35 protein-coding genes and 1 tRNA gene (2 of these 36 running past the window's edge) are annotated in these 57,671 nt (G+C 69.0%); 7 read left to right on the forward strand and 29 right to left on the reverse strand.

All coding sequences use genetic code 11. The annotated features are described in order from the left end of the window. Positions 1–1,860, reverse strand: partial view of an NAD-glutamate dehydrogenase gene (locus tag ABQJ56_RS05875; RefSeq protein ID WP_367844062.1) — the beginning only. The gene continues 3,072 nt to the left of window position 1, outside the view; only the first 1,860 of its 4,932 coding nucleotides appear in the window; it begins with the start codon at positions 1,858–1,860; its stop codon lies off the left edge, out of view. 523 nt (positions 1,861–2,383) lie between these two features. Between ABQJ56_RS05875 and ABQJ56_RS05880 the strand changes: the two genes are divergently transcribed. Together ABQJ56_RS05880 and ABQJ56_RS05885 are read left to right on the forward strand one after the other, a co-directional pair. Further along, positions 2,384–3,571 carry an efflux RND transporter periplasmic adaptor subunit gene (locus tag ABQJ56_RS05880; RefSeq protein ID WP_367844063.1) on the forward strand — a complete coding sequence of 396 codons (1,188 nt, stop codon included), beginning with the start codon at positions 2,384–2,386 and terminating at the stop codon, positions 3,569–3,571. A 279-nt stretch (positions 3,572–3,850) separates the two neighbouring features. Further along, complete coding sequence (locus ABQJ56_RS05885) at positions 3,851–7,030, forward strand: multidrug efflux RND transporter permease subunit (RefSeq protein WP_367844064.1); 3,180 nt, start codon at positions 3,851–3,853, stop codon at positions 7,028–7,030. Between the two features lie 44 nt (positions 7,031–7,074). Here ABQJ56_RS05885 and ABQJ56_RS05890 read toward each other — a convergent pair whose 3' ends face one another. Beyond that, entirely contained in the window at positions 7,075–8,235 is a 1,161-nt protein-coding gene (locus tag ABQJ56_RS05890; protein ID WP_367844065.1) for an acyl-CoA dehydrogenase family protein, read from the reverse strand. Positions 8,236–8,434: 199 nt separating this feature from the next. Here ABQJ56_RS05890 and ABQJ56_RS05895 point away from each other — a divergent pair, with 199 nt between their 5' ends. From ABQJ56_RS05895 to metH, 3 genes are all read left to right on the forward strand, one after another. Next, complete coding sequence (locus ABQJ56_RS05895; RefSeq protein ID WP_367844066.1) at positions 8,435–9,361, forward strand: ArsR/SmtB family transcription factor; 927 nt, start codon at positions 8,435–8,437, stop codon at positions 9,359–9,361. Between the two features lie 10 nt (positions 9,362–9,371). Then, positions 9,372–10,472, forward strand: coding sequence for a homocysteine S-methyltransferase family protein (locus ABQJ56_RS05900; protein ID WP_367844067.1), 1,101 nt, complete (start codon positions 9,372–9,374; stop codon positions 10,470–10,472). Positions 10,473–10,623: 151 nt separating this feature from the next. Beyond that, positions 10,624–13,419 carry a methionine synthase gene (gene metH / locus ABQJ56_RS05905; protein ID WP_367844068.1) on the forward strand — a complete coding sequence of 932 codons (2,796 nt, stop codon included), beginning with the start codon at positions 10,624–10,626 and terminating at the stop codon, positions 13,417–13,419. A 7-nt stretch (positions 13,420–13,426) separates the two neighbouring features. Here the strand turns inward: metH and ABQJ56_RS05910 are convergent, their stop codons facing one another. Continuing rightward, complete coding sequence (locus ABQJ56_RS05910; RefSeq protein WP_367844069.1) at positions 13,427–13,759, reverse strand: lipid-A-disaccharide synthase N-terminal domain-containing protein; 333 nt, start codon at positions 13,757–13,759, stop codon at positions 13,427–13,429. 119 nt (positions 13,760–13,878) lie between these two features. Here ABQJ56_RS05910 and ABQJ56_RS05915 point away from each other — a divergent pair. Together ABQJ56_RS05915 and tssA are read left to right on the forward strand one after the other, a co-directional pair. Then, positions 13,879–13,953: transfer RNA gene (locus tag ABQJ56_RS05915), tRNA-Val, on the forward strand. 120 nt (positions 13,954–14,073) lie between these two features. Next, positions 14,074–15,111 (forward strand): type VI secretion system protein TssA, encoded by a 1,038-nt coding sequence (gene tssA, locus ABQJ56_RS05920; protein ID WP_367844070.1) that lies wholly within the window; start codon positions 14,074–14,076, stop codon positions 15,109–15,111. Positions 15,112–15,229: 118 nt separating this feature from the next. On the opposite strand, the gene ABQJ56_RS05925 is transcribed toward tssA, so the two are convergent. The 26 genes from ABQJ56_RS05925 to ABQJ56_RS06055 all read right to left on the reverse strand — a co-directional run. Beyond that, positions 15,230–16,318 (reverse strand): hypothetical protein, encoded by a 1,089-nt coding sequence (locus tag ABQJ56_RS05925; RefSeq protein WP_367844071.1) that lies wholly within the window; start codon positions 16,316–16,318, stop codon positions 15,230–15,232. Positions 16,319–16,349: 31 nt separating this feature from the next. Next, entirely contained in the window at positions 16,350–25,478 is a 9,129-nt protein-coding gene (locus tag ABQJ56_RS05930) for a filamentous hemagglutinin N-terminal domain-containing protein (RefSeq protein WP_367844072.1), read from the reverse strand. 12 nt (positions 25,479–25,490) lie between these two features. Continuing rightward, positions 25,491–27,203, reverse strand: coding sequence for a ShlB/FhaC/HecB family hemolysin secretion/activation protein (locus ABQJ56_RS05935; RefSeq protein WP_437343400.1), 1,713 nt, complete (start codon positions 27,201–27,203; stop codon positions 25,491–25,493). A gap of 536 nt (positions 27,204–27,739) precedes the next feature. Next, positions 27,740–28,072: a hypothetical protein gene (locus ABQJ56_RS05940; RefSeq protein WP_367844074.1), complete on the reverse strand. Its 333-nt coding sequence runs from the start codon at positions 28,070–28,072 to the stop codon at positions 27,740–27,742. Then, positions 28,069–31,767 (reverse strand): protein kinase domain-containing protein, encoded by a 3,699-nt coding sequence (locus tag ABQJ56_RS05945; RefSeq protein ID WP_367844075.1) that lies wholly within the window; start codon positions 31,765–31,767, stop codon positions 28,069–28,071. The genes ABQJ56_RS05940 and ABQJ56_RS05945 overlap by 4 nt, the downstream gene beginning before the upstream one ends. Before the next feature lie 13 nt (positions 31,768–31,780). Next, positions 31,781–32,500, reverse strand: coding sequence for a PP2C family protein-serine/threonine phosphatase (locus tag ABQJ56_RS05950; RefSeq protein ID WP_367844076.1), 720 nt, complete (start codon positions 32,498–32,500; stop codon positions 31,781–31,783). Further along, positions 32,497–34,038, reverse strand: a complete 1,542-nt coding sequence (tagF, locus tag ABQJ56_RS05955; RefSeq protein WP_367844077.1) for a type VI secretion system-associated protein TagF — start codon at positions 34,036–34,038, stop codon at positions 32,497–32,499. The genes ABQJ56_RS05950 and tagF overlap by 4 nt, the downstream gene beginning before the upstream one ends. A 4-nt stretch (positions 34,039–34,042) precedes the next feature. Continuing rightward, positions 34,043–37,567 (reverse strand): type VI secretion system membrane subunit TssM, encoded by a 3,525-nt coding sequence (tssM, locus tag ABQJ56_RS05960; protein ID WP_367844078.1) that lies wholly within the window; start codon positions 37,565–37,567, stop codon positions 34,043–34,045. Positions 37,568–37,571: 4 nt separating this feature from the next. After that, positions 37,572–38,927 (reverse strand): type IVB secretion system protein IcmH/DotU, encoded by a 1,356-nt coding sequence (gene icmH / locus ABQJ56_RS05965; protein ID WP_437343396.1) that lies wholly within the window; start codon positions 38,925–38,927, stop codon positions 37,572–37,574. 6 nt (positions 38,928–38,933) lie between these two features. Next, positions 38,934–40,274: a type VI secretion system baseplate subunit TssK gene (gene tssK, locus ABQJ56_RS05970; protein ID WP_367844079.1), complete on the reverse strand. Its 1,341-nt coding sequence runs from the start codon at positions 40,272–40,274 to the stop codon at positions 38,934–38,936. 25 nt (positions 40,275–40,299) lie between these two features. Then, positions 40,300–41,607, reverse strand: coding sequence for a type VI secretion system-associated FHA domain protein TagH (gene tagH, locus ABQJ56_RS05975; RefSeq protein ID WP_437343401.1), 1,308 nt, complete (start codon positions 41,605–41,607; stop codon positions 40,300–40,302). An 8-nt stretch (positions 41,608–41,615) separates the two neighbouring features. Beyond that, positions 41,616–42,173 carry a DUF6931 family protein gene (locus tag ABQJ56_RS05980; protein ID WP_367844081.1) on the reverse strand — a complete coding sequence of 186 codons (558 nt, stop codon included), beginning with the start codon at positions 42,171–42,173 and terminating at the stop codon, positions 41,616–41,618. Between the two features lie 12 nt (positions 42,174–42,185). Continuing rightward, positions 42,186–44,186 (reverse strand): type VI secretion system Vgr family protein, encoded by a 2,001-nt coding sequence (locus ABQJ56_RS05985; protein WP_367844082.1) that lies wholly within the window; start codon positions 44,184–44,186, stop codon positions 42,186–42,188. A gap of 340 nt (positions 44,187–44,526) precedes the next feature. Next, positions 44,527–44,985 (reverse strand): PQQ-binding-like beta-propeller repeat protein, encoded by a 459-nt coding sequence (locus ABQJ56_RS05990; RefSeq protein WP_367844083.1) that lies wholly within the window; start codon positions 44,983–44,985, stop codon positions 44,527–44,529. Continuing rightward, complete coding sequence (locus tag ABQJ56_RS05995; protein ID WP_367844084.1) at positions 44,985–45,425, reverse strand: hypothetical protein; 441 nt, start codon at positions 45,423–45,425, stop codon at positions 44,985–44,987. The genes ABQJ56_RS05990 and ABQJ56_RS05995 overlap by 1 nt, the downstream gene beginning before the upstream one ends. Further along, positions 45,422–46,810: a tetratricopeptide repeat protein gene (locus ABQJ56_RS06000; protein ID WP_437343397.1), complete on the reverse strand. Its 1,389-nt coding sequence runs from the start codon at positions 46,808–46,810 to the stop codon at positions 45,422–45,424. The genes ABQJ56_RS05995 and ABQJ56_RS06000 overlap by 4 nt, the downstream gene beginning before the upstream one ends. Positions 46,811–46,818: 8 nt before the next feature. Next, complete coding sequence (locus tag ABQJ56_RS06005; RefSeq protein WP_367844085.1) at positions 46,819–47,115, reverse strand: PAAR domain-containing protein; 297 nt, start codon at positions 47,113–47,115, stop codon at positions 46,819–46,821. Positions 47,116–47,140: 25 nt separating this feature from the next. Then, a complete protein-coding gene (locus tag ABQJ56_RS06010) occupies positions 47,141–48,388 on the reverse strand; it encodes a hypothetical protein (RefSeq protein WP_367844086.1) in 1,248 nt (415 codons plus the stop codon). Between the two features lie 439 nt (positions 48,389–48,827). Beyond that, a complete protein-coding gene (locus ABQJ56_RS06020) occupies positions 48,828–49,709 on the reverse strand; it encodes a M35 family metallo-endopeptidase (protein ID WP_367844087.1) in 882 nt (293 codons plus the stop codon). Between the two features lie 295 nt (positions 49,710–50,004). Then, positions 50,005–52,743: a type VI secretion system ATPase TssH gene (gene tssH / locus ABQJ56_RS06025; protein WP_367844088.1), complete on the reverse strand. Its 2,739-nt coding sequence runs from the start codon at positions 52,741–52,743 to the stop codon at positions 50,005–50,007. Between the two features lie 4 nt (positions 52,744–52,747). Continuing rightward, positions 52,748–52,927, reverse strand: a complete 180-nt coding sequence (locus tag ABQJ56_RS06030) for a hypothetical protein (protein WP_367844089.1) — start codon at positions 52,925–52,927, stop codon at positions 52,748–52,750. A gap of 12 nt (positions 52,928–52,939) precedes the next feature. Further along, positions 52,940–53,977, reverse strand: a complete 1,038-nt coding sequence (tssG, locus tag ABQJ56_RS06035; protein WP_367844090.1) for a type VI secretion system baseplate subunit TssG — start codon at positions 53,975–53,977, stop codon at positions 52,940–52,942. Beyond that, positions 53,941–55,824 carry a type VI secretion system baseplate subunit TssF gene (gene tssF / locus ABQJ56_RS06040; protein ID WP_367844091.1) on the reverse strand — a complete coding sequence of 628 codons (1,884 nt, stop codon included), beginning with the start codon at positions 55,822–55,824 and terminating at the stop codon, positions 53,941–53,943. The genes tssG and tssF overlap by 37 nt, the downstream gene beginning before the upstream one ends. Before the next feature lie 69 nt (positions 55,825–55,893). Continuing rightward, positions 55,894–56,394 (reverse strand): type VI secretion system baseplate subunit TssE, encoded by a 501-nt coding sequence (gene tssE, locus ABQJ56_RS06045; protein ID WP_367844092.1) that lies wholly within the window; start codon positions 56,392–56,394, stop codon positions 55,894–55,896. Between the two features lie 16 nt (positions 56,395–56,410). After that, positions 56,411–57,208 carry a type VI secretion system accessory protein TagJ gene (locus ABQJ56_RS06050; RefSeq protein WP_367844093.1) on the reverse strand — a complete coding sequence of 266 codons (798 nt, stop codon included), beginning with the start codon at positions 57,206–57,208 and terminating at the stop codon, positions 56,411–56,413. 53 nt (positions 57,209–57,261) lie between these two features. Beyond that, positions 57,262–57,671 carry the 3' portion of an Hcp family type VI secretion system effector gene (locus tag ABQJ56_RS06055; RefSeq protein ID WP_367844094.1) on the reverse strand. Its footprint extends 94 nt past the window's final position, so only the last 410 of its 504 coding nucleotides appear in the window; its start codon lies off the right edge, out of view; its stop codon occupies positions 57,262–57,264.

Raw genomic sequence — 57,671 nt, forward strand, 5'->3', positions numbered from 1 at the left:
GACCTGCTCCACGCCGAAGGTGAGCCTGCCCACCGGCTGCACCTCGAAATCCTGGATCGACAGCGGCACGCTGGCGCCCGGAATCTCGTAGACGTGCTCGGTGAGCACGCGCAGGCCCAGGTTCTCCAGCTGCGGCAGCACCTCGGACAGCGCGATGTCGCCGCCGGAGCGGTAGACCTTGAAGCGCAGCGTCTCCGGCGCCTTCGGCGGGTGGTAGAACGACATGCGCAACGCGTTGTCGCCGTCGAGCAGCGACAGCTGGTACACGTCCTCGGCGGCCACCGCCGGGCTCACGTCGTCGATGTAGCCGGGCGGCAGCACGCGCGCGTAGCGGTTCGCCAGCACCACGCCCTCGTGTTCGCCACGCTGCTTCACCAGCGCGTCGCGCACCTCGTCGTGCCAGTTGCGCACGATCGCCGCCACGCCCTGCTCCAGCGCGGCCAGGTCGTATTCGGGCTGGTCGCCGATCTTCGGCCGCAGCACGATGTACAGGCGCGCCAGCGCGGCTTCACCCAGCAGCACCGAGGAATCGATCTGTTCGGCATGCAGCGCCTCGCCCAGCAGCGCCTCGATGCGCTCGCGCACCGAGGTGTTGAAGCGGTCGCGCGGCACGAACACCTGGCAGGTGAAGAAGCGGCCATAGCGGTCGCGGCGCATGAACAGGCGAGTGTGCGCGCGCTGGCGCAGCTCCAGGATGCCGGTGGCGATCGCGAACAGCTCGTCCTCGCTGCTCTGCAGCAGCTCCTCGCGCGGCAGCGTTTCCAGGATGTGGCGCAGCGACTTGCCGGAATACGAATCGCGCTTCAGGCAGGAGCGCGCCAGCACCGCCTCCACCTTGTGCCGCACCAGCGGCACGTCCTGCGGGCGGGCCATGTAGGCGCTGGAGGTGAACAGGCCGAGGAAACGCTGTTCGGACACGGCACGGCCGTCGGCGTCGAACTTGAGCACGCCGATGTAATCCATGTAGCCGGGTCGGTGCATGCGCGAGCGCGCATTGGTCTTGGTCAGGATGATCGCGTCGACCGCGCCGGAATGCGGCAGGTCGCTGGCCGCCAGCGTCTTCAGCGAACGCGGCGCCAGCGACTGCTCGCTCTTGCGCAGGATGCCCAGCCCCGAGCTCTCGATCGCGCGCAACACGCGCTCGCCGTCGGCATCGGTCACCTCGTATTCGCGGTAACCGAAGAAGGTGAAGTTGTCGGCGGCGATCCAGCGCAGGAATTCGCCGGCCTCGCGGGCCGAAGCCTCGTCCAGCGCCGGCTTGCGCTGCGGCAGCTTGTCGGCGATCGCCAGCGCCTTGTCGCGCATCGCCGCCCAGTCGCCCACCGCCACGCGCACGTCATCCAGCGCGGCCTCGACCTGCGCGACCAGCTGCGCCTGTTCGGCCGCATCGCCCACGCGGTCGATCTCGAAGTGCATCACCGACTCGGCCACGCCCGTGTCGCCACCGATGCCCTGCAGCTTGCCGCCGGCATCGCGCCGCACCGTCAGCACCGGGTGGATCACCGCGTGGATCTGCAGGCGCGTCGAAACCACCATGCTCACCGTGTCGACCAGGAACGGCATGTCGTCGGTGACGATCTGCAACCAGCCGTGGCCAGCGTGACCGGTCTCGGGATTCAGCACGCGCACGGCCGCATGGCCGGGCGTGCGCTGCTGCATGAAGTCCAGCAGGCCACCGGTCAGGGCGGCCCATTGCGCCGGAGTGTGCAGACCGCGGTCGCCCTCCGTGACCCGCGCGAAGAAGGCGCCGATAAAAAATTGCGCCTCATCAAGGCGCTGGGTGGGGAATCCGGCTTGCTTCAGTGCCTCGAACACGGCGGACTGAAGCGGAACTTCATGGGCTGCACGAATGGCATTCATGGCATCTACTGGTCAGTGGAAACGAATTGACGCGATAAAGCCCCAAAAGGATACGCTCCGCGTCAGGGCGAATCCACCGCGATACCGTTGTGCAAAGCGTCATGAATCGCCACTCGCCCGTACCGCCGCGCAGCGTGCGTGCGCATCGCCAATGTCACAATACGACCCTGCACGACGGGCATCGTCGTTGCGTGCAACGGCCGCCGGCGGCGTCGACGGGTGCGCTGTCACGACAGGCGCATCGGCATGCTCTGCCCATGTTCGCGGGGAGGCACGCCGGACCCGTACTGCCGGTTCGGCCTGCGCACATGCAAAAAGGTCACGCAAGCCCTTCAATAAATTGTGAACTGTACGGTATAGTAGCGCTCCGCAAGCCCGCACCCGCCCACACGGAACACGGGATACGCTCAACCTTTGACACACGACACGCGGGTGGCTGTGCCGTCATGCTCTGCGCCTGGCGCAAGCTGGATGCGCATCCATCGCGATCCCCCAATCACGATCAGCACGCTTCGGAGTCCCCATGAAATCCCCGTCCCTGCGCGCCCCCGCGTTGTGCCTCGGCCTGCTGGCCCTGACCGCCTGCGGCAAGAAGGAGCAAGGCGCGCCGCACATGCCGCCACCCCAGGTGGGCGTGATTACCGCACAACCGCAGAACGAGCCGTTGACCAAGGACCTGGTCGGTCGCCTGTCGTCCTTCCGCAGCGCCGACGTGCGTGCCCGCGTGGCCGGCGTGCTGCTGAAGCGCGACTACACCGAAGGCACCGACGTCAAGAAGGGCCAGCTGCTGTTCCAGATCGATCCGGCGCCGCTGAAGGCCGCGCTGGCCGCGGCGCAGGCTGCGCTGGCACAGGCGCAGGCCACGTACACCAATGCCAAGGTCAATGCGCAGCGTTCGCGTGAACTGGCGCCGAAGGGCTACATCTCCAAGTCCGACCTCGACAACGCCCTGGCCGCCGAGCGCACCGCCGCCGCCGCGGTGCAGGCGGCGCGGGCCAATGTGCAGACCGCCCGCATCAACCTCGACTACGCCAACGTCGTCTCGCCGATCGACGGCCGGGCCGGCCAGCAGCAGGTGACCGAGGGCGCGCTGGTCGGCAGCGGCAGTGCCACCCTGCTCACCACGGTGGACCAGATCGACCCGCTGTACGTCAACTTCACCATGAGCGTGGCCGACATGGAGCAGTTGCGCCAGGCGCAGAGCAACGGCGGCGTCACGCTTGCCCAGCCGAACCAGGCCAGCGTGCAGGTGACCCTGCCCGACGGCAGCGCCTACGCCGAGCCGGGCACGCTGGACTTCACCGCGGTCACGGTCGACCCGTCCACCGGCGCGGTGAACCTGCGCGCGAAGATCCCGAACCCCAAGCACAGCCTGCTGCCCGGCATGTACGTGACGCTGAAGGCGAAGCTGGGCGAACAGCACAAGGTGTTCCTGATCCCGCAGCAGGCGGTGCTGCGCGACACCGTGGGCGCCTACACGTTCGTGGTGGGTGCCGACGGCAAGACCAGGCGCCACGACGTCACGGCCAGCAGCATGAGCGGCAGCGACTGGGTGATCACCAGCGGCCTCGCCGCCGGCGACCAGGTGGTGGTGTCCGGCGTGCAGAACGTGCATGAGGACGCTCCGGCGAAGGCCACGCCATGGCAGCCGCAGGCTGCCGCGGGTGGGCAGGCCCCAGGCGCGACCGGCAAGCCGGCCGGCGGCAAGTAACGGAGAAGAGCCTGCTCATGATCCCCAAGCATCCCGCGTTGCCATCGAGTGGTCGTCAGGTGGTAGGGCGTGGCCCCGGCCTGACTGGCTGTCAGGCCAAGCCGCGCGCTGCCGCATGGCGGCCACTCGATGGCAACCCGCAGGGCCGGGTCTGTTTGCCCGCATCCCTGCGTCATCACTCAGTCGTGGACCGACGTCCACTCCTTCGCTCTTCCTTGGCCTGCGCGCAAACAGTTCCCGGCGCGGGGTGCTTGGGGACCATGAACAGGCTCTAAGATCATGCCGAGTTTCTTCATCGACCGCCCGATCTTTGCCTGGGTGGTGGCTATCCTGATCTCGCTGGGCGGCGTCCTGGCGATCCTCAACCTGGGCGTGGAGTCGTACCCGAACATCGCGCCGCCGCAGGTCACCGTGAACGCCACCTACCCCGGCGCCAGCGCGGACACCACCGAGAAGACCGTCACCCAGGTGATCGAGCAGCAGCTCACCGGCATCGACCACCTGCTGTACTTCAGCTCCTCGTCCAGCGCCAGCGGCCGCGCCAGCATCACGCTGACCTTCGAGACCGGCACCGATCCGGACATCGCCCAGGTGCAGGTGCAGAACAAGGTGGCGCTGGCCACTCCGCGCCTGCCCAGCGAGGTGACCCAGCAGGGCGTGGTGGTGGCCAAGGCCAACTCCGGCTTCCTGATGGTGGTGGCGCTGAAATCGGACAACCCGAACATCGACCGCGACCGCCTCAACGACATCGTCGGCTCGCAGGTGCTGGACCAGATCTCGCGCGTGCCCGGCGTGGGCAGCACCCAGCAGTTCGGTTCCGAATACGCCATGCGCATCTGGCTGAACCCGGACAAGCTGCAGGGCTACGGCCTGTCGGCGACGCAGGTGTTCAACGCGATCTCGCTGCAGAACGTGCAATTCGCCGCCGGCTCGCTGGGCGCCGACCCGGCCGTGCCCGGCCAGGGCCTCACCGCCACGGTGTCCACCGAGGGCCGCTTCACCTCGCCCCAGCAGTTCGCCAACATCATCCTGCGCGCCAATTCCGACGGCACCACCGTCAAGCTGGGCGACGTGGCGAAGATCAGCTTCGGCCCCGGCAGCTACGGCTTCGACACCACCTGGGACGGCAAGCCGATCGGCGCGTTCGCGATCCAGCTGCTGCCCGGCGCCAACGCGCTCGACGTGGCCACCGCGGTGCGCGCGAAGATGGACGAGCTGGCGCCCAGCTTCCCGCCCGGCGTGAGCTGGTTCAGCCCGTACGACAGCACCACCTTCGTGCACATCTCCATCGACGAGGTGGTGCACACCCTGGTGGAGGCGATCATCCTGGTGTTCCTGGTGATGCTGCTGTTCCTGCAGAACATCCGCGCCACCATCATCCCCACCCTGGTGATCCCGGTCGCCCTGCTGGGCACCTTCCTCGGCATGCTGGTGCTCGGCTTCACGATCAACCAGCTGACCCTGTTCGGCATGGTGCTGGCGATCGGCATCGTGGTGGACGACGCGATCGTGGTGATCGAGAACGTCGAACGCATCATGACCGAGGAGAACCTCCCGCCGAAGGACGCCACGCGCAAGGCGATGGGCCAGATCACCGGTGCGGTGGTGGCGATCACCGTGGTGCTGGCGGCGGTGTTCGTGCCGTCGGCGCTGCAGCCGGGCGCCTCGGGCATCATCTACAAGCAGTTCGCGCTGACCATCGCGGTGTCGATGCTGTTCTCGGCCTTCCTGGCGCTGTCGTTCACGCCCGCGCTGTGTGCCAGCTTCCTGCAGCCCGAGCACCACAAGAAGAAGAACATCGTCTTCCGCAAGTTCAACGAGTTCTTCGAGTGGACCACGCGCACCTACACCGGCCACGTCGGCCACGCGGTGAAGCATGCGCCGCGCTGGATGTTCGTATTCGTGCTGGTGGCGATCCTCGCCGGCTTCCTCTACACCCGCCTGCCCGGCAGCTTCCTGCCCGAGGAGGACCAGGGCTACGCGCTGTCCGTGATCCAGTTGCCGCCGGGCGCCACCAAGCAGCGCACCAGCGAGGTGATGGCGCAGATGCGCGCGATCCTCAACAAGGATCCGGCGGTGGAAGGCGTGCTGCAGGTGACCGGCTTCAGCTTCATCGGCTCCAGCGAAAGCGCCGGCATGGCCTTCATCAAGCTGAAGGACTGGGCCAAGCGCGACGTCACCGCCGCGCAGTTCATCCAGCGCGCGAACATGGAGCTGTTCCAGATCCGCGACGCGCGCATCTTCGTGGCTAACATCCCCACGGTGCAGGGCCTGGGCCAGTTCGGCGGCTTCGACATGTACCTGCAGGACCGCGCCGGCCTCGGCCGCGACGCGCTCACCCAGGCGCGCAACACGCTGCTGGCCAAGGCCAGCCAGGACCCGGTGCTCACCGGCGTGCGGCCGAACTCGCTGGAAGACTCGCCGCAGCTGAACCTGGACGTGGATCGCGTGCAGGCGCAGTCGATGGGCCTGTCGGTCAGCGACGTCTACAACGCGGTCAGCCTGATGCTGGCGCCGGTGTACGTGAACGACTTCACCTACGGTGGCCGCGTGAAGCGCGTGATCATGCAGGCCGACGCCCCCTATCGCATGGGCCCGGACGCACTGCAGCACTTCTTCACGCCCAGCAGCACGCAGACGAACAGCGACGGCACGCCGGCGATGATCCCGATCTCCAACGTGGTGCACGCGGAGTGGGCCATGGGCTCGCCCGCGCTGACCCGCTACAACGGCTATTCCGCGGTGGAAATCGTGGGCTCGCCGGCGCCCGGACGTGCCTCGGGCGAAGCGATGAACGAGATGGGCAACATCGTCAGCAACGACCTGCCCAAGGGCTACGGCTACGACTGGACCGGCCAGTCCTACCAGGAAATCCTCTCCGGCAATGCCGCCACGCTGCTGATGGTGCTGTCCATCTTCATCGTGTTCCTGGCGCTGGCCGCGCTGTACGAGAGCTGGTCGATCCCGGTGTCGGTGCTGCTGGTGGTGCCGCTGGGCCTGCTCGGCGTGGTGGTGTTCACCCTGCTGCGCGGCCTGCCCAACGACATCTACTTCAAGATCGGCCTGGTCACGGTGATCGGCCTGGCCGCGAAGAACGCGATCCTGATCGTGGAGTTCGCGGTGGCCGAGCAGCAGGCCGGGCGTACGCTGCGCGAGGCCACCGTCGACGCGGCCCGCCTGCGACTGCGACCGATCCTGATGACCTCGCTGGCCTTCATCCTCGGCGTGTTCCCGCTGTTCATCTCCACCGGCGCCGGCGCCAACGCGCGCCACGCGATCGGCACCGGCGTGATCGGCGGCATGCTGTTCGCCACCTTCCTCGGCGTGCTGCTGATCCCGGTGTTCTACATCGTGGTGCGGCGCCTGCTGGGCGACAAGCTGGACGGCGACGGCAAGCCGCATCCGGCCTCGGGCACGGGCATGCAGTCGTTCGACTCCGATCCGCAACACGGCCATTGAGTCCCCGCTCCCTACTCCCCTCCGGGGGAGAGGGCGGTGAAAGTTCAGCGCAGGCCGGTCTCGTTGCGCGCGATCACGATGCGCTGGATCTCGCTGGTGCCCTCGTAGATCTCGGTGATCTTGGCGTCGCGGAAGTAGCGCTCCAGCGGCATCTCCTTGGAGTAGCCCATGCCGCCGTGGATCTGCACCGCCTGGTGGGCGATCCACATCGCCGCCTCGGAGGCGACCAGCTTGGCCACCGAGGCCTCGGTGCCGAAGCGGCCGCCGTTCTTTTCCGTCTGGCCCTTGGTCCACGCGGCACGCAGCGTCAGCAGCGTCGCCGCATCCAGCTTGCACTTCATGTCGGCGATCTTGGCCTGGGTCATCTGGAACGTGCCGATCGGATGGCCGAACGCCTTGCGGTCGCGCGACCATTGCAGCGTGGCCTCGTAGGCGGCGCGGGCGATGCCCACCGCCTGCGAGGCGATGCCGATGCGGCCGGCGTCGAGCACGCCCATCGCGATGGCGAAGCCCTTGCCTTCCTGGCCCAGCAGGTCGTCCTTCGAGCAGACGTACTCGTTGAACTCGATCTCGCAGGTGGCCGAGGCGCGGATGCCCAGCTTGGGCTCGGTCTTGCCGGCGTGGAAGCCAGGCTTCTGCGTGTCGATGATGAAGGCCGACACGCCCTTCGCGCCGATGCCCGGAGTCGTGATCGCGAACAGCACGATGTAGCGGCACACCGGGCCGGAGGTGATCCAGCTCTTCTTGCCGTTGATCACCCAGTCGCCGTCGTCATTCTTCTGCGCGCGGGTATGCATGGCCGAGGCATCGGAACCGGACTGCGGCTCGGTGAGCGCATACGCGCCGATCGCCTCGCCCTGCGCGATCGCGCGGACGTACTTCTGCTTCTGTTCCTCGGTGCCATGCTTGAGGATGCCGTTGCAGAACAGCGAGTTGTTCACGCTCATCACGGTGGAGGTGGCGGCGTCGGCGGCGGCGATCTCGATCATCGCCAGCACGTAGCCCACCGGGTCCAGGCCCGCGCCGCCGTACTCGTGCGGCACCTCGATGCCCATCAGGCCGAGCTGGCCCATCTCGCGGATGTTCTCGAGCGGGAACTCGCCCTTCGCATCCAGTTCGGCCGCCATCGGGGCAATGCGCTTCTGGGCGAAGTCGCGGGCGATGGCCTGGATGGCCAACTGGTCTTCGGTAAAGCTGAAATCCATGGGGGACTCCGGTAACGAAACGGGGATGAAAAGCCGCCCATTTTAGCCCCGCCGGCAACCGGGCCTTGTGCATGTGCAGCAGAGCACGCGAGCGGCCGTCTTGCGCGACCCGCCCGGGCGCCTGCCGTGCCTCGCCCTTGACGATTCCGCGGGCGAGTCCTAGCCTTTGCATCTCTTTATCGCGATGCGAGGATAATCGATGGATCTGAGCACCGCCTCCAGCATGCTGCGCCTGCTGGCCGACCCCACCCGCGTGCGCCTGCTGGCCCTGCTGGAGGGCGAGGAGCTCACCGTGGCCGAACTGGCCGCGGTGCTGCATCTGGCGCAGCCGCGCGTCTCCACCCACCTGGCCAAATTGAAGGAAGCAGGCCTGGTGCGCGACCGTCGCGCCGGCGTCTCCGCCTATTACCGCGCCAACGCCGAGGGCGACGAGCACCAGCACGCGCTGATCGCCGCGCTGCGCGAGAACATCGACGATGCCCTGCTGCGCGAGGATGCCGCCCGCCTGCCGGGCGTGCTGGCCAACCGCGCCCGCGCCGAGGGCTGGGCCGACACCGTGGCCGGCGACATGGAACGCCACTACTCGCCCGGCCGCACCTGGGAAACCCTGGCGCGCGCGCTGCTGCAGCTGCTGGGCACCGGCGACGTGCTGGACATCGCCTCCGGCGACGGCATCACCGCCGAACTGCTGGCGCCGCACGCGCACTCCATCGTCTGCGTGGATTCCAGCGAACGCGTGGCCGAGGCCGCGGCGAAACGCCTGCAGGCCTTCCCCAACGTCGAGGTGCACCAGGGCGACATGCACGCGCTCAAGCTGGGCGAGCGCCGCTTCGACCTGGTGCTGATGCTGCACGCGCTCACCTACGCCGAGCACCCCGCGCAGGCGGTGGCCGCGGCCGCACGCCTGCTGCGCCCCGGCGGCCGCCTGCTCGCGGTGACGCTGGGCAAGCACGACCACCGCGCCGCGGTGGAGCCGTTCGACCACCGCAACCTCGGCTTCACCGAAGCCGAGCTGCAGGACTACGCCAGCGCCGCCGGCCTGCAGGTGGTCAGCTGCAACCGGCTCAGCCGCGAGCGCAAGGCGCCGCATTTCGAAGTCATCAGCCTGCTTGCACAGAAGAACTGAGAAGAGAACGATGAGCACCCTGCCCTGGCTGCACCCCGATCGCGTCGCCCTGCTCGAGGCCGCGCTTGCCGAACGCATCCTGATTCTCGACGGCGGCATGGGCACCATGCTGCAGGGCCACCGGCTGGACGAAGCCGGCTTCCGCGGCGAGCGCTTCGAGCACGGCCGCGACGGCGCGCACGCACACCACCATGACGGGCACGCCCACGAACATCCCGGCGGCTGCGACCTCAAGGGCAACAACGACCTGCTGACGCTGACCCAGCCGGCGATCATCAGCGGCGTGCACGAGGCCTACCTCGAGGCCGGCGCGGACCTGGTGGAAACCAACACGTTCAACTCCACCCGCATCAGCCAGGCCGACTACAAGCTGGAACACCTCGCGCACGAGCTGAACCGCGAAGGCGCGCGGCTGGCCCGCGCCGCCTGCGAAAAGTTCACCGCGCAGACGCCGCACAAGCCGCGCTTCGTGATCGGCGTGCTCGGCCCCACCAGCCGCACCGCCTCGCTGTCGCCCGACGTCAACGATCCCGGCTTCCGCAACGTCACGTTCGAGGAACTGGCCAGCAACTACCGCGAATCCGCCGCCGGCCTGATCGATGGCGGCGCCGACGTGGTGATGGTCGAAACCATCTTCGACACGCTGAACGCCAAGGCCGCGCTGTACGCAGTGTCTGAACTGTTCCGCGAGCGCGGCGCACGGGTGCCGGTGATGATCTCCGGCACCATCACCGACCGCTCAGGCCGCACCCTGTCCGGCCAGACCGCGGAGGCGTTCTGGTACTCGGTGCGCCACGCACGGCCGCTGTCGATCGGGCTCAACTGCGCGCTGGGCGCGGCCGACCTGCGCCCGCACATCCAGACCCTGGCCGACGTCGCCGAATGCTTCGTCAGCACCCACCCGAACGCCGGCCTGCCGAACGCCTTCGCCGAATACGACGAGACGCCCGAGCAGATGGCCAGCGTGATCGCCGGCTTCGCCCGCGACGGCCTGCTCAACCTGGTCGGCGGCTGCTGCGGCACCACGCCGGCGCATATCAAGGCGATTGCGGAAGCGGTGCGCGCCTACCCGCCGCGCGCGCTGCCGCGCGAAAAACAGGAAGCCGCATGAGCACCGCGAATCAACTCCCTCTCCCCGTCGGGGAGAGGGCTGGGGTGAGGGGCCGCGCTGGCCACGCATCCGCATCATTGAATCTTGCCGCAAGGCCCGCCCCCTCACCCCAGTCCTCTCCCTGCAAGGGAGAGGAAGCAAGAGCAGAAGCATGACCATCCGCCACACCCGCCTGTCCGGCCTCGAACCGCTGGTCATCACGCCCGACCTGCTGTTCGTCAACGTGGGCGAACGCACCAACGTCACCGGCTCGGCGCAGTTCAAGAAGCTGATCAAGGAAGACCGCTACGAGGAAGCGGTGGAAGTCGCGCGCCAGCAGGTCGCGAACGGCGCGCAGATCATCGACGTCAACATGGACGAGGGTCTGATCGATTCCGAGGCGGCGATGGTGCGCTTCCTCAACCTGATCGCCGCCGAGCCCGACATCGCCCGCGTGCCGGTGATGGTGGATTCCTCCAAGTGGAGCGTGATCGAGGCCGGCCTGCGCTGCCTGCAGGGCAAGGGCATCGTCAACTCGATCTCGATGAAGGAAGGCGAGGCCGCGTTCCTCGAACACGCGCGCAAGGTGCAGCAGTACGGCGCCGCCGCGGTGGTGATGGCGTTCGACGAACAGGGCCAGGCGGACACCTGCGCACGCAAGGTGGACATCTGCACGCGCGCCTATGAACTGCTGACGCGCGAACTGGACTTCCTGCCCGAAGACATCATCTTCGACCCGAACATCTTCGCCATCGCCACCGGCATCGAGGAGCACAACAACTACGCGGTGGACTTCATCGAGGCCACCCGCGAGCTGAAGCGGCGCTTCCCCGACTGCCACGTCTCCGGCGGCGTCTCCAACGTCTCGTTCTCGTTCCGCGGCAACGACACCGTGCGCGAGGCGATCCACTCGGTGTTCCTGTACCACGCGATCCAGGCCGGCATGGACATGGGCATCGTCAACGCCGGCGCGCTGGCGATCTACGACGACCTCGACCCCGCGCTGCGCGAACGCGTCGAGGACGTGGTGCTGAACCGTCGCGCCGACGCCACCGAGCGGCTGCTGGAGATCGCCGACAACTACAAGAAGAAGAAGGGCGAGGTGGCCGTCGAGACACTGGCCTGGCGCGAGAAGGACGTGCGCGCCCGCCTCAGCCACGCCCTGGTGCACGGCATCGACCAGTACGTGGTCGAGGACACCGAGGAAGCGCGCCAGCTTTCGCCGCGCCCGCTCGACGTGATCGAAGGCCCTCTGATGGACGGCATGAACGTGGTCGGCGACCTGTTCGGCGCCGGCAAGATGTTCCTGCCGCAGGTGGTGAAGTCCGCCCGCGTGATGAAGAAGGCGGTGGCCTACCTGCTGCCCTTCATCGAGGAGGAAAAGCTGCGCACCGGCGACGTCGGCAAGAACAACGGCAAGATCGTCATGGCCACGGTCAAGGGCGACGTGCACGACATCGGCAAGAACATCGTGGGCGTGGTGCTCCGCTGCAACAACTTCGAGGTGATCGACCTCGGCGTGATGGTGCCCGCGCAGAAGATCCTCGACACCGCGATCGCCGAGAAGGCCGACATGATCGGCCTGTCCGGCCTGATCACGCCCTCGCTGGAGGAGATGAGCCATGTGGCCCGCGAGATGCAGCGGCAGGATTTCCGCATCCCGCTGCTGATCGGCGGCGCCACCACCTCGCGCGCGCACACCGCGCTGAAGATCGAGCCGCACTACAAGTCGCCCTGCGTCTGGGTGAAGGACGCCTCGCGCGCCGTGGGCGTGGCGCAGTCGCTGGTCAGCAAGGAGCTGGTCGACGACTTCATGGCCAAGGTGCGCGCCGACTACGCCGACGTGCGCGAACGCCACCGCAACCGCGGCCCCGGCAAGCAGCTGGTGCCGCTGGAGAAGGCCCGCGCGCAGCGCTTCGCTTGCGACTGGGCGAATTACGCGCCGCCGCAGCCGGCAAAGCCCGGCCTCACCGTGTTCGACGACTACGACCTCGCCGAACTGCGCCCGTACATCGACTGGACGCCGTTCTTCCAGGCCTGGGAGCTGGCCGGCCACTACCCGGCGATCCTCACCGACGAAGTCGTCGGCAAGCAGGCCAGCGAGCTGTTCGACGACGCGCAGCGGATGCTCGACCGCGTCATCGCCGAGAAGTGGCTCACCGCCCGCGCGGTGATCGGCTTCTGGCCCGCCGCCAGCATCGGCGACGACATCGAAATCGCCCTGCCCCCCTCTCACGCTGGCGGGAGAGGGGCCGGGGGGGAGGGCACGGCCGAAGCACAGACTCTCGAATCACCCGGACCTTCATCCGCCCTTCGGGCACCTTCTCCCGCAGGGAGAAGGGAAAGCACCGTCGTGCTGCACCACCTGCGCCAGCAGGCCGACAAGCCCGTCGAGCGTCCCGACTTCTGCCTCGCCGACTTCGTCGCGCCGAAGGAGCACGCCAAGCCCGACTGGATCGGCGGCTTCGCCGTCACCGCCGGCCTGGGCATCGAACCGCACCTGGAGCGCTTCCGCGCCGAGTACGACGACTACTCCTCGATCATCCTCAAGGCGCTGGCCGACCGCCTCGCCGAGGCTTTCGCCGAGCGCATGCACGAGCGCGTGCGCCGCGAGTTCTGGGGCTATGTCCCCGGCGAGGCGCTGGACAACGAAGCGCTGATCGCAGAGAAGTACCAGGGCATCCGTCCCGCCCCCGGCTATCCCGCCTGCCCCGACCACACCGAGAAGACCACGCTGTTCCGCCTGCTCGACGCCACCGGCAACGCCGGCATCGAGCTCACCGAAGGCTTCTCCATGTACCCCGCGGCCGCGGTGTCCGGCTGGTATTTCTCGCACCCGGACAGCCAGTACTTCGTGGTCGGCCGGCTCAGCCGCGAGCAGGTGGAGGACTACGCGAAGCGCAAGGGCTGGACGCGCGAGGAAGCCGAGCGCTGGCTGGCCTCCAACCTCGACTACGACCCGGAGTGACGCTGCCTCAGGTGGTGACGTCGCCGGTGATGTCGTTCTTGTGATGCCGCAGATGCACGATCAGGTTGTAGACCGACACGAACACCGGAAAGAAGTTGGACAGGATGCCCACCGAGTCGTTCTTGCCCACCACGAAGTACGCCAGCAACAGGGTGCTGCCGAACACCGACAGCCACCAGAACGCCAGCGGCATCACCACCCGCTTGTACTTGCGCGTGTAGTACAGCTGCACGAACCAGCGGCTGGTGAACATCAGCGTGCCCGCGTAGCCGACCAGCTTCCACGGCGTGAGGTGAAACTGGGCCAGTGCTTGCGTGATGTGGGCGAGATCGTGGGGCATGGCGCGCGCCGCTTGTCGAAAGGGCAGGCATTCTAGCAAGCCCCGCCGCGCAGCCCTCGCGGGCGTGCCGCCCCGGTTGACCTCGGGGGCGCCACCCCGTATATTTGCGCGCTCCCGGCGGGCGGTTAGCTCAGCGGTAGAGCACTGCCTTCACACGGCAGGTGTCACAAGTTCGATCCTTGTACCGCCCACCACCGAATCGAAGACGAAGGGCCCGGCCATGCCGGGCCCTTCGTCTTTCCGCATCCCCGGCGATGATCCGCGTGCAACCCGCCTGATGTACCATCCGGGGCTCGGGCTCAGGGGGAAATCCGATGGCACACCACGATCTGGAGTCGTTGCTGGCACCGCTTGCCGACGAGGCCCCGAGCGGCCCCGATCTGGAATACGACCCGGATTTCCAGGCGCTGGACCGCGCGGCCACGCCGAAGGCCGAACGCTCGATCGGCGACAGCGTGAAGACCGCCGAGGAACCCGACTGGGACAAGGTTTCATCACTGGGCGAAAGCCTGTTCGGACGCACCAGGGACCTGCGCGTGGCCGTGCACCTGACCAGCGCCTGGACACGCATGCACGGCCTCGACGGCTGGTCCGATGGCCTGGCGCTGATCCGCGGCCTGCTGGAGAACCTCTGGGACACCGTGCACCCGCAACTGGATGCCGAGGACGACAACGATCCCACCGCCCGCGTCAACGCGGTGATGCCGCTCGTCGACATGCAAAGCGTGCTCGGCTACTTCCGCGGCACGCCGTTCGTGCAATCCCCGCGCCTGGGCCGGTTCTCGCTGCGCGACCTGCGCATCGCCAACGGCACGCTGAAAACCCCGGCGCCGGAAGACGATGCCGCGCTTCCGAGCATGACCGACATCGAAGCCTGCTGCCTGGACTGCCCCGAGGAACAATTGGCCGGCGCCGCCCGGGCCATCGCCGCGGCGATGGAGCATGCCCGGGCCATCGATGCGGTCTTCACCGACCGCGTGGGCACGGCGGGGCCGGATCTCAAGCCGCTGCTCGGCGAGATCAACGAACTCAAGAAATTCCTCGACGCCGAAGTGGCCAAGCGCATGCCGGCGGCCGAAGCGGATGCCCCGGCCGGCGAGGAAAACGCCGCACCCGGCAGTGCACCTGCGACCGCGGCCAGCGGCCGCATCGAAACGCCACAGGACGTCATCCGCCGGCTGGACGAGATCTGCGAGTACTACGTGCGGCGCGAACCGTCCAGCCCGATCCCGCATCTGCTGCGCCGTGCCCAGCGGCTGGTCGGCATGAATTTCGTCGACCTGATGAAGGAACTGGCGCCGGGCGGCCTGTCGGAGTTCCAGATCATTTCAGGCAGCAGCGACGAGGGATAAGACCGCCCTTGCCGCGGTCCAGTCCGCCGGCACGCCCGGCATGACCCGTGCCGGGGCATCCGGCACGCGCACGCGCCCCATCCTCGGACGGTTCAACAGGTGCCCGTCGCCGGCGCCTTCAATCGGTGCCGCGGCACATGTTCGCCGCGGCGCGCACGAACAGGGTGTGGATGCCCGGATTCCAGTTCAGCGACAAGCCACCGGGCAGGCCCGCCGTGATGCCGGCATCGGCCGGCTGCGTGATCGGACCGACCGCGGCCCGGTCGCCGCCGCCGAAGTGCGCGATCGCGCTGATCGTGTAGCTCTCGGGGTTCGCGCAGGCTGACACGTCGACCGGCTGCGAGGTCGCGCCCCCCTGCCGCGTGGCGACCGGCAGGCTACCATGCCCCAGGGTGAGCTGTCCCTGCCCGCGGCATGCCGCGACCAGCGTGTAGTCGATCGTGACTTGCAGCGACGGCGCCACCTGCAGTGCCGCCACGGCCTCGGGCTGTTTCGTGCAGCCCACCAGGAAAGCCTTGCGCTGCGGCACCACGTGCAGCACGTAGCCGCCCGGCTTCAGGCCTGCGGTGCTCGCCAGCCGGAGCGCGATGCGCTGCGGCGTGATGCCGGTGATGACGGGTTGCGCCTCGGCCGGCTTGCCCTGCGCATCGACGAGGCTCACCTGCGGGTTCGCGCACTGCGTGTCCAGCAGGTTCGCGCCGAGCACGGCGAAGGCCAGCGGCCGGTCGGCGGGATGGATCACGAACAGGGGCTGCTGCTCCGACGTCTCGACCGCATCGATCACCGGCGGCGATTTGCCGGCGGCCGGCGTCGCGGCGAGCTGTTCGATCGCCAGCGCCAGCGCCGCCGCCAGTGCCTTCGCGTCATCGCCGCGGCAGGCGGCCGACACCTTGAGGTAGGCCTGGGTGCGCTGGGCAGCGGCATTCGCGCGCATCGCGGCGGCCTTGCTTTTGTCGCCGAGGATCTCGATCGGCTGGGCCGTCGCGCTGCCAAGCTGCTGGCGCAAGGCATCGCCGATCTGCCCGAGCCGCCGGTCGGCTTCCGCCAGGGCCGGGTCCGGATGTTCCTTCGCGCGCGACGCCAACGCCTGCCGGGCTGCATCGAGCTGCGCCAGCACGTAGTCGCCGGTGGGGCGGGCCGCGTCCTGCGCCCGCGCGCCCCCTCCGCCCACCGCCAGCAGCAGGGCGAAGCCCGCGAGCGCCGGCAACAGGCACGGGCCCCGCCGCCTCCGCCGCGACTCAGTCATTGTCCGGGCAGTCCGCCGACGCGGGCTGGCCGGGCTGGCAGGCCTGCTGGTCGGGCGGCAGCAGGATGCCGGACGGCACGATGCCGAACGAGCGGTAGTTCGCGTTGATCACGCTGGGGTCGATGTACGCATCGCCGTGATTGCCGTTCTGCGCGCGACTGGTCAGGGCCGAGGTCGGCACGTTGACGCTGGGTGCGCCGACCACCGCCAGCAGGTTGCCCTGCGCGTCGACCGCATAGAAATACGCCGGCGGCACGCCCACCTGCGACACCACCTGGTCGCTCACGCCGGTGACGTAGATCGGCGCGCCGATGGTGCCGATGCGCCCGGTCGACGACCAGGTGCCGCTGCCGTCGTACAGCCAGTTGGTGCCCACCTGCAGCAGGTCGCCGTTGGTCACGCCCAGGTACACCGGTGCCGTGCCGGCATTCACGGTGAACGCGCTGCCGCCCACCGAAGCCAGCGTCAGTGTCTGCGCATCGGTGAAGCTGAAGCCGGCCGGCGAGGAGAACCCGCCCAGCGTGCCGACGTGGTTGCCCATGAACTGCGTGGCCGAACCCAGCGTGGTCGGGCCGGCCGCGCTGCCGGTCAGCGTGGCGGCCGTGACCGAACCGTTCGCGCCGCCATCGATGGCGCCCGCCGATTGCAGCGAGACGAGTTGGGCGGACAACGCGCCGTCGATCGCCACGCCACCGCTGGTCGTTTGCAGCGTGATGCCGCTGCCGCCGTTGACGGTACCGGCGACATGCAGCGCCTCGCCATTCAGCAGGGTGAACCCGTTCGCCGTGAAGTTGCCCAGCGTGGCGATCATGTTCGGCGGGTCCAGCGTGGTGCTGCCCGCCGAATGGCCGGTGAGGCTGCCGGCCGTGACCGTGCCGTTGCTGCCCTCGCCGATCGTGCCGCCCGAAACCAGCGTGGTCGTGCCGCTGCCGCTGCTCACGCCCGCGTTGATCGCGAGACTGCTGCCGCCGTTGAGGGTGACGGCGCTGCCGGCGACGTTGCCATTGATCGTCAACGCGCCCGTCGTGGTGGCAAGGCTGGTCGCGCCGGCGCCGCTGTTCACCGCGCCCGCCACCGTCAACGCCTGCGCGTTTGTCACGCTGATGCCGTTCGCGCTGAAACCGCCCAGGCTGCCGATCCGGTTCGCGCCATTCAGCGCGGCCGCGCCCGAGGCGTTGCCGATCAGCGTGCCTGCGGCGATGACGCCGCCGCTGCCTTCGCTGATCGCTCCACCCGAAGCCAGCGTGGTCGTGCCGCTGCCGCTGTTCACGCCGCCATTGATCGCGAGGCCGCCGTTGCTCGTGAGACCCACCGTGCCGCCGGCGATGCTGCCGTTCACGGTCAGCGCCCCCGACGTGGTGGCGAGGTTCGTCGCCCCGTTGCCGCCGTTCACCGCGCCGGTCACGGCCAGGGCCTGCTTGTTCGTCAGGCTGAAGCCGCTCGCCGTGAAATTGCCCAGGTTCGCGATTGCGTTGGCACTGCCCAAAACCGTCGCACCGCCGGAGCTGCCGGTCAGCGTGCCGGCCGTGACGACACCGCCGCTGCCTTCGTTGATGGCGCCGCCGGAATCGAGCGTGGTGCTGCCCGCGCCGCTGTCCACGTTGCCGTTGACGCCAAGGCCAGCCTGCCCGCCCAGCGTGACCGAACCGCCGGAGATGCTGCCGTACAGCGTCAGCGCACCCGCGGTTGTCGCGATGCTGGTGGCACCGCTGCCGCCGTTGATCGTGCCGGCCACGGTCAGCGCCTGCCCGTTCGTGAGGCCGAAGCCGTTCGCGCCGAAGCTGCCCAGCGTGCCGATCTGATTCGCGCCGTTCAGCGAGGTCGCGGCCATGGAGCTGCCGGTCAGCGTGCCGGCCGCGATGGCGCCGCTGCTGCCTTCGCCGATGGCTCCGGCCGAGGTCAGCGTGGTGGTGCCGCTGCCGCTGTTCACGCTGCCATTCACCGTCAGGTTGCCGGCCGTGGTGGCCAGCGTGACGCCTGCCGCACCGCCGTTCACCGCACCGGTCACCGTCAGCGCCTGCGCGTTCTTCAGGCTGAAGCCGTTCGCCGTGAAGTTGCCCAGGTTCGTGACCGCGTTGGCGCCGCCCAGCGTGGTCGCAGCGCTGGAACTGCCGGTCAGCATGCCCGCCGTGAGGAGACCGCCGCCGCCTTCGCTGATCGCGCCGCCGGAAATCAGCGTGGTGGTGCCGCCGCCGCTGTTGACCCCCGCATTGATCGCCAGCCCGCCGGCGCTGCCCAGCGTCACCGCACTCCCGCTCACCGCGCCACCCACGGTCAGCGCGCCCGTCGTGGTGCGGATGGTTGCCGCGCCAGCGCCGGCGCTCACCGCGCCGCCTATCGTCAGCGCCTGGGCATTCGTCAGGCTGAAGCCGTTCGCGCTGAATGCACCCAGCGTGCCGATCAGGTTGGCATTGCCCAGCGTCGTCGCGCCCGTCGAACCGCCGGTCAGCGTGCCGGCCGTGATCGTGCCGCCGGCGCCTTCGGTGATCGTGCCGCTGCCGGTCTGCGTCAGCGTCGTCGTGCCCGTGCCGCTGTTCACCGCCGCATTGATAGCCAGATTGCCGGCTGCCCCCAGGCTCACCGCGCTGCCGCTGATGCTGTTGCCCACGGTCAGCGCGCCGGCTGAAGCGAGCCTGATGACCCCGCCGCTCAACGCCGTGTCCACGCTCAGCACATTGCCGCTGCCGGTCGTGCCCAGGCTGATGTTGCCGGTGCCGCCCGTGGTCGCCAGCGGGCCTGCCACCGTCAGCGCCCGTGCATCGACCAAGGCGATGTCCTTGGCGCTGAAGCTGCCCAGTGTGCCGATCAGGTTCGCGCCACCCAGCGTGGCATCGCCCAGCGCACTGCCGCTCAAGGTGGTCGCCTTCACCACGCCGTTCGTGCCTTCGTCGATCGCACCCGCCGACGTCAGCGCCGTCGCGCCGCCGCTGTTGCCCAGCGTGCCGTTGATCGTCAGGCCATTCCCCGCGCCCGTCGTCGTCAGTGTCGTGCCGGCCGTACCGCCATCCACCGTGTCACCCGCAGTCACCGTCAGCGCCCGTGCATCCGTCAGGCTGAAGCCGTCTGCCGTGAAGTTGCCCAGGTTCGTGACCGCGTTGGCGCCACCCAGCGTCGTGCTGCCCGTCGAGCTGCCCGTCAACGTCGTCGCGTCGACCACGCCGGCGGCACCTTCATCGATGGCGCCGGCCGAGCCCAGCGTCGTCGCCGTGCCCTGGACCGTACCGTCGATGGTCAAACCACCCGCAGTCGTCGCCAGCGTCGTGCTGCCGCCGCCGTTGACCGTGTCGCCGGCGGCCACCGTCAATGCCTGCGCATTGGTCAGACTGAAACCGTTCGCCGTGAAGTTGCCCAGGTTCGTGACCGCGTTGGCGCCACCCAGCGTCGTGCTGCCCGTCGAGCTGCCCGTCAGCGTCGTCGCGTCGACCACGCCAGCGGCACCTTCATCGATGGCGCCGGCCGAGCCCAGCGTCGTCGCCGTGCCCTGGACCGTACCATCGATGGTCAAACCACCCGAGGTTGTCGTCAGCGTCGTGCTGCCGCCGCCGTTGACCGTGCCGCCGGCGGCCACCGTCAATGCCTGCGCATTGGTCAGACTGAAACCGTTCGCCGTGAAGTTGCCCAGGTTCGTGATCGCGTTGGCGCCACCCAGCGTCGTGCTGCCCGTCGAGCTGCCGGTCAGCGTGTCGGCCGCGAGCCTGCCGGAGGTCTGGTCGATCGAGCCGTTGCCGCTGTAGAGGCCGAGCGTGGACGTCGCCGTGACATTGCTGCCCAGGCTCAATCCGTTGGTGCCGGTGAGACGGACGTTGGCGCCGCTCATGTCGCTGGTGGTCGTCAGCGTGTCGCCGGAGGACAGGGTCAGATCGCTCGTACCGGTGTCGATGGCCGCGCCCGACAGGATGAGATTGCCGCCGGCGATCAGGCTCACCGCGCCGTTGGTGCCATCGGTCAGTGACGCGATCGCCAGATCGCCCGCGGCCGTGATCGCGATACCGGTGCCGCTGGCCGTGACCGTGCCGCCGAAAACGTTGTTGTTGGTCAGGCTGATCGACTGGCCCACTGCGCTGAAGATCGACGGCCCCGTTACCGTGAACACGCCGGTGCCCTGGGCGATGCCGCCCGTGGCGGTCGTCACCGAAAGGCCGCCGCTGCCGATATCCAGGGCATTCGCGCTGAAGGAGCCGCTGCTGGTGATCAGGCTGGCCAGCGCGCCATTGGTACCGCCGCCCACCGTGCCGGCGAACGATACAAGGCCGCCGGCGGCATTCACGGTCAGCGCTTCGGGGGTGGCGCCTGCGTTGTCCACCGTGCCGTCGAAGCTCACGCCGCCGTTGCCGGCCGTCAGCGTGCTGGCGCCGCCCAGCAGCACCGCGCTGCGGTAGATCTGCGCGCCACCGGTGCTCACGCCGCCATCCAGCGTGATGCCGCCGCCGGCGGTCAGGTCGAGGCTGCCACCCAGTACAAGCGGCGAAGTCACGGCGATGCCGGCCTGCGTGTAATCCAGCACGAGGTTGGTCGGTGCGACCGTGAGGGTCGGGAACAGCGCGGCGGCGTTGCCGTCGCCAAGGCTCAGGGTGCCAATGCTGCCGCCACCCGCGGCATTCACCGTGACCCCCTGGCCGCCGAAATCGTTCGGCATGGCGAGCGTGTTCAACAGGATGTCGTGCTGGGCGCCGGTTACCGTGAAGCTGGAAGGGCCGCCCACTCCGAGCGCGCCGGTTTCGGTGATGTCGCCTGCAGCCGTGGCAGTCAGCGCACCGCCGACCGTGCCCTGCCCCAGGTTCAGGCCGCCATTGAGGCTGGTCGCGGTCAGCGCCCCCGTGCTCAGCGCGCCCAGGGTCAACGCACTGCTGTTGGTGATCTGTGTGGTGCCGCCGGTAAGGCTTACCGCGCCGGTGAATGCATTGAATTGATCCAGGGTGATCGCGCCGCTGCCGGCATTCACACCGGTGGCATTCGTGACCGTCAGGACGCCACCCGTCTGGCCGATCGGCGCATTCGTGCTGCCCAGTTGCAGCGTGCTCGCCGTCACATCGCCGCCCAGCGTTATGCCGTCGCTGCCGGTCAGCGACACGGCACCACCGCCCAGCGCACCGCTCGTCGTCAACGCGCCGCCGTTGGACGCCAGCGTGAGTGCACCCGAGCCGGCGTTGATCGCGCTGCCCGGCAGGGTGAGCATGCCGGTGGCCGTCAGGCTCACGTCGCCGTTGCCGTTGTCGGTCACGCCGGCGATGTCGAGGCTGTTCTTGTCGAACACCGACACACCGCTGCCGGTCGCCGTCACCGCGCCGGTGAAATCGTTGCCGCCGTTGTCCAGCGCGAGTGCCCCGCTGGCGCTGAAGGTCGATGTGCCGGCGACGACGAAGGCTCCACCCTGCCCGATGCCGCCACCCGTCGTCGTCACCGACAGGCCGCCGCTGCCGATGTCCAGGTCATTCGCGCTGAACGTCCTGCTGCTGGTGGCCAGCCCCGACAGCACGCCGTTGCTTCCGCCACCCACCGTGCCGCCGAACGACACGAGGCCGTTGATGGCATTCACGGCCAGCGTTTCCTGCGTGGCACCAGCGTTGTCCACGGTGCTGCCGAAGCCCACTCCGGCATTGCTGGAGGTGAGTACGACGCTGTTGCCCAGCAACACCTTGCCGCTGTAGGTCTGTGCATTACTGGTGGTCACGTTGCCGTCCAGCGTGACCGCGCCGCTGCCGGCACTGCTCAAGGCCGTCAGCGCCGTCGTGCCGCCCACTGCGCCACCGAAGCTGGTCGCGCCACCCGTGCTCACCGTCAGTGCGTGCGCACCGTCCACCGTCGAGCCGAAACCGATCGCGCCATTGCCCGTACTCGTCAACGAGACGTTTGCGCCCAGCGTCACCGCGTCGTTGTAGGCCTGCGCGCCGCTGGTGGTGACGTTGCCGCCCAGCGTGGTGCTGCCGCCCGTGTCCGTGGTCAGGCTGGTCAACGCCGTCGTGCCGCCCACTGCACCGCCGAAGTCGGTCGCGCCACCGGTGTCCACCGTCAGCGCGTGGGCGCCGTTCACCGTCGAGCCGAAACCGATCGCGCCACTGCCCGTACTCGTCAACGAGACGTTTGTGCCCAGCGTCACCGCATCGTTGTAGGTCTGCGCACCGCTGGTGGTGACGTTGCCGCCCAGCGTGGTGCTGCCGCTCGCATCCGTGGTCAGGCTGGCCAACGCCGTCGTGCCGCCCACTGCACCGCCGAAGCTGGTCGCGCCGCCGGTGTTCACCGTCAGCGCGTGCGCGCCGTCCACCGTCGAGACGAAGCCGATCGCGCCGCTGCCCGTACTCGTCAGCAGGACGTTTGCGCCCAGCGTCACCGCGTCGTTGTAGGTCTGCGCGCCGCTGGTGGTGATGTTGCCGCCCAGCGTGGTGCTGCCGCCCGTGTCCGTGGTCAGGCTGGTCAACGCCGTCGTGCCGCCCACTGCACCGCCGAAGCTGGTCGCGCCCCCGGTGTTCAGCGTCAGCGCGTGCGCGCCGTCCACCGTCGAGACGAAGCCGATCGCACCACCGCCGGTGCTGGCCAGCGTCGTATCCGCGTCAAGCTGGACCCCCGTGCGATAGGTCTGGCTGCCGGCGATGCTGACGCCGCTGCCCGTGCTGAAGTCGAACACGCCCGGCCCCGTCGTGACGAGATCACCGCTGCCCGTGATCGTCTTGTTGACCACGAGGCTGCTGGCATTATCGATGCTGATGGTGCCGCCACCGACTCCCAGCGTCACCGCATGATCGAGGGCCGTGCCGCCGCCACCGACCTCCAGCGTGCCGCCGTCGATCGTCAACGTGCCGCCGTTGCCGAGCTCGCCCGAGGCGTTGATCGACAGCGTGCTGCCGTTGCCGACCGCGGTGCCGCCGGCATAGGTGTTGTAGCTGGCGATGCTGTAGTCGGTTTTCCGCAACTGCAAGATGCCGCCGCCGCCCACGCTCAGCGAGCCGCTGCCCGACAGCCGGCCATTCATTATCCCGGTGTCGCCGCTGCCGACATCGACGGTTGCGCCGCTGCCCGAGCTGCCGTTCAAGGTGAAGTTGTTCGCCAGCGTCAGGTTGTTCGCCGCGAAGCCCAGCGTGGAGCCCGCCGCCATGGTCACCGCACCGGTACCGAGCGCACTGCTGTTGCCCACGGCCAGCGTGCCCGCGTTGATCGTCGTGCCGCCCGTATAGGTGTTCGCGCCCGTCAGCGTCTCCGTGCCGCCCGACAACACCAGGCTGCCAGCGGTACCGCCACTGCCACCGCCATCCTTGATGGCACCGCTGAATGTATCCGTGGCGTTGCTCAGCGTCAGTGCCTGCCCCCCCAGGGACACCGTACCGCTGCCCGCCAGGCTGGTGATTGTCGTCCCGCCGCTCGTGCCCGAGATGTCGAACGTGCCGTTGTCGGTCAGGCTGCCGATCGTCATGGCGCCGGAGCCGGCGAGCGACAGGGTGCCGGCACTGCCGATAATGGTCGTTCCGGTCGCCACGGCGCTGTCCACGCCGTTCGCCGTCGCCGGGTTCAGCACCAGGCTGGCCGTCCCGCTGGCCGTCACCGCTGCGTCGATGTTGATGTTGTTGGCGGCGGTCAGGGTGAGCTTGTTGGCGCTCCAGCTCACCGCGTCGTTCACGTTGATATTGCCGGTACCGCTCGCGGAGCCCTCGCTGGACAGGATGGTGACATTGCCTGTCCCCAGCGCGTTGGTCAGCGTCGTGCCCGAGATGTCCCCCGATGGCGCGCCACCGGAGATGGTGCCGGTCTTGCCCGAAGCGATGGTGAAGTCCTGCGGATCGATCAACCAGTCACCGTTCTGCCCATGCGTCGCGAGCGTGTTCACGCGTGCGCTGTCGGCGATGCTTACCTGTTCCGCTGAAGTTTCGACGGAACCGCCGTCGCCCGCCTGCGCGCCGCCACGCGCGCTCAATTGGCCGGCGATGCTGGTGTGCTGGTTGCCCCATACCGCGATGGAACCGCCGTGGCCCGATTGCGTGGCATCGGCATCTAGCGTTGCACCTGCGTCGATACTGCTGCTGTCCGCCTGGAGCAGGCCTTCACCGCCTCGTGCCCCTCCACCCACACGGATGCTGCCGCCGCCATACGCGCCCGCGGCGTTCACGTTGCCGCCAACGTCCACATCCTGATCGGACAACAACTGTACGCTGCCGCCGTGCACGCCGCTGGCGTCGATGCTGCCGCTGCTGGCGGTGTTGCCGCCCGCGCCGACCAGGCGCACCACGCCGCCGTCGGTGCTGATGCCGTGGGCGTCGATCACGCCCGTGTTGTTGACCAGGTTGGTGAACAGGTTCTTCGCGGCCGAGGCCTGCAGCACCACGGTGCCGCTGTCGGCCTGCAGGGTGCCCTTGTTGGCCACGGCGGCTTCGTCGGCATTCAACCGTTGCTGCAGGGCGCCGGTGACCTGCACGCTGATCAGGCCGTCGCCGTCGAAATCCAGCACGGCCTTGTCGGCGCCGTCGAGGCTGATGTGGCCGTAGTTCGCCACGATCAGGCCGTCGTTCTCCACCTGCCCGCCGACCAGGCTCACCGAGCCGCCGCTGGCGGCCTGGATGGTGCCGTGGTTGACGATGCCGGCGCTGCCGCCATGGGCGTCGAGGTTGAAATGGCTGGAGAGGAAGTCGCTGGGCGTGAGATCCAGCGTGCTCGCCACCAGGCCGCCCACGTTCAGCTGCGCAGTGCTGCCGAAGATGATGCCGTGGGTGTTGATCAGGAACACCTGGCCGTTGGAGTTGATGTGGCCGAAGATCTGGCTGGGGTTCTGGTCGAGGATGCGGTTGAGCGCCACCGCCCTGAACGAGGGCTGCCTGAACAGCACCGAGGCGTCCCTGCCCAGGTTGAAGCTCTGCCAGTTCAGCGCCAGCAGGGCGGAGTTCTGGCTGACCACGGTGTTGAGCCCGTTCTGGGCGATCGAGCCCGAGCCGCCGACCACCACGCCGCCGGTCGGCGTGCTGCCGGGCGCCACGCCACCGGACGCGGCCAGCGCGCCGCCGCAGAACGACAGCGAGCCGAGCGCAAGCGACAGGCTGAGCACCAGCCGTCGCCGGTGCAGCCGTTCCAGCGACGGCCGCGATCCAGCATCAATCCGTGCATCGGAAGCCCGAAGAGTGTTGCCCGTGATCTTGTTCATGATGGTGGTCCGTCAGAACGTGAGGCCGAAGCGTCCATACACGTGGTAGCCGTGGTCGTCGGAAGCCTTCTGGCTACCCAGCGGCACGGCACCGTCGAGGTGGAATTCGAGGTGGTGCCAGAACGGCAGGCGGAAGATGAAGCCCGCGCCGGCGCCGCTGTAGGTCACGGGGGTGAGGCCGGTGGCGCGCTCCCTGGCCACCGGGAAGCCGCGCGCGTAGTCGAGGAAGGTCTCCACTTCCAGCAGTTCGCGCCAGGGCCGGCCGCGGAACGGCGACGCCTTGTTGCTGAAGCCCGGCGCGTCGACGTGGTACTCCAGCGAGGTGTAGTAGCCGCGGGCGCTGAGCGCGTCGGCGATCGGGTAGGCCCGCACGCTGTCCGGGCCGCCGATCGCGAACTGTTCCAGCGGCGCCAGCACGTCGTCGCTGTATTGCCCGTTGAACTTGAAGTACAGCCGCTGGGTGCGGGTGAGGAATTGCAGGCGGGTGTACGAGATCCGCTCGGACAGGAAGCTGCTGGAGTGATCGGGGCTGACCAGGTCGGGTTGCCTCGAATCGTCGCTGATCGACTTGCGCACGCTCACCTGCACCAGGTCCACGCCGTGGAAGCGCTTGTCGGTGTGCTCCATGCCGAAGCCCAGTTCAGCCAGGTCGAAGCGCTCGTCGGACAACGGGAAGCCGAACCCGCCCAGGTTCAGCTTCGACTCCTCGCGGATGAGATGCAGCGAGCCGAGCAGCTTCAGGTCCTCGTCGTTGAGGAACTTCCAGTCGGCGCCACCGAAGTAGGAGGAACTGGGGCCTTTCACGTTGAGATTGGCGAACTGGCCGGAGTTGATCTGCAATTCGCTGCGGGTGGCGCCCAGCACCGCACTGAGGCCGGGCACCACCACCGTCGGCGCGCGGTAGACCAGTGACCCGTAGACGTTCTGGCTGGGATCCAGCGCGTAGTTGACGTTGGCGGCAAGGCTGTCGCCGATGCCCAGCGGGCTGTTCCAGGTGATGCCCGCCTCCGCGCGATAGCGTCCGGTGAGATCGGTGCCGTAGTTGTTCGCACCCAGCGTGATGGTGTACGGCCGCGGCGCCTCGCGCGCGACCATGATCAGGTCGGTGGCGCCGGTCTGTTCGCCGGGCTGGAAGGTGGAGGTCACCGACACGCCCGGCAGGTCGCGGTCGTACAGCAGCGCCGTGTCCACGTCGCTCTTCTGCAGCGCCTTGCCGCGCAGCTTCTCGGACGGCGCCGCGATCACGCCGGGGTAGTAGCGTTTGGTGCCCTTGACGACGATGCGGCCGATCTTGCCTTCCAGCACCTGGATGCGCACGACGTGGTCGTCGCCCACCGTCTGCGCCGGCAGGAAGGCGGTGGCCACGATGAAGCCGGCCTTGCGGTAGCGCTGGGTGATCGCGTCGGCCACGCCCTGCATCTGGTCGAAGCCGAGTTGCGCCGGCTGCCCGTTGCCACCACCGAGCTTGTGGAATTGCGCGTCGGCCAATGCCTGGATGGCGGCCGGGGTGATGCCGGCATCCTTGTGCTCGCCCACGCCGTCCACGTGGAAGCCCTGCACGGCGATCTGCTGCGTCTGCGCGCTGCCGACATCGCGGTCCTTGAGCGGCGGCACCACCCGGTCGGCCGGGGCGGCGGGTTGCTGCGGGGCCACCGGCGGCGCCTGCGCAGGGGGAGCGGCCGCCGCGACGGCCGTCTGGCCGCCCCCTGTGGCGGCGGTGTGCACCGTATAGGCCACCACCTGCCCGGGCAGGTAGGCGTGCGCGTCCGGGTAACCGGCCTTGTGCAGGGCCAGGGTGATCCGGTCGGCCAGGGCCTGCAGCTGCACCGCGGTCAGCGCGGCGGGACTGCCGTCTGCCGCCAGCGTCTGCCGGTATTCGCGATCGATGATGGCCTGCACGGCGGATTGCCCGCCCGCTCCCGTCGTGGCCGGCACGCCGCTGACCAGGATCTGCGGCGGACTCCCTCCGGCTGCCTGCGCCCATACCTCCCCGGTCCCCAGGACCAGCGCCAACGCTGCTGCCAGACAGACCCTGCGCACGGCATTCCCCTTATCGTTATCGATGACGCACACGCACGGGCGCCAGTGGCACCCGCGCCATCCCGCGGTGCGGTCATGACGGATCGACGAAACGTGCCGGAAACCTGCCAGGTCCGGGACCACGATCATCGAAACCAGACTGCCCTTGTTACCCAATGCGCAAAGCGACGGGTTTCCCGGTCACGCCGGGCGGAGCGGTCGCGCAAACCGCGAAGCGTTCGTCAGTTTCCGCGCAACAGCCAGTAGAGCAGCAGCGCGCACAGCACCAGGCCGAGCGCGAAGGCCAGCAGCTGTTTCCAGGCCACGGCGTGCCGGGCGACGCAGGGAGCCGACAGGGGTTCCGCCGGCCCGGGTTGCGCGTATGCACCGCGGCCGCCCTGCTGGGTGATCCGGGTGCGCAAGGTGTTGCGCGCCGTGATGCCGTGGCTGTCGCACAGCGAGCCGAGCAGCTGGCGGCGCCGCAGGCGGTATTCCTCGCGGTTGATCCGCCCGCTGTAGTGGGCCTCGTCGAGGACGCGCAGCCCCTGGTTGACCCGTCGCTCCCGTTCGCTCATTTCAGCTCCCGCAGCAGCCGGAACCCGACATCCTTCTGCGCGCCGCCATTGTCGCTCCGATGGCTGTCCACCGAGCAATCGGACCAGTAGCTGTTGTAGCTGCCGCCACGCACGATCACGCCGCCACCGCTGCTCACCCACTCCCAGACATTGCCGGTCAGGTTCACCAGGCCCCAGGGGTTGGGTTCGCGGCCCAGCGCGGAAATCGGCCCGCCGCTGCTGTCGTCGCTGGACGAGGGCGGAATGCAGTTGCTGTCCGGCGACTGCTTCCAGCCGCCGCCCGCATGCGCCGCGTGCATCCATTCGGCGTCGCTGGGCAGGCGGTAGGTGTAGCCGCTGGCGCTGCTCAGCCACTGCGCATAGGCCCTGGCCTGGGCCAGGCTGATGTTGCTGACCGGCAACTGGCTGGCGTCCCGGTCGCCCGCGGGCGCGCCCTCGCAGGCGTGGGTGGCGCGGCAGTAGCGGTTGAACTCGCCCACGGTGATCTCGGTGCGGGACATCGCGAAGGGCTTGCCTCCGTCCAGGCCGGGAATCACCACCAGGGCCGGCCCGCGCGCGTTGGCGCCCAAGGTGTCCACGCAGGCGCGACCCTTGCCGACCAGCTCGGGACGCGCGCAGGGGTCGTTGCCCGCGGTGGCGGCGGCCGTGGCCGGTGCTGCAGTCGCCGCCGTCGGCTTGGCGGCGACACCCGGAGCGGGCTTGGCCGCCGGTGCCTCGCCCGCTGCGTGGCCGGGTGCAGCGGCGACCGGCGCGGAGGGCGCCGTCGGCCCGTGCGTGACGGGCGCGGGCGCCGCCGATGCGGCCGTGGCGCTCGGCTTCAGGCTGTCCAGCCAGGCGGCCAGGCTGCCTTGCGGCAGGTGGCCGTGCTGCTTCAGGTCGGACTCCATCTCGTCCAGCCCTTGCGCATCGGCCTTGCGGGCGGTGGCGAGCTGGCTGCGCAGGCGCTGGTAGTCGGTCTCGGCCAGCGGCTGGCCGTTGGCCTTCGACAGCGCGGCGACGAGCCCGTAGCGCAGCTGTGCGTTGCGCAGATCGCTGCGGTTGCCCAGCGCCTTCAGGCCCTGCGCCAGCACGTTCGACGCGGCCAGGTACTTGCCGTGCTGGAACTGCTCGTCGGCCTGCCCCAGGTAGGCCGACGCCACCAGCTGCGGGCCTTCCTTGGCGAGGAAGGGATTGTCCGGCTGCAGGCTGCGGATGCGGGCCAGCGATTCCAGCGCCTTGGCGCTGTCGTCGGCCGCGGCCGCACGCCGCACCGACTCGATGCGCGAGTCCACCTCGGCGGTGGCAGCCTCCTGGTCGAGCTGGGCCTGCGCCTGGCCCTGCAACGCGGTCAGCTTGTCGCGCTGGGCGAGCAGCGGTGCCGACTGCGGCGCGTACTGCAGGCCCAGGTTCACCAGCGCGAGGTCCTGCGGCAGGTGCATCGTATCGGTCTGCTGCCCCGCAGTGGCGGCGATGGCGGCGCCCAGCGCCGCCACCAGGCGGCGCGTTTCCGGCGACTGGTCGCTGTGCAGCACGGCCATCGCGCTGGCCACCGACTGCTGCCAGCCGGCGTTCGCCGACGGACTCGCCACCAATGCGGCCAGCGCGCTGCGTGCCTGCGCGATGCTCTGTACCGGCGTGCCCGGCGCGGGCGCGGTCGGTGCGGGGACCGCCAGTGCCGCCAGTTGCGCCGCACGCTGCTTCAGCCGCGCCGAATCCGGGAACAGCCGCATGGCGAGCGCGAGCCGCTGGCGCGCCTCGTCCGCGCGGTCGGCGCTCAGCGACTGGCCGATCGCGATGTCGTACTTCAGCTCCAGCTCGGCGTTGTGCAGCAGCGCGCTGTGCGGATCGATCGCGCGGATGCGCTCCAGCGTGGCCACCGCGTTGTCGGGCTGGTTCTCGAAGATCGTGCCGGCGGTGATGCGCTGCGACAGCTCGGTGTCCAGCGTGTTGAGCAGGTCGTTCTTCTGCTGGGTCACCGCGGTGCGCCGGGTGTCCAGCGTGGGCGAGTACAGCTTCAGCTGGTCGCGCAGCTGGAACACGTGCTGGGCGCCGGCGAAGTCGTAGCGGCCCTTGGCCGGGTTCCAGTAGGCGTCGATGCGTGCGAGCAGGAAGTTCTGGATCGTCTCGCCCTGGTCCAGCACCAGCCGCTTGCGGTCGTCCTCGCCGAGGCCGTCCAGCGCCTGCATCGCCTCGTTCTCGTTCGCGTAGCGATGCGGGTTGCCGGTCGCGAAGCGCGCGATCACCTGGGACACATGGTGCTGGTGCAGGTAGCTGAGCGTGCCCCAGGTGCCGGCCCCGATCACCACGGCCGCCACCGCGCCATAGCCGAGCTTGGGCAGCAGCCGCTCGCGCAGGCCGATCTCGCGCAGGCCGTCGATCAGCGCGCCCGCCGTCTGCAGCCGCTGCTCGGCATGGAACGCGACGCTGTCGCACAGCGCCTTGTACTGGCGCCGCGTCAGGCCGGGCACCGGTGGCGGCTTGCGGCCCTCCTTCATCGCCACTTCGGCGCTCTGCTTGTCGAACGGGTGCTTGCCGGTGAGCAGCTCGAACGTCACGCAGCCCAGCGCGTAGATGTCGTCGGACGGCGACGGCTCCTTGCCCTGGATCATCTCCAGGCTGGCATAGGCCGGCGTCAGCGCACCCAGCGTGCCGGCGTCGAACACCGTCTCCTCGCCGGTGGCCTCGCTGAGGTGCTTGCCCGCGCGCGCGATGCCGAAGTCGAACACCTTCGGCACGCCGTCGCGCGTCACCATCACGTTGCCGGGCTTGAAGTCGGAGTGCACGATGCCTGCCGCGTGGGCGCGCTTCAACGCCCAGCCCATGCCCTCGATCAGCGGCCGCGCCTCGGCCAGCGGCATGCCGTGGTAGGCGCGCTCGCGGATCAGCGTGCGCAGGTCGGTGCCGTCGATGTATTCCATCGTCATGAAGACGATGGTGCGGTCCTTGTCGAAGTCGTAGACGCGCACGATGTTGTCGTGCGCCAGCAGCTGCGCGCGGCGCGATTCGCGCTGCAGCGCGATCAGCGAATCGGGATGGCGGCGGAACTCGTCGTTCAGCACCTTCACCGCCACGTAGGGGTCGCGGTCGCGCGCTTCCACCTTGCGTTCGTCGCGGGCGAGATAGACCACGCCCATGCCGCCGCGGCCGATCTCGCGTTCGAGCAGGAAGCGGCCTTTCAGCAACATGCCGACGGTGGCGTAGTCGCCGCCCTCGGCGGCGGCCATCTTTTCCCAGCTGGAGCGGTTGAAGCTGCTGCTGGAGCCGGTGCCCTGGGTGCCGGTGACGGCGGTGGCCTGCGGCGCGTCGGCCGCGGGCGGCCGCGAGGGGGGCGCGACCATGGTGGCATCCGCATCGCCCGCGGGCGCCGGCGGGCGCGAGGCGGGCTGCACCATGGTCATCTCGGCGTCCGGCGGCGGCGCGGCAGCGCGATCCGACACCCGCACCTTCGTCACGTCCTCGTCCACGACCGCGGGTGGTGGCGCGGGTGGCGGCGCCGGTGCCGATGCGGACGGCTGCAGGCTGCGCAGCTTCGCGGCAAGCGCGCGGGCCAGCGTCGGTTCGAGCCGGCCGGCGGCCGCCATCGCCTCGAGCAGCGTCTGCTCCTCGCGGCAGGTTTCGTCCGGCAGCGCGCCGCGTGCGGCCAGCGCTTCGAACAGCCCCGGCAGCGTGAGCCGCTTGGCCTGGTAGGCCGCAATCAGTTCGGCGATAGGTGTCATGGGTGGGCTTTGCTCAATCTTCGAGACGCACGATGACGGCGGAAATGTTGTCGCGCGCGGCGCGCTGCAGCGACAGTTCGAACAGGCGGGAGACCAGGGCCTGTGGCTCCGGCAGGTTGCGGGACTCGGCGTCGAGCTCCTCGTCGCCCAGCTCCTTGTTGATGCCGTCGGAACAGAGCAGGAACTGCGTGCCGGGCCGGTTGCTCGCCACCACCCAGTCCATGAACAGGCGTTCCTCGGCGCCGACGGCGCGGCTGAGCACGCCGGCGCCTGCCTGCGCCGTCGCCGTGGCGCCGCCGAACTGGGTGACGTCGTCCTTGGTGCCATGCACGTGGTCGCGGGTGATCTGGCGCAGGCGGCCGTCCTCGTTGCAGTAGGCGCGGCTGTCGCCCACCCAGCCGCACAGCATGAAATCCTTGTCGTGCACCAGCAGCACCACGGTCGAGCCGATGATGTCGCTGCCGCGCTCCAGCGCGGTGGCGATCAGGTCGGCGTTGATCTGCTGCAGGCTGTCCTCGATCGCCTCGATGAAGTCGAACACGCTGCCCTTGCGCGGCAGCGCACCCAGCCGCTCGACGATCATCTGGCTGGCGTAGTCGCCGGCGGCATGCCCGCCCAGGCCGTCGGCGACGACCCACAGGCCGACGTCGTCGCGCAGCAGGATCGAGTCCTCGTTGTGCCGGCGCACCTTGCCGGTCTCGGTACGACCGGCGGACTGGTAATGCAGGGTCATGGCTGCACCTCGATCACGGCCAACGGCCAGCCGGCCGCGTTGGAACCCAGTCCCGCGGCGGCGGCGATGTGCGCGCACGCGGCATGCGGCGACGGCAGCGCCAGCGCCTCGGCCAGCAGCGGCGACGGCAGTTCCGCCAGCTTGCGGGTGGCCAGCAGCAACAGGCGGTCGCCGGTGTCGATCTCGCAGACGATCTCGTCGCAGATCGGCTGCGTGGGCGCACCGAGTCCCGGCGCCACCGGCGAGGTGCGGCTGAACAACAGATCATCCAGGTCGCCGCCGAGCCCGGCGCCAGCGGCCGGCCGCTCGCCGCCGGCGAACACGGGATGCAGCTGGCCCGCGCGCCAGTGCCAGGCGCTCGCGGTGCCGATGCGCAGCAGGTCGGCCCAGCGCCCGGTGACGCGCACGGCGATCACCGCGCCATCCTCGTGCACCGGCTCGGCATGGTCCTCGGCCAGCTGGCCCAGGCGCGTGTGCAGCACCAGCAGGCGCGTGCGCAGGGCCTGCATGCCGGCGACGAAGTCGCTGGGCACGAAGCGGCCGATCAGCTCGCTGACCGCTGCCGCCGCCTGCCGGCGCGGGTCGGGCGCGCCGTCGTCGGCCACCACCATGGTCAGCGCGCAATCGTAGCGATGCAGCACGCGCGCGCCGCCCACGTCGGCCGCACGCACCGTGGTCTCCGCCGCACTGGGCTCGACCGCGTCCAGATGCGGCGCCAGGTCGGCGAACAGCTCGGACAGGTCGTCGGGCAGAAGGACCGGCGCCGGCGGCGACCCCGGCGATGCCATCTGCGCCGCCGGCGGCTGGGGCGCGCGTGGCGCGGCGAATGCGCCCGGCGTCTGCCAGGGCATGTCGGCATGCGCCGCATCGAGCATGCCGGCATGCGCGGCAGGCTCGGGCAGGCCGCGGGTGACCAGCACGCTGGCCGGCATCCGTGCCGCGCCCGTCGTCCACCACAGCGCGTACCCCGGCAAGGCCTGCAGCCGCGCCCACAGCGCGGACAGGAAGGCGGTGTCGACCGCCGGAGGCAATGGCAGGCGCCAATGGCCCGCGCTGCGCCAGTCGACCTGCGGCAGGGCTTCGCCCGCCGGATCAGGCGGGCTCAGCGGGGCCGGCAGCGCGGCGATGCGCGCCTCGAACACATCGACACCCTCGCCGCTCGCCTGCGCCTTGCGGTGCGCGCGCTCGGCGGCGGCGAACCAGGCGTCGTTGCACAGGGCCGCATCGATGGCGGCGGCATCCGTCAGCGGCGCGGCGATCACCATCGGAAAGCAGCGCCCCACCCGGTCCGTGGCCGGCCCCGTCACGCCGGCCCAGGCCGCATCGCCGCAAATGCCCGGCGCCAGCACGAAGCGCCACACCGCGCCGTCGCGCCATGCCTGCGCCCAGCCATCGCCCAGCCGCGCGCGACTGGCACTTACCGCCTGCTCGAAATGGCGGTCCCACACATCCACGAAGGACGCCGGCAGGCGCCGCTGCACGAAATCCCCGGTTCCGGGAAGCTTGCCGAAAAATCCTGCCCCTGTCGGATTCGGCATGCGGTCACCCCCCGCACCGGAAACGTTGCACTTCGGTGTTGAGGAACGGGTTCTTCAGGTTGCTCGCCTGGATCGTCAGCCTCGCCACCTTGCCGCCGAAGTTGAAGGTGGCGAGGAAACCCAGGTCCGATTGCTTCCGCAGTTGCGCCGCCTGCAACGCACGGAAGAACGCCCAGTCGCCCTGGTAGTCGAAGGTGCTGAGCAGGGTGCCCGCGCCGTCCCAGGCGGAGATCGTGACGTGGCCCGGCTGCGGTCCCGGCCACTTCATCGCCATGCTGGTGGCGCCGCCGGGCTGGTAGACGTATTTCTGGCCGTCGACGTCGAACTCCAGCTTGCCGATGCCGGGATCGAGCAGCGGCGCCTGCACGGTGAAATCCACCTCGGGCAGGTTGCCGTTGCGGAAATACATCTGGCGGATGTCGTCGGCCATCTGCGCCTGCGCCAGCACGCCCGGCGGACCGGCCACCGCGCCGGGACCGCTCTTCCACTGCCAGTTGCGGCCGCTGGTGTCGACCAGCTTGGACAGGGTCTGCTTGTTGAAGCTGTCGAAGCTGCCACCGTTGCCGAACAGCTCGCCGAAGTTCTGCAGCGGGATGTCGGTGCGGCTGTCCGGCGCGAACGGATAGCGGCCGCGCACGAAGCTGGCGCAGTCCTTGCCCACCGCCTGCTGGAACTGGTCGCCCAGCGCGCCCTTGGTGCCGCTGGCCACCAGCGCCTGGCTCTTGCCGGTGAGCGAGGCCACCCAGCCGGACACCGGCGCCGGCAGCTGCGATGCCTGCTGCTGCGCCAGCAGCAGCTGCGGGTTGGGCTGGCCGGCGGCGTTGCTGAAGTCGGTCATGGTCAGCAGCGTCTTGCCCAGCTGGTCCAGCGCCTGCAGGGTCTGGTCGATCGGCGCGGCACCCGGTGCGCCGGCGCTCAGCTGGTCCAGCGTGGCGAAGTGCGCGCTGATCGCCGCGCCCGGCGGCTGCGCCGCGGCCGCGGCGGCACCGCCGCCCGCCGCGGCCAGCGCACGGGCCAGCGCATTCTGGGTGAGCTTCTGCTTCGCCTTCTTCTCCGCCGCCTGCTGTGCGCCGGCCAGCGCCTTGTCCCCGGCGTCCTGCGGCGGCGCCTTCATCATGTCGCTGGTGTTGTCGCGCACCACGTTGAGCAGGGCCTTCAGCGGCGAGCTGGGGCCGGCGAGCTTGGCGGCGATCGCACTGGCGTCCTGGATGCTGGTGACCGGCTGCAGTTGCAGGTCGGCGAGCAGGTCGTCCCAGGCCTTGATGTAGTCCTGCTCGTACAGCGCCTGCACCTGCTGCGCGAGGCGGGCCTTCTGCAGGCTGTCGATCGGCGTGGCGCCGAACACCCAGTCGTCCTTGGCGAACTGGTCGACCGCCTGCGCGATGCCCTTGCTCGCCTCGTACTGGAACATCGGCTGGGTATACAGCGCCGGCACGGGCTCGGACAGCGCCGCGCCGCTCTTGCGGCGGAACACGTTGCCGAGCAGGCCCAGCGCCTTGTCCAGCTGCAGCGGCGGATAGTCCGTGCTGCCGGCGCCGAGCTTGAGGTTGCCGTAGATCAGGGTGGGCAGGTCGGCGGTGCGCAAGGTGCTGCGCGCCTGCTCCACCAGGGTCTTGTCCAGGCTCAGTGCGCGCAGCCGGCCCGGCTCGGCCACCAGCGCGTGGAAGTGCTTCGCCAGCGCCTGCTGCAGCACCGTGTCGCCGGGAAACACCTTGCGCCACTCGATGTCGGTGAGCGCGGCCAGCTCGTCGGCGTCCTGGTGCTGCGGCTCGCCCAGCATCAGGTAGCCCTTGAGGTAGTAGTACAGCGCCTGCGGATCGCCGGCGTTGCCGGTGAGCCCGGTGCGGAACTGGGCAGCCACGCCCGGCAGCAGCAGGCCGTTCAGTTCGCGCAGGTAGGCATCGTGCACTTCCCCGCCCACCGCGCTGCCCTGGTACAGGCCAAAGCGCATCGGGAGCGGCATATGGCCCTGGTACTTGTTCGCTGCGTCCTGCACCGCGGACAGGCCTTCCAGCCGTGCGAGCACGCGGGCGAAGTATTCCTTCTGGGTGGTCGCGGCGTCGATGTCGCTCTTGGCCGGATAGCCCTGCAGCGCGGCCTGCACCTCGGCGAGGTAGCCGCGGTTGCGGCCGTAGCTGGTGCCGAAGCCGGCGAGCAGCAGCACGGTCAGCAACAACACGCCCGCGTAGGAGGCGATCTGCAGCAGCACCTTCTGCCGCTCCAGCGCGGGGTTGGTGCCGGCGAAGCCCGACTCGCCGAACAGCACTTCCTTGAGCAGCCGCTCGACGAAGAAGGTGCGCCGCTGCGCGCCGGGCACGTGCAGCTGCGCCGCGTCCACGCCGAAGGTGCGCGCCACCGCGCCCATCATGCGGTCGATCGGCGTGCCTTCCTGGGTGCCTGAGGTGAGGTAGACGCCGCGCAACAGCGGCTGCGCGGCGTAGGCGTGGCCGCTGAACGCGCCCTCCACGAAACGCCGCGCGATCTCGCGCAAGGCAGCCAGCTGCTGCGGGAACGACAGGATCGCCGCGCGCCGGTTGCGGTCGCGCTCCGCATGCAGGCGGTCGAGGATGCGCGTATCGAGCTGGCGCAGCAGCAAATCGAACTCTTCGCCGAAGCGTTTGGCGGCGCTGCCGTCCATGGTCGCTTCCAGCGGGAACGAGAAGCCCCACACCTGGCTGCGCAGTTCCGGGCTGAGATCGTCGAAGAATTCGCCGAAGCCGGCGACCAGGTCGCACTTGGTGAAGGTGAGATAGACCGGCACGCCGATGCGCAGGTGCGTGGCCAGTTCGTCCAGCCGGCGCCGGATCGCCTGGATGTGCTCCGCGAGGCCCGTCTCGTCCAGCGTCAGCAGGTCGGACATGCTCATCGCGATCACCACGCCGTTGATCGGCCGGCGCTTGCGGTACTTGCGCAGCAGCTTCAGGAACTCCGCCCACGCCGAGGCATCGGCATCGCGGTCGGAGTCCTGCATGGTGTAGCGGCCGGCGGTGTCGAGGAACACCGCCTCGTCGGTGAACCACCAGTCGCAGTTGCGGGTGCCGCCGACGCCGCGCAGCGCCTCCTTGCCGAAGCGCTCGGACAGCGGGAAGTTGAGCCCGGAATTCTGCAGCAGCGTGCTCTTGCCCGAGCCCGGCGGCCCGATCACCACGTACCACGGCAGCGCGTACAGGTTGCCGCCGCGGCGGGTCTTGCGCAGCGTGTCCACCGCTTCCTGGAAACGCGCCTGCAACTGGCTGCGCTCGGCCGCGCTGCGCTGGTCGCCATCGCCGGGCTGGGCGCCCTGCCCGGCCAGTTCGCCGGACATCTGCCGCGCCTTGCCGCGCGCGCGCCATGCGCGGATCTGCAGGATCGCCAGCCACGCCACCACGATCAGCACGATCAGCAGCAGGCGCGCCGCCACGCCGGCCAGCGGTTGCGACGCGCCGATGCCCAGGTACGGGCCGCCCAGCCAGATCAGCACCGCCAGCAGCACGATGCCGACGAGGGCGATGAACCAGCCGCTTTTCAACAAGCTCAGGAACTTGGCCACTGGTTCAACCCTCGGGGATGTACATCAGTTCCACGCGCCGGTTGCGCGCACGATTGGCCGGCAGGTTCGGGGGCAGCGCGATCGGCTGCGAGTCGCCGGCGCCGCTGGCTTCGAGCCGGCCGGGATTGTCCAGGCCCTCGCCGAGCACCTGCTGCACCGCGTGCGCACGCGCCGCGGAGAGCGCGAAGTTGTCCTTGAACTTCAGCGAGCGGATCGGCTGGTCGTCGGTGTGCCCCACCACGATCACCCGGCCCGGCACCTGGTTCAGCGCCGCGGTGATCTTGTGCAGCAGCGGCAGCTCGGCCGCGCTCACGTCCACGCCGCCGGAGGCGAACATCCCGGTGGCGGACAGCCGCACCAGCTCGCGGCCGTTGCCCTGCTCGACGATGGCGAGCCTGCCGGCCTGCTCCTCGGGCGCCAGCAACTGCTTGAGCGTGGGGTGCGCCGGCGGCGGATTGGTCTTGTCCAGCTGGGCCATCGCCGGCGGCGTGGGGCTTTCCAGGCCGATCTGCGCCAGCTGCGCGCTGACCGGCGCGGACAGCGTGTTCAGCCGCGTGTGGAAATACAGGAACGCGCCCAGCAGCACGCAGGCCGCCGCGGCCACGATCACCCACAGCGGCACGTAGCGGATCAGCGGATTGCGCTTGTCCTGGATGCCGCGCCAGTGCGGCGCCAGCTCCTGCGCGGCGGGCGCGCGTTGCGCGCGGATGCGCCGGTACAGGTCTTCCTGGATGTCGGCCAGCCTGGCGCGGCCGCCCGCCTCGATCAGGTAGCGCCCGCCGAAACCCAGCGCGAGGCAGATGTACATCAGCTCGATCAGGTCGATGTGGCGCGAGAAGTCCGCGCACAGCCGCTCCAGGATCTGGAAGAACTTCGCGCCGCCGTAGGACTCGCCGTGGAAGGTCACCAGCAGGGTCTGCTGCGCCCAGCCGCTCTGCTCGCCCCAGGGCGCGTTGAGCACCGCCTCGTCGAGCATGGTGCACAGCACGTAGCGCGCGGCCAGCGCGGTCTGCTGCGCAATGCCCGCCTGCTGCGCATGGCCCTCGAACTTGCGTACCTGGGCCACCACCTGGTCGCGCAGATGGGTCGCGTCCGGCGGCGTGGCGCTGTGGCGCAGCTGCACCGCCAGCAACAACAGCGGGCTGGCCGCCTGCACCAGCGGATTCATGCCGCCGCCGAGGAAGGCGCTGATCTCGGCCGGCATGGCCGCCGCGGCGCGCGGCGCAGGTGCCGGTGCGGCCGGTGGCGGTGGCGCGACCGGCGCGGGCGCCGGCACTGGCGCAGGCGTGGCGCCGCGCGGACGCACCACGGTGGCGTCGCGCATCGGATCGTCGTCGTAGGGGCCCTTGGGAGTATTCATCGCTGCTTACCCTCCCCTGATCGCCCACAGCTGCAGATCCAGCCCGGCGAAACCGCTGCCGAAGTGGAACGCGATGCCGCCGGACGTCTTCAGCTCGCGCCACATCGCCGCGTGGCGGTCGAACTCGAAATACAGGTAGCCGGCGTTGTACGGGATCTGCCGCGGCGCCACCGGCATCGGCGACACCGGGATGCCCGGCAGTTGCAGGTTGACCAGGTCGCGGATCTTCTCCACCGGGCCGATCTTCGACTGCGCGGGCAACTGCCGCCGCAGCTCCTCGGACTTCACGTCGGCCTTCGCCGCCAGCACGAAGGCGGCGTTGTCCAGCAGGGTGAGGTCGGGCACCACCGCCACCCACACGCCGAACTTGCGCTCCTGCAGCGGGATCGGCGTGGCGTTCTGTTCCATCACCGCGCTGAGGCTGGCGCGCAGCGCGGCGATCACCGGCTCGAAACTCTCGCGCAGCGCCTCGTGGCGGTACGGCGGCAGCGCGGGCGGCCGCTTGCCCGGCGCGGTGAACGTGGCCAGCTCGCCGGCCAGCATCACCAGCGTGCGGTACAGCTCTTCGGGATGCAGCAGCGGTGCCTCGGCCAGGTGCGCCACCAGCGGCTGGCAGCGGTTCACCACCTGCAGCAGCAGGAAGTCGGCGATCTCCGCCGCGCCGCCGCGGTCGGTCAGCGCAACGCGGCTGGCCAGCGCCTCGCCTCGCTGGTGCAGCAGGCCCAGCAGCTCGGTGAGGAAGGTCACCAGCCGCGACACGCCCTGGCAGGAGAGGCCGGTGGGCATGAACGCGTCGTCCAGCATCACCCGGCGGTCGGTGCGGCATTCCACGATGCGCGCCAGCGGCATGCGGGTGAGCCCTTCCATCGGCTGCGACTGCGGCAGCAGCCGGCTGCTCATGCCGCCCACTTCCAGCGGCGTCGCGCCGTCGGTGCTGCCGGAAGCGTCGCGCACCTCGGCCTCGCGCACGCGGAAGCGGAACAGTTTTTCCGCCGGCGCCTCGGGCCGGCCGCTGTCGGGCTGGGTGGGCGAGCGCAGCGGCAGGGTGAGGTACACGGTCTGGTCGCGCCAGTTCGCGTCCACCTCCAGCGGCGGCGGCAGCGGATCGTCGCCGGGCATCGCGAACGGCGTGCCGTCGGGGAACACGCCCCGCGCGCGCTTGATGCCCAGCTTGCCGATCGCCAGCAGGTCGGCCTCCAGTTCCAGCTCGTGGAAGCCCCAGGCGTAGGGGCGCAGGCTGCCGGCGCGCAGCTCGACGAAGCGCTCCAGGTAGCGCTCCTGCTGCTGCATGTGCTGGGGCCTGAGGAACAGCCCTTCGCTCCAGATCACCTTGTTGTTCTGCGTCATGCCTCGCACCCGCTCGTGGTTGTTTTCATGCGCCCTTGTTCGACGGGCGCGACGCCTGCCCTGACCGCCGCGCCGACTTCAGCCGCGCCAGTTGTTCCTCGTAGGCGCGTGCGAATTCGTCGCCGAACAGCCGGCGGAAGCATTCGTCCGGGTTGCCCATCAGCTCCTCGAAATGCTCGCGGTAGCGATCCCAGTAACGGCCCTTGCCGCCGAAGGCCGCGCGCTTCGCGCCACCGTCGGCCTCGTGCTCGAAACGGTCGGGATTGAAATGCACCAGCAGCGACTCGAACGCCGCGCGCACGCCGGCCAGCATCGCCATCTGGTGGCAGCGGATGTCCTCGAAGGCGTCCTGGAAGGCGGCGCTGCCGGACAGGAAGGCCGGCCCGGTGGGCGCCAGGATGCGCTGCACCGCCTCGTCCGCGGTGGGCGCGAACTTCAGCGGGTTGTTCTCCGAGCGCTGGATGATGGTCACCGGCAGGCGGAAGGTGTTCTTGATCTCGGCGCGCGCGCGCAGCACGTCCATCACGCCGTCGGCCACGATCAGCAGGATCTGCTCCAGCTCCGCCGGCAGGGCGCCCGGCGCCGATGCGGCGGGCCGCGGCGCGGCCACCAGCGGCGCGGCGGGTGCGGCCGGCGCCACCTCGGGCGCGAAATCGCCCATGGTCAGGTCCCAGTTCTCCGGCAGCATCTGCGCCTGGCGCTGCACGTCGGTGACCGGCGGACGGAAATGGTCGGCGGTACCCGCGGTGTGGTTCCAGCTGGGGATCGGCTCCGCTTGCGGCGATGCGGGTTCGGGCGTCGGCGTCGCATAGGGCGCGTCGAGGAAACTCAGCGGATCGAGGTCGCCGCCGGCCGACGCGGCATCGGGGATCAGGCTGGCACCCGCGGCGGCCGCCGGCGGCCTGGCGGGCGACAGCAGGTCGGACAGGCCGAAATCCAGCGGGTCGCCTGCGGGCAGGGACGCGGGCGCCACGACCGGTGCAGGTGCGACGGCTGGCGGCGCCTCCGCTGCCTGGCCCGCTGCCTGCACCTGCACCGACATTTCGAACGTGTCGATCTGCAGGCGATCGCCGTCCTTCAGCGCGGCGGGCTCGCCCTTGGCCAACGGCGCGCCGTTGAGCAGCATGCCGTTGGTGCTGCGATCCTCGATGAAATAGATGCCGTTGAGGCAACGCACCATCGCATGGATGCGCGACACGCCCGGGGCGCTGAGCACCCAGTCGCAATCCTCCGAACGGCCGATGCTGCCGCCGACACCCTGGAAGGTTTTCTGGCTGCGGCTGCCGAATTGCGCGGCCTGCCGGCCGAGCACCGCAAGCGTCAGTGTCTGCATCGCCACGCTCAGGCTCCCTTGCTGCCCGCGCCGGCCGCTTCGCCGGTGCCGAGCAGGGTCAAGGCGCGGGCGACGAACTCGGCGCGGCGCGCCGCGAAGCGTTCGGCCACCAGCGCCGCCATCAGGTTGGCCGCCGCCACCGTGGCGCAGGCGGTGAGGTGTTCCGGCGGCGGCACCGGCGTCTCCTGCGCGGCCGGCGCCAGGCTGCCGCCCGACCAGCCGGCCGCCGCGGCCATCCATGCGCCCAGCGACTTGTAGCCGCCGGAGTTGGCGAACTCGTAGGCGGCGCGGCGGTTGCTCTCGGTGGGCTCGCGCACCCACTTCTCCGCCAGCGAGGCGCCGGCCTTGTCCTCCAGTTCCAGCGGCTGGTCGCGCGCGCACTGGCACAGCCAGGCCACCGCGTAGCGCTTGGGCAGCAGGCGCGCCAGCAGCTTCAGCGCGTCCTGCGCCTCGCCGGCATCCAGCAGCGACTGCACCGCCGCCTGCGGCGTCATCTCCGGCCGCAGCTGCGCGCTGGCCGCGGGCGACAAGCCCATCTGCATCGACGCTTGAATGATCGCGGACATGGGCCTGCCTCCTCAGCCGATCATGGTGATGCCGCCGCCCAGCTTGGCCATGCCGTCGCCGGTGAGCTGCAGCATCGCCCCCTTCACCGTGGTCATCGCGCCGCCCTCCACGTCCATCATCGCGTCCGAGTGCACCTTCACGCTGGCGCCGGAGCCGATGTCCACCGAAGCCTGGCCCGCCATCTTCACCGTGGCGTCGCCGGTGATCTTGATGTTGACGCCCTTGATCTCGACGTCACCCGAGCTCTTCAGCGTGATGCTGGCGGCGCCGCAGACCAGGTCGATCTCGGTCCCCGCGCTGAGCTTGAACTTCTGGCCGATCGTGGTGGTGCCGTTGGCGGTGACGTCGAGCTTGTCGTCGTTCTGCACGGTGACCTTGCGGTCGTGCTTGATCGTCTCGGTCTGGTCGTTGTCGACGGTGAGCGTCTGGTTGTTCTTCACTTCTACCGTCTCGTCGTGGTCGATCGTCACCACGTGGTCGTTCTCCACCTCCTCGTGCATGTCCTTCTGCGCGTGGATGATGAAGTCCTCGCTGCCCTGCTTGTCCTCGAAGCGCAGCTCGTTGAAGTCGTCGGTGCCGCCGAGCAGGCTGCGGCTCTTGATGCCGCTCTGGGTCTTGTTGTCGGGCAGGCCGTAGGGCACCGTGTTCGTGGCGTTGTAGACGCTGCCGATGATCAGCGGCCGGTCCGGGTCGCCTTCGAGGAAGCTCACCACCACCTCCTGGCCCACGCGCGGGATGCTCACCGCGCCCCAGCCCTTGCCGGCCCACGGCGAGGCCACGCGCACCGGGCAGGAGCACTTCGCGTTCGGCTTGTCCGGCATGTTCCAGTGGAAATTCACCTGCACCCGGCCGTATTGGTCGACGGCGATGTCCTCGTCGGTGTCGCTGCCGGTGACGATGGCGGTCTGCAGGCCGACCACCTTGGGCTTCACCGTCCGGATTTCCTTGCGGAACGGAATGCTGCTGGGCAGCGCGCGGAACTGGCACTGGAACTCGAGGACGTCGCCGCTGCCCGAGGCGTGGCCGCCGCCGCGCAGGTAGCTCTGGGTGGCGGTCAGCAGGTATTCCTGGTTGAGCTCCTTGCGCGGGTAGCCACCCAGGGTGAACAGGTTGCCGGCCTCCGCGCCGCAGGCGTCGGTGGAGCCGCGGTAGCCGGAGCGCGCGGCGGTCAGGGCCTCGGCACGCACGCCTGCGTAGTGCTGGCCCACGCCCGCGTCGGCATGCGCGCCCGGAAAATCGAAGGCGCTGTAGGTCGTCGCCGGCTGGTTGCCGCTGCTGGTCTGCGTGGAGAGCAGCGAGGCCTTGGGCGTGAGCGGGTTGTAGTCGGTCAGCTTGAAGGTGGCGCCGTCCACGCCGCGCGTCGCCCCGAACGTGGCGATGCCCGCCCCCTTGCCCAGCGCACCGCCGGCGCCGGGCGCGAACGGCACCTTCTTGAATGCGTCGACGGCGGCGTGCGCGCCCACGCCGTCGGCCAGCACCATGGTGTGCTTGCTGGCGTCGTGGGTGAAGTAGTAGTAGATGCCTTCCTGTTCCATCAGGCGATGGATGAAGGCCAGGCCGTCCTCGCGGTACTGCACGCAGTAGTCGCGCTGCGCGTAGTTGCCGGTGAGGCTGTTCTTCACGTCGGTGTAGCCGGATTCCTCCAGCAGCTTCTGGATGATGTCGGGGACGCTCATCTCGGTGAAGATGCGGCAGTCGACGATCTGTTCCAGCAGCCACGGCTTGGGCACCAGGGTGACGGCGTACTGCGCGTAGACCAGGGTGTCGACGGTGGCGACGCCGGTCTGCGAGGCCTCGCAGACCATGCCGTTGAAATGGCGCACGAAGCCGTCCTGCAAGGTCAGCGTCACGGTCATCGACGAGCCCAGCAGCGAGGTCAGGTCGATGTTCGCGTCCTCGCTCTCGAACTGCAGCTCGAACCGGAAGAGCTCGCCCAGTTCCTCGTCCGCGCTCATGCCGACGAACAGCAGGTTGTCGCACTTGCTGGAAGTGATCTTGACGGGATCGCTCATGCGACGACGCTCCTGGAACATGGCGGGAGCCGGTCATGCCAGCGCGGTTTCCGCAAGGCACTGCTCCCGGTGCGCCGCGCCCGGGCAACCTGCATCGCCAAAGATGCAGGCCAACGGAAGCGGCCCCGGGACAAGGGGTGGACATGCGGGCTGGCAAGGCGAGCGACGGGCGGCATAGGAACTCCTCCCCCTGTAATGCGCAATCGAACGGCATTTCGGGTCACACAACGGAAAAATCGCCTCGGCGGCGATCCAACCGGTTGACCGGCAGGTCTTTTCGTGCGTCCCGGGCGAGGCGTTTCTGCGCGCGGGGCTGCATGCTCCCGCGATCAGGCCGTGCCTATCGGCCGTCCTTCGTCATGCCTGTCGGGCGGCATAGCCGGTCCAGCGGCACCGGACGGCCGCCGATCGTGAGGCGGCCGTCTCCGAGGCGTGTCGGCCCGTTGAAGGTGCGGCTGCGCCACAGCACGCGGCAATTCCTGGCGTCCACCGCGTAGAGCCGGTTGTTGCTGCCCGAGTAGGTCGGCACGTACAGGATCCCGTCGCCGAGCAGCACCGGAGCCTCGATGACGGCCACCTCGTCGCTGACGGTGCAGGCGGGCGCGGTGCCCGTCGTGATCCGCAAGGGCCCCTGCCACGCGGTCGGGTGCTGCGCATCGTCGGCGGTGCCGAACGCCACCGACACGTCGCCCAGCTTGCCGACGCTGCCGGCGATGCCCATGGGCACCAGGTGGCAGGCTCCGGCGACGGCGGGAGCCAACGCCAGGGCAAGGGTCAGCACTCCATGGGCCATGCGCATCAATGCACCTCCGGCACGGGTTTCGCGTAATAGTCGACCTTGGGCAGGTCGCGATGATTCCACGACCAGTTGATCCCCGTCTTCTCCCGCCCCACGCCACCCAGCCGTCCCCAGTAGCCCAGGGGATAGCGGCTGCCCGGCGGCGTGGGCACGATCACCACCACATGGCCATGCCCGGCCGCCTTGAGACCTGCCACCACGAAGAAACCGCGGTTGGCGTAGCCGGTCGCCAGCGCGGGATCGTGCCCCAGGGCGACCCAGCCACTGGCCTTGGCGCCCATCGCGTCGACCATCGCATTGGCGTTGCCCGACAGGACGATGCCGAGATCGCCGGCCACGGCATGGACGAAGCCGCTGCAGTCGCTTTTCCAGCGGGGCCATTCCTGCCGCGATGCCGTCTCGACGGCCGACTCGGCGGGCTTGCTGACGCCGGCACTCACCCTGCCGCCGCCTTCGCGCCATCGGCGCAACGCGCCAGCACCACCCAGCTGCGCACCGGCTGGCCGAACTCCTTGCGCAGGCTGTCCTCGGCGATGCGGATGTCGCCGAACCCGGCGCGCTCCAGCGCTTGCATCGCATGGGTGCGCGAATGGCGGTAGCGGCCACTGGCCGCAAGCGTCACGCGGTCCTCGTCGCCCGCTTCCGCCTCCAGCGAGAAGGCCAGCCAGCCGCCCGGCCGCAACGCCGCATGCGCCGCGGCCAGCACCGGACCCAGCTCGCCGAAATACACCAAGGTGTCGGCCGAGAGCACCACGTCCCAGGCGGCGGGCTGCTTCTGCAAATAGGCGGTGAGTTCCGCCACGTCCAGCGCGTCGTAGCCGCCGCGCTGGCGCGCCTTCTCCACCATGCCGCCGGAAAGATCCACGCCCACCAGCCGGCGTGCATGCGGGCGCAGCAACGGCGCGCACAGGCCGGTGCCGCAACCGGCGTCCAGCACGTCGAGCGCGGCGGCAGGCGCCGGCAGCACCGTGCCCAGCGCGTCCGCCAGCACCTGCGGCGCGCGGTAGTCGAGGTTCTGCAGCAGCTGTTCGTCGAAGCTGTCGGCGAAGCGGTCGAAGATGTCGCGCACATAGGCGTCGCCCGCGCGCTGCGGCGCCTCGGCGCCACCGCAGGCGGCCAGCATGTGGCGCGGGATCGGGTTGTCCGGCTCGCGCGCCAGCCAGTCGCGGTACACCTGCACGGCCTCCCCGGTGCGGCCCAGCACGTACAGCGACACGCTCAGCGCCTCCAGCGCCTGCACGAAGCGCGGCTCCAGCGCATAGGCCTCGCGGAAACACCCCACCGACTGCTCAATGTGTTCGAGGTTCTGCGCGTGGTTGCGCAGGAACAAACCCAGCAGATAGTGGCCCTGCGCGTAACGCGGCGCCTGCCGCAACAGCTTTTCGTAGGCCTCGAACGCTTCCTGCGGGCGTTCCTGCGCCTCCAGCACCACGGCGAGGTTGCTCAAGGCGTTGTGATGCTGCGGGCTGCAGTCCAAAGCCTTGCGGTAACAGGCCTCCGCCTCGCGCAGACGGCCGCATTCCTTGTGGATGTTGCCGAGGTTGTTGTGCGCGTCCGGGTGCCTCGGCGTGACCTGCAGCGCGGTGCGGATCAGCTCCACGCCCTCGTCGCTGCGTCCGCACTGGTGGCACAGCACGCCGAGGTAATGCAACGCGTCGGGCTGCGCCACGCGCAGATCCAGCACCTCGCGATAAAACCGCCCGGCGGTGTCGAGATCCTCGGCCTGGTGCGCCTGCATCGCCTGCTGCAGCACGGGGCGCCAGGCCGGCGTGGCCGCGCGCGCGGCCGCTGGGCGGACGAAGACCTGCGCAGGATTCCTCTTCATGCGCCCGCTCACGCGATCAGCACGGTGAAGCAGCCCAGCACGATCGTGCCGCCGTGGGCGCAGGAATCGCCGAGCCGCGCGGCGGGCTGCCCGCCGATCAGCACCGTGGGCGAGCCCATCACGATGCTGTCCGGCGGCCCCACGCACACCGCCATGTCGCCCAGCCGCGCCGCCGGCAGGCCGCCGATCAGCACCGTGGGCGCGCCGGGCGACACGATGGGCCCGCCCACGTGCGGGATGGGCGGAACCCCGGGCGTGACCATGGGGCAGACGTGCATGTCGGTGAGGCGGGCGGCGGGTTGCATGGGACGCTCCCTGGCTCGATGCGGTTCAAAGAAAGTTGCTGAGCATGCCGCCCACGCTCAACGTGGAACGCAGCGGCCTGTGGATCGGCACGCCGCTGATGACGAAGGGCGAGCCCTGCACCAGGTCTGCCGCACGATCCTGTACCGGGTGGATATGTTTCCTGATCAGCACCTCTATGTCTTCCATCCAGCCGGCCTGGCCGAACTCGTCGAACAGCATGGCCACCAGATCCGAGGTATCCGAGCACACCAGCATGTAGGCGCCCAGCAACGGGCAGGTCTTGAACGCCTGCAGATCCAGCAGCTCGGGGTTCTTCAGCACCTTGTTGACCATCACGGTCTCGCGGAACTCGATGGCAAACTTGGCGATGACGCGTGCCGCGTTCGCCGCCGCCTTGGCCGCCCCCACCGCTGGCGCCAGCACCGCGCCCGCCCCCTTCGCCGCATGCAGGGCGGTGTTCGCGGCAAACGCCGCCGAAGTGATCGAAGCCTTCGCGACCTGGTTCGCCGTTTCCCGGGCCAGCAAGGTCTGCACCGCGGCGAACGCCGCCGCCGGGTCGCCGCTGGCGATGGCGAAGCCGTGCGTGGATGTTTCGTACTGCTTGTAACCCTTGTAGATGGCCATCCCCCATTGCGAGAGCATCTTGCCGCCATCCGCCACCAGGCTGATGATCGGCAGCATGCTGGCCACGTGGTCGATCGCCTGGATGATTCCGGCCGTCCCGGTCTCGGCGACCGCCTGCGCCGCGAAATCCTTCAGCGTCGCGATCTGCGTGCCGAACATGTCGTTGACAGCCTGCCTCACCTCCGGCTGCAACGCCGCCTTGACCGCGCCGGTACCCGTTGCCTTGGCGCCCTGCACGGCCTCGGTGAGGTCCCGGTGGGCCATCTGCAGCTGCGCAAAGCTGTCCACCACGCGCAACACCACGCGCTTGCCTTCGAACAGGGTCTGCAGCTTCCGGCGCCGCGAGTCGTCCCAGAACTTCAGCGCCGCCACTTCGTCCGGCGGCAGCTTGAGGTCGACGTAGACAGCCTTGCTGAGGTTGGTGAACGGGAAGTTCGGCGCCTTGTTGCGCTCGCTCATCTTCCAGCCGTCGCCCTTCGCGCGTTTCCACGCGGCCAGCGCCTGCCGCACCACCTTGACCTTGTCCGGCGTCTTTGCCAGATCATGCGCCTTGATCGCCTCGTCCAGCTTCTTCAACTCGGAACTGCGCGGCTTCATGCGCAGCTCGGTCTGGCTCATCCAGACAGCATGGCTAGGTATCGTGGACATGGAAATGCTCGAGCTCCCGGAAAAGAGATTTTCATTCGATTACGCAAACCGACCCAGGCAGCATCCCCGGAAAGCAGGCGTGGCCCTGTTTCACGGATGATGCTGTCGGCGGCCCCACGCACACTGCCATGTCGCTCACGCGCGTTGCCGGCCAGCCGCCGATCAACCCGCTGGGCGCGCCAGCCGCACCGAGCGGACCACCCACATGCGGCACCGGGCCGCGGGGCACCGGTCGAGCAGGCAGGCATGCCGGCAAGACGGGCCGCTGGCTGCATGGTGCATGGGGACTCCTCACTCTTCCCAATGCGCAATCGCCGGGCAATTCGTGTCATGCATCGCTTTGCCGCTTGACCATCTGACACCTCCCGGGGAATGTTCCTGCTCAAAGGCGCCCGTCAAGCCCGGGCCAGTTCACACTCAGACTCCGACCGCTTTCAACCTACGGAGGAGGCATACCCGGCCCTAGCGGCGATCTTGCAGCAAATGAGACGCTGTCAAGACATGTCCAGTCGATTGTGGCTCGATCGGTAGCACTCGTTCTATATTCGCAAATGTAGTAAGCCCAGTTGTCGGCGTTTTTCCACGCCTTATCCGGATCGGACGTTGCCAACGCCTGACATTTGGTAAGGCCATACTGATCGACCGTACCTATCTTTTCGTCGGTGGTACCACAGATGATATGGGTGAATTCGTGAATAATCGAACAAATAATTTCTCCGTCGCTGAATCGACGCCAGCAAAATCCGCGATCCAAAAGAACAGTTACTGATGCAGAACTGCTATTGAATTTGGTCGGATCAATAGCAGCTATGCCATCTCCATAAGTGCAGGCGAACTTTACTGTTGCCAAGGTGTTCTGAAGATAATTATTTAGGTCATTAAGTTTGACACCAATGGCGGCCCACTTCCTGGTGTTGGACTCGGCTCCAAACCAGGTGATGCGATGAACACTATCCGTGCCGAAGCCGGCCGCCGCCGCTTGAACCATCTCTTTCGCAGCCTTGACGAACTTCCTCAATTCCCCTGGATCGGCACACCAAAGAAAAACGTTTGCGCTACTTTTGGCCACGGCCTGCCGATTGTCACCAAATTCCACTACGTAGATAACCGGCACAGCGGTCGTATCCGACGCCAGTCCACGCTTTGTGACTAAAGATTCACCCGGCACGGCAACGAGCGTCGCCGGCGGCGAAATGGTTCGCACGCGTAAAGAACGGATGGCATCACCTTTCTTGGCACATCCGCTACAGAGGCCAAGATAATTATTCTGTGAAAACGAACTTTTGTTGCAATATCCACATGTATATCTGACAGCAGCCATTCGAATCACTCCTCACAGAAACTAGATTCAGAAACGGGCCAGGTTCACCGCTTATGATCCAACACCTCACCCATGCCAACGGGATCAGGTTTAGTTACTTCTATCCAGCCAGGAAGCACCCAAGAATAAGTGAACCCGACCCCGTTTCCGACCCCGTTTCCTCTTGATGCGGCTGTCCTGGTAGTTTCGGTATGAGACGGTCACAACCATGTCCTCCAAAACCTTCTTGTTCGGCGCAGGGGCAAAGCGATGAGAGCCCATGTCGTTGCGATCAATTCGCCACAATCCCGAAAGCTCAGGCAAAGGCGTACGTAAACTCCCCGCTACCTGCCCCAACCTTTACCCCCGTCACCGCAGCACCCGCGATCATGCGGTTGAGGAACTCGCGCGAAACATCGGGCAGCATGGTGTTGGTCAGGATCGCGTCGATCATCCGCCCGCCCGATTCGCTCTCCGTGCAACGCGACACGACCAGCTTCACCACCTCGTCGTCGTAGTCGAAGGGAATCCTGTAGCGCGCCTCGATGCGTTTCTTGATGCGGCCCAGCTGCAGCTTCACGATCTCGCCCAGCATCGTTTCGCTCAGCGGGTAATACGGAATCGTCACCAGGCGTCCCAGCAACGCAGGCGGAAACACCTTGAGCAGAGGGTCGCGCAGTGCCTTGGCGATGCCCTCGGGTTCCGGCATCAGCTCCGGGTCCTTGCACAGGCCGGCGATCAGGTCGGTGCCTGCATTGGTGGTGAGCAGGATCAGGCAATTCTTGAAATTGATGGAGCGGCCCTCACCGTCTTCCATCACGCCCTTGTCGAACACCTGGAAGAAGATCTCGTGCACGTCGGGGTGGGCCTTCTCCACCTCGTCCAGCAGCACCACGGAGTACGGCTTGCGGCGCACGGCTTCGGTGAGCACGCCGCCTTCGCCGTAGCCCACGTAGCCGGGGGGCGCGCCCTTGAGCGTGGAGACGGTGTGCGCCTCCTGGAACTCGCTCATGTTGATGGTGATGAGGTTCTGCTCGCCGCCGTACAGCGCCTCGGCCAGCGCCAGCGCGGTCTCGGTCTTGCCCACGCCGGAGGTGCCGGCGAGCATGAACACGCCGATCGGCTTGTTGGGGTTGTCGAGGCCGGCTCGGCTGGTCTGGATGCGCTTGGCGATCATCTCCATCGCGTGGTCCTGGCCGATCACGCGCTTGCCCATGATCGAGGCCAGGTTCATCACGGTTTCGAGTTCGCTGCGCACCATGCGGCCGACCGGGATGCCGGTCCAGTCGGCCACCACCGAGCCGACCGCGGTGTAGTCCACGGTGGGCAGGATCAGCGGATGCTCACCCTGCAGTTCGGCCAGTTGCGCCTGCAGGCCCTTGAGCTGCTCCAGCGTGGTGGCGCGTTCGGAGTCGCTGAGGCCTGCGGGCACTTCGGGGGAGGCTTCGGCCTCGGCATTGGCGGCCGCTTCCAGCTTGCTGCCGGTGCCTTCCACCGGCGCCACGTCGCCGCGCAGCCTGGCGCGCAGGGCCAGGATCTGCACGACCAGGGCCTTCTCGGCCTGCCAGTCGGCTTCGAGCTTTTCCAGCCGCGCCTGCTGCGTGGCGAGCCGCTCGTTGGCGTTGGCCTCGCGCTCGGCCACTTCCACGCCCACGCTCTTTTCGCGGGCGATGATCGCCAGCTCGGTTTCCAGCGCCTCGATGCGCTTGCGGGTGTCGTCCACCTCGGGCGGCACGGCGTGCTGGCTGATCGCCACGCGGGCGCAGGCGGTGTCGAGCAGGCTCACTGCCTTGTCGGGCAGCTGGCGCGCGGGGATGTAGCGGTGCGACAGCTTCACCGCCGCCTCCAGCGCCTCGTCGAGGATCTGCACGCGGTGGTGCTTTTCCATCACGCTGGCCACGCCGCGCATCATCAGGATGCCCTTCTCCTCGCTGGGCTCTTCCACCAATACGGTCTGGAAGCGGCGGGTGAGCGCGGGGTCCTTCTCGATGTGCTTCTTGTATTCGGCCCAGGTGGTGGCGCCTACGGTGCGCAGGTTGCCGCGCGCCAGCGCAGGCTTCAGCAGGTTGGCGGCATCGCCGGTGCCGGCCGCGCCGCCCGCGCCGACCAGGGTATGCGCCTCGTCGATGAACAGGATGATGGGCTTCGGCGAGGACTGCACTTCCTCGATCACCTGGCGCAGGCGGTTCTCGAACTCGCCCTTCATGCTGGCGCCGGCCTGCAGCAGGCCCACGTCGAGTGTGCGCAGCTCCACGTCCTTGAGCTGCGGCGGCACGTCGCCGCGCGCGATGCGCAGCGCGAAGCCCTCGACCACCGCGGTCTTGCCCACGCCGGCCTCGCCCACCAGCATCGGGTTGTTCTGGCGGCGGCGCATCAGGATGTCCACCACCTGGCGGATTTCCTCGTCGCGGCCCACGATGGGGTCGATCTTGCCGTTGCGGGCCTGCTCGGTGAGGTCCACGGTGAACTGGCGCAGCGCCTCCTGCTTGCCCATCTGCGCCGGACCCATCGCGCCGCTGGCCTCGCCCGGCGCGGCGCCGCCGCCCAGCTTGAAGCCGTCGCTGGCGCTCTGGCCGTCCTCGGGCGAACCGGCCACCACCTCGGCGAACTTGTCGACCAGGGTTTCCGGCTTGATCTTCTCGAACTCCTTCGAGACACCGAGCAGCGTGTTGCGCAGGTGGCGCAGACGCAGCACGCCCACCATCAGGTAGCCGGTGCGCACCTGCGCCTCGCCGAACATCAGGGTGGCGAACACCCAGCCACGCTCGACGGCTTCCTCCACGTCGCTGGAGAGGTCAGAGATGCTGGTGGAGCCGCGCGGCAGCCGGTCCAGCGCATCGGTGACGTCGCGCGCCAGGTTCGACGGGTTGAGGTTGAACTGCTTGACGATGCGATGCAGGTCCGAGTCCTGCAGCTGCAGGATCTGGTGGATCCAGTGCACCAGCTCCACGTACGGGTTGCCGCGCAACTTGCAGAACACGGTGGCGCTCTCGATGCCCCGGTACGCCAGCTTGTTGAGCTTGCCGAACAACGCGCTGCGACTGATCTCTGCCATGGATCTACCCCTGAAGTGGTTCCGCTGCCGGCGTCTGCGCGGCATCGATGGAATGGAATTCGGAAAGCGATGATGTGATTTCGTCATTCCGGCGAAAGCCGGAATCCAGTGTCTTCGGTGATATCCAGTCGCCGGATTCCGGCTTTCGCCGGAATGACGCATGCATGTGGGTCGCGGTATTCATGTGGATCACGCCCTAGCCCACCGGCCGCAGAATCACGTGGTCCGCATCGGCGTCCCGGCGCGGCTCGCCGATCCAGGTGGAAAGCCCCATGCGCCCCGACTGGCCCAGCTTCATGGTCGGTACCTCGGCACGCTGCAGCACCAGCTGCACGTCCCAGGCCTTCTCCTCGCCCACGTAGGTCTTCACCGCCGCCACCAGCTGGCGCAGCGCCTCGCCGCCGGGCAGGAAGTTGTTGAACTGCGCGCGGGTGAGCGGCCCCAGGCGCAGGCGGAAGCGCTGCTGCGAACCCCACACGGATTCGCCCAGCACCGCGGTGCGGCCCAGTCCGGCCACCTCGGGCGAGGCGCCCAGGCGCAGGTGCGCCTCGTGCGGCAGGCGCATCCAGCTCGCCACGAACTCCAGCACGCGCACGGGGATGCGGAAGAAATGTTCCAGCAGGCCGCGCAGCCCTTCGGCGTTGCGCGCCTGCGCCACCAGCCGCCCGGCGAAGAAGCGCTTGTACTGGTCGGGCAAGGCATCGCGCGCATCGAGGCCGCGCGTGGACAGACCCACCAGCGCGCCCATGTACAGGCGGAAACGGTCCTCGTCCGGGCGGTCGAGCTGCACGGTGGGCTGCGCGCTGGCCCAGGCGCGGTAGAACAGGCTCAGCATGCGGTGGTGGAAGATGTCGGCGAACGCGACCAGGGTGGAATCCTTCGCGTTGCGCCGGCGATCGATGGCGTATTCGGTGAGGTGCAGCGGCAACGGTGCGTTCGGCCCGAACAGCCCCAGGAACAAGCCGTGCAGCCGGGCCGGCCGGCCATCGGCGGCGGGCTCGTAGCGGTCCACCGCGCGCGGCGAGAACGCCAGCGAAGGCGTATGGCACAGGCGCACGGCATCCTCCGCCGGCTTGGCGGATTCGCCCAGCCGCGGCCGCTCCGGATGCGCACACTCGAGCCGGCGCAGCGCCTCGAAGAACTCGAAGCCCTCCGGCTGCTCGCGCAGCGCAAGCTCGAGCTCCACGCGAGCCGGCGCTACAGGATCTGGCGCTTGCCGAGTCGGGCCGGCCATCGGGCCACCTCGTTGCGTTCCAGGGTGCGCAGCACCGTCTCGGTGAAGGAGTTCACCGAGACGTGCCGCGCGAAGAAGTGCTGCATCACCGCGCCGAGCAGGAAGGCGCCGGTGCCCTCGAAGGCGCCGTCGTCGCAGGTCAGCGTGATCTCCAGCCCGCGGCCGAAGCTGATCGGCCCCGGCACCGGGATGCGCCGCACCACCGGCTGCGCCGCAACGGCCTTCACGCCCTCGATCTGGCGCCGCGCGCTGGCGTCGAATTCGTCGCTGTACAGCGTGAGCATCTCGCGCAGCGCGGATGCGCCCTCCTCGCCGCTGTCGCCCAGCAGCGAGACGTAGTTCAGTTGCAGGTGGCTGATCAGCCGCCATGCGGTTTCGCCGTTCGCCGTCGGTGCACGCGGCTTGGTGGGGCCGGCCACGCAGCGGATCGAGGCCACCGGCGCACCGGTGTCCAGGGTGAAATCGGTACGCGACTTGCCCACCGGCATCTGCAGCGGCAGGTCGCGGTTGGTGCACAACAGGCGCATGCCGATCTGCCGCAGCTGCGTGGCATAGGGCGCGTCGTTGGCGTCGACCAGCGAGATGAACACCTCGCTGCCCACGTAGCTGGAGCGCGCGCCCTGCAGGCGCTGGCGCGAGGACAGCAGGCGCGGCTCGCGGCGGATGGTGTGGAACGCGGCCGCGCCGCTGTGCCAGGTGCGCTCGTCGCTGCCGTAGAACGGCTGGAAGCGCTGCTCCGGCTCCTGGCGGTCGCCGAAGCCTTCCACGTCGGAAACGCTGTGGATCTCGAAATCCATCGGCCGGCTGCGGTCGGCCAGGATGTGGTATTCGGTGCGCCCCTGCTGCAGGTGGATGCGGTCGGCGCGGCGCGGGAACAGGTTGATCGCCGGCGTGCAGAACAGCCGGAAGTTGCCCGCGTCCACCGCGTTGTGCAGGCGGCTCACGCTGCGGTCGAACAGCGTCACGATCTCGAACTCGCAGGCCGCCGAACGCGCCAGCACCTGCCGCAGCCCGGTGAACACCGCGAACAGGAAACGCTCCGGGCAGGCGAAGTATTCCTGCAGCAGGCGGTAGCCGCTGAACGAGCGGTCGGTGTACGGCAGCAGGGCCTCGTCGTCGGCAAAGCCCTTGTCGCGGATGCAGCCGCCGTCGAAGAACTCGCTGACCAGGCCGCCCGCACCCGGTGTGCGCACAAGATAGCCCACCGCGTTGCCGAGCAGTTGCTCGTACAGGCGCTTGGGCAATTCGTCGGCGCCGGCGATGAACAGCGGCAGCTCGTCCAGTGCCAGCATGTTCGCCTGCGCGCCGGCGGTGACAGTGAACTTCAACCGCAGGCCGGCGCGCACGGTGCGGTCCGTCGGCAGCGGCACGCCGGCGGCGGCGAGCGCGGCGGGCGTCTCGAAATACTTGGCCTCGGCCAGTTCCAGCGGCCACAGGGCGACGTCGTGCGCGGTGCGGTATTCGCAGGCGGTGCGCTCGTCATGGCCAGTGAGGCCGCGCAGGGCGGTCTGCCGCGCCACCACGGGGCCGGTGGCCAGCGCGCTTTCCTTGGTGTCGGGGTTCAGCTGCACCACCGCCATGGAGGGCACCGGCGCCAGGTAGTGCGGATAGATCATCTCCAGCAGGTGCTGGGTGAACACCGGGTGCTGCGCGTCGAGCTTCAACTGGATGCGCGCGGCGAGGAAGGCGAAACCCTCCAGCAGGCGCTCCACGTAGGGGTCGGCGCACTCGAAGCCTTCCATGCCGAGGCGACCGGCGATCTTGGGGTACTCGCGCGCGAACTCGGCGCCCATCTCGCGGACGTGCTGCAGCTCGCGGTTGTAGTAGCGGAGCAGGCGCGGGTCCATGGTCAGGGCCTGCCCATGAATCCATCGGTGTTCGGGTTGAGGGGATGCGCGAGGATCATGGGAAGGCTTTCAGCCGAAGCTCTCCGACACATTGAACCGCCCGGTCTCCAGGTCCACCTCGGTCTTGAGGTAGAGGTTCAGCGGGATCGGCTGGGCCCACATCTCCGAGGCGATGTTGAACACCAGCGACTGGCGGTCCATGCGCTGGGTATCCGCCTTCACGGTGACCTGCAGGGTGCCGGGCGTCAGCCGCGGCTCGAACGCGAGGATGGCGTCACGCACCTGGCGCTGCAGCACGTCGGCCTTGACGCCGGACAACGCCGCGCCGGTGAGGTCGGGGATGCCGAAGTTGAGCACCGAGCTCGCCACCTCCGGGTAGTCCGCCAGCGCGTCTCCGCCGAGGTTCACGCAGTTGAGCAGCCAGGACATGTCGCGCGTCACGCAATCGCGCAGGCGCGTGGCCGAGATCACCCGCTTCTCGCGGCTCTCGTCGGCCTTGCCCGGCTCGTCGTCGGTGAGGCGGTCGAGCAGCGAGGGCTGCAGCCGTTCCTGGGTGGTCAGCTCGGCCATGGCGTCCGGTTCCCGCTCAGGCCGCGTTGAAGACGATGCTGCGGACGTCCAGCAGCGGATAGTCGCCGGCATCGGTGGCCAGCATGCGCTGGCCGGCGCCGGCGAAGCATTCGCCGCCGAGGTCGGTCCAGTCGGTGCGCCGCGCCAGCACCAGCTCGCTGTCCGGCGCGCGTTCGGAACCGGGGTAGCGGCTGGGCACGAAACCCACCGCCTCGCCGCCGTTGCTCCAGGTCACCCGCACCGGCGCCCACACCTTGTCGCGCAGGTCGGAAGGCGCCTCGAACACCAGTTTCTTCAGGCGCGTGAACGGCACCCAGGCGTAGCCGCCGTTGACGATCATCTCCAGGCACGGCCCGAAGCGCGAGTCGGCATCGGCGATCCACTCGAACGGCGTGCCGTCGATCTCGCCGCCCACCGCTTCGGCCTGCTCGAAGGCCTGCTCGCGCAGGGGTTGCGCCTGCGCGTGCCGGTCCCCGGCCTGCAGCTTCAGCGACTGCAGCAGCAGCGCCAGCCACTGCGCGGGCTCGCCGATCACCATCGGCGAGCGCGTGCCGGCCATCACCTGCTGCCGCTCCAGTTCGCCGGCCAGGGCGCGGCTGTAGGCCTCCACCATGAGCGTGTTGAGCGGATCCAGCTCGCCGCTCACCTTGAGCTGGTTGTGCGCCCGCTCCCACTGTCCCAGCACGGCCAGCAGCTGGAACAGGAACACCCGCGCCTTCGCATCGGCAGGATTGCCGCGCACCTGCGCGGTCAGCCCTTGCAGCGCCTCGTCCAACCGGCCTTCTTTCAGCATGTTCTCTGGGGTCATGCACACACCCGGCTCGTGGAGGGTTGGTGGAACGAGGAACTGCAAGGGGCCGATCAGGCTCAGGCGCTGGCCACCTGCTGGATGTCGTAGGTGAAGTCCTTGGTGCCGCCATCCTTGCCGCCCTTGTCGTCCTGCGGCTGGAACGAGTACTTGAACTTGCCGAAGTGCAGGGTGATGTTCTCGGTGAGCTTGTCCTCGCCGCCGCTGCCGCCGGTTGACACCGAGGTGACCAGCACGCCCTCGGAGAGCTCGATGGTGAGGAAGTCGGTCTGCTCGCCGGTGGCGTTGGTGACGTACAGCCAGGCGTTCTCCACGCGGCCGCCGGTGCAACAGGCATTGAGCAGCGCGTTGGAGCAGCCGTCCACGTACTTGGTGATGGAGATGTCCTGCACGTGCGCCTTGCCGCCACTGGCCGCGCCCGCGCCGGTGTGCAGGTCGCCGGTGTTGCTGACGCCCCACGACCACGCCA

The sequence above is a fragment of the Rhodanobacter geophilus genome (assembly GCF_040812275.1).
In the GTDB taxonomy this organism is placed as follows: domain Bacteria; phylum Pseudomonadota; class Gammaproteobacteria; order Xanthomonadales; family Rhodanobacteraceae; genus Rhodanobacter_A; species Rhodanobacter_A geophilus.

Coding starts and splice junctions, on each gene's coding strand:
- ABQJ56_RS06010 (WP_367844086.1), bottom strand. CDS start 48,388: ATGTCCACGATACCTAGCCATGCTGTCTGGATGAGCCAGACCGAGCTG.
- ABQJ56_RS06030 (WP_367844089.1), bottom strand. CDS start 52,927: ATGAATACCGCGACCCACATGCATGCGTCATTCCGGCGAAAGCCGGAA.
- ABQJ56_RS05950 (WP_367844076.1), bottom strand. CDS start 32,500: ATGACCCTGCATTACCAGTCCGCCGGTCGTACCGAGACCGGCAAGGTG.
- tssE (WP_367844092.1), bottom strand. CDS start 56,394: ATGGCCGAGCTGACCACCCAGGAACGGCTGCAGCCCTCGCTGCTCGAC.
- ABQJ56_RS05985 (WP_367844082.1), bottom strand. CDS start 44,186: ATGAGCGATCCCGTCAAGATCACTTCCAGCAAGTGCGACAACCTGCTG.
- tssG (WP_367844090.1), bottom strand. CDS start 53,977: ATGGCCGGCCCGACTCGGCAAGCGCCAGATCCTGTAGCGCCGGCTCGC.
- ABQJ56_RS05940 (WP_367844074.1), bottom strand. CDS start 28,072: ATGAGCGAACGGGAGCGACGGGTCAACCAGGGGCTGCGCGTCCTCGAC.
- icmH (WP_437343396.1), bottom strand. CDS start 38,927: ATGAATACTCCCAAGGGCCCCTACGACGACGATCCGATGCGCGACGCC.
- ABQJ56_RS05895 (WP_367844066.1), top strand. CDS start 8,435: ATGGATCTGAGCACCGCCTCCAGCATGCTGCGCCTGCTGGCCGACCCC.
- tagF (WP_367844077.1), bottom strand. CDS start 34,038: ATGCCGAATCCGACAGGGGCAGGATTTTTCGGCAAGCTTCCCGGAACC.
- tssK (WP_367844079.1), bottom strand. CDS start 40,274: ATGACGCAGAACAACAAGGTGATCTGGAGCGAAGGGCTGTTCCTCAGG.
- ABQJ56_RS05880 (WP_367844063.1), top strand. CDS start 2,384: ATGAAATCCCCGTCCCTGCGCGCCCCCGCGTTGTGCCTCGGCCTGCTG.
- ABQJ56_RS05980 (WP_367844081.1), bottom strand. CDS start 42,173: ATGTCCGCGATCATTCAAGCGTCGATGCAGATGGGCTTGTCGCCCGCG.
- ABQJ56_RS05890 (WP_367844065.1), bottom strand. CDS start 8,235: ATGGATTTCAGCTTTACCGAAGACCAGTTGGCCATCCAGGCCATCGCC.
- tssA (WP_367844070.1), top strand. CDS start 14,074: ATGGCACACCACGATCTGGAGTCGTTGCTGGCACCGCTTGCCGACGAG.
- ABQJ56_RS05990 (WP_367844083.1), bottom strand. CDS start 44,985: ATGCGCATGGCCCATGGAGTGCTGACCCTTGCCCTGGCGTTGGCTCCC.
- ABQJ56_RS06020 (WP_367844087.1), bottom strand. CDS start 49,709: ATGGCTGCTGTCAGATATACATGTGGATATTGCAACAAAAGTTCGTTT.
- tagH (WP_437343401.1), bottom strand. CDS start 41,607: ATGCAGACACTGACGCTTGCGGTGCTCGGCCGGCAGGCCGCGCAATTC.
- ABQJ56_RS05900 (WP_367844067.1), top strand. CDS start 9,372: ATGAGCACCCTGCCCTGGCTGCACCCCGATCGCGTCGCCCTGCTCGAG.
- tssH (WP_367844088.1), bottom strand. CDS start 52,743: ATGGCAGAGATCAGTCGCAGCGCGTTGTTCGGCAAGCTCAACAAGCTG.
- tssF (WP_367844091.1), bottom strand. CDS start 55,824: ATGGACCCGCGCCTGCTCCGCTACTACAACCGCGAGCTGCAGCACGTC.
- ABQJ56_RS05945 (WP_367844075.1), bottom strand. CDS start 31,767: ATGACACCTATCGCCGAACTGATTGCGGCCTACCAGGCCAAGCGGCTC.
- ABQJ56_RS06005 (WP_367844085.1), bottom strand. CDS start 47,115: ATGCAACCCGCCGCCCGCCTCACCGACATGCACGTCTGCCCCATGGTC.
- ABQJ56_RS05930 (WP_367844072.1), bottom strand. CDS start 25,478: ATGAACAAGATCACGGGCAACACTCTTCGGGCTTCCGATGCACGGATT.
- ABQJ56_RS05885 (WP_367844064.1), top strand. CDS start 3,851: ATGCCGAGTTTCTTCATCGACCGCCCGATCTTTGCCTGGGTGGTGGCT.
- ABQJ56_RS05910 (WP_367844069.1), bottom strand. CDS start 13,759: ATGCCCCACGATCTCGCCCACATCACGCAAGCACTGGCCCAGTTTCAC.
- metH (WP_367844068.1), top strand. CDS start 10,624: ATGACCATCCGCCACACCCGCCTGTCCGGCCTCGAACCGCTGGTCATC.
- ABQJ56_RS06000 (WP_437343397.1), bottom strand. CDS start 46,810: ATGAAGAGGAATCCTGCGCAGGTCTTCGTCCGCCCAGCGGCCGCGCGC.